This window comes from Massilia cellulosiltytica (assembly GCF_047325105.1).
In the GTDB taxonomy this organism is placed as follows: Bacteria; Pseudomonadota; Gammaproteobacteria; order Burkholderiales; family Burkholderiaceae_D; genus Telluria; species Telluria orientalis.
Genome location: NZ_CP168562.1, coordinates 566,276 through 623,946, shown reverse-complemented (window position 1 = coordinate 623,946; position 57,671 = coordinate 566,276). Strand labels below are relative to the sequence as shown.

Genomic DNA, 57,671 nt, shown 5'->3' with positions numbered 1-57,671 from the left:
TGGAACACGGCGACGGTTTTCGCGTCCGTCAGCAGTTTATAGGTCGGCCGGTCCGTCAACGGCAGCTTGGACAGCTCGAAATCCTTGTCGACCGGATCGAGCGCGCGGATGTAGTTGACGGCGCGGTCGAGGATGGTCAAGGTGGTCAGGCCAAGGAAGTCGAACTTCACGAGGCCGGCCGCCTCCACGTCGTCCTTGTCGTACTGCGACACGACGCCGGCGTCGCCGCCCTGCGTGTACAGCGGGCAGAAGTCGGTCAGCTTGCCGGGCGCGATCAGCACGCCGCCCGCGTGCATGCCGATGTTGCGGGTGATGCCTTCGACCTGCTGTGCGAGATCGAGCAGCTGCTTCACTTCTTCCTCGTTCTCGAGGCGTTCCTTCAACATCGGCTCTTCTTCGATCGCCTCGGCGATCGACACGGGCTTGCCCGGCTTGAACGGAATCAGCTTCGAGATGCCGTCGCAGAAGTTATAGCCGAAGTCGAGCACACGGCCCACGTCGCGGATCGCGCCCTTCGCCGCCATCGTACCGAACGTGGCGATCTGCGACACGGCGTCGCGGCCGTACAGGTCCTTCACGTGCTGGATGACGAGTTCCCGCTTTTCCTGGCAAAAGTCGATGTCGAAGTCGGGCATCGAGACACGTTCCGGGTTCAGGAAACGTTCGAACAGCAGGTTGTATTTCAGCGGATCGAGGTCGGTGATCTTGAGCGCGTACGCGACGAGCGAACCCGCACCGGAGCCGCGGCCCGGACCGATCGGCACGCCGTTGTTCTTGCCCCACTGGATGAACTCCGCCACGATGAGGAAGTAGCCCGGGAACTTCATCTTGATGATGGTGTTGTTCTCGAACTCCAGGCGGGCTTCGTAGCGCGGGCGCTCCTTCTCGCGCTGCACCGGATCCGGGTACAGCTCGACGAGGCGCTCTTCCAGGCCCTTCTTCGTTTCCGCGACGAGGAATTCGTCGATCGTCATGCCCGGCGTCGGGAAGTTCGGCAGCTGCGGCTTGCCGAGCGTCAGCGTGACGTTGCAGCGCTTGGCGATCTCCACGGAGTTGGCCAAGGCACCCGGCAGGTCCTTGAACAGTTCCGCCATCTCGGCCTGCGACTTAAAGCACATGCCTTCATTGAAGCGGCGCACGCGCTTGGCGTTGGCCAGCATCTCGCCCTCGGCGATACACACACGCGCTTCGTGGGCGATGAATTCGTCCTTGCTGATGAACTGCACCGGGTGCGTCGCGACGACGGGCAGACCCAGCCGGTTCGCCAGCGCCACCGAATGGCGCACCTGCTGTTCCTGGTTCGGCTGGCCGGCACGCTGGATCTCGACGTAGAAGTGCCCCGGGAAGATCTGCGCCCAGCGGCGCGCGCACGCCTCGGCCTTGTCCAGGTCGCCGTTGTCGATGGCCTGGCCGATGTCGCCGAACTGCGCGCCCGACAGGACGATCAGGCCGTTCGATTGCGGCACGTCCGGCTCCAGCGTGGAGACCGACGTCGCGAGCGCTTCCAGCCACTCGACGCGGATCTCGGCCCGGCCCTTGTACTGGTTCGTCAGCCACGCCTTGGACACCAGCTCACACAGCTGCAGATAACCCGTCTTGTTCTTGCACAGGATGAGCAGGCGGAACGGCTTGTCGCGGTTCTCGTCGTTCGTGATCCACGCATCGACCCCGACGATCGGCTTGACGCCCTTGCCGCGCGCCGCTTTATAGAAGCGCACGAGGCAGAAGGCGTTGGCCAGGTCGGTCACACCCACCGCCGGCTGCTGGTCCTTGACGGCGGCAGCCACGAGGTCGTCAATACGGACGAGGCCGTCGACGATCGAGTATTCGGTATGGACGCGGAGGTGGGTGAAGATCGGGGAAGTCATCCTGTCATTTTACCTCGGACGGCCGAATCGGAGGGTTGCATCCCGGCACGGTGTTCCTCTTGACAAGACCTCAGCAAGTCGTTCCCGGGGAGGCGGGAACCCATGCCGAGCGTCCTGATCAACTCAGTATGGGTTCCCGCTTTCGCGGGGACGACGGTCATATTCAGAACGCGTAATTGATCGCGCCCCCGAACACCCACTGGTTCGAACTTCCGCGCCGGTCCACGATCGGACTGTCCTTCGCATCCCCCAGCAGCCGCTCGTAGCGCCCGGCCAGGGTGACGCCCCAGTGCCGGTCGAACTGCGACATCAGCTGGAACGGGACCCGGATCGACGTCAGCCCGCCTTCGGCCCGGTACGGCGTCCCGCCCCGCTCCGGGAACGCGGCGAGATCCGCGCCGTTGATGCCGAAATAACGGTCGTTGAAATGGTCGCTCGCGAAAAACAGGCTGAAGCCGGCCGAGCCGAGCAGCGGCCGCCCGCCGATACCCTGCGGGAAGGGATAAAAATACGTCGCCTTGATGCTCCCCGTGGCGCCCGTGTACAGATTGTTCGTGTTCCACGCGACGTCGCCGCTGAACACGATCTTGTGCAGCGGATCGCCGGCCATCGGCAGGTCGTAGCTGGCGAAGATGCCCAGCTCGGACGCGGCCGGGATCCGGCGCATCTGGCGCACGACGGCATCGTCGACGTCCGTGTCGCGCGTCGGCCGTGCCCGGTAGAGGAAGCCGGCCCGCAGGCTCTTCAGCTGGGCAAACGTCTCCGGCAGGTTCATATTGGACGGCAGCACGTTCAGCCTGACCTCGGGCCCGATCACGCGCAACCACATGCCATTGCCGAAGTTCGCGTGCAGGAAACCCGCACCTTCGGGATGGTAATCCTCGGAGCCGGGGAAGTCCGGCAACCCGAACGCACCCGCCCCCACCATGTTGACTTCCTGCGGCATCTCGACCGGGATCACTTCCTGCGCGCCCGCATGCGCCGCGAACAGGAGGGCGCCGGCCAGCACGAACCCGGTTCCGAATAATGTTGGCTTCGTCATGATTCACCCCTCGTTGAAAGATGCAAACCATCCTAAGGGGAGACGTCAATACGGCCGTTTGCGGCGGCTCATATGCGCCAGCGAACTTTTATGAGCCGAGTTTGTCCTGCCGAACGCGGCGGCAAGAGATCGTGACCAAATAACAACAGAAGATATTAAATGATAGTCAACATTAATCTTCTCGTAAATATAATGCTGCGCCACAACAATTATTAACTAGGGGTTAAACTCATGCATTTGAAGCAAACGACTCTTATCGTCGCACTGGCGGGCACCATGGCGCTGCCGGCGGCCGCCCAACAATTGGATTGCCAGAAATCGTTCGGTTTTCGCGCGGACGTGAACGGCACGGCAGGCCAGACGCTGTGCGCGTCCAACGTCGATACCTTCATCGACTCTGCAAAGAACTTCACGCTGAGCAATAGCGGCTACCGGGACAACTCGGTCGCCCAGGCGCAAGGCCGTTTCGACGACATCAACGTCGTCCTGCGCTACGCGACCGCCTCCACCACGCTGAGCTACAACTTCCCGGAACTCGGCATGAGCGGCTCCTTCACGGGCGCGACGCGTGACGACTCCGAGGAACAACTCGTCGAATTCCTGAAGAAATCCGACATCCTCGGCAAGGTATTGCGCTACCAGTCGCAACACTCGGCCTCGAGCGCCCTGACCGGCGCCGGCGGCCTCATCCCGATGCTCGGCACCGCCGACTTCGCAGCCGGCTTCGATACCGCCAGCAAGATCGCCACGGGCGGCACGGCCGGCACGCCGAACAACCTGATCGGCGTCGGCCTGGGTTATTCGACCTACAACGTGAGCGGCGGCGGCGAACAGGTCAAGACGACCAGCCTGCCCCTTTCCTACACCTGGCGGAGCGGCAGCGACGCACGGCGCCAAGTCGTGCTGAGCATGCCCATCATGGATGCGAAGACGGGCAACGCCCACGCCTATAACTTCGGTCTCGGCCTGGCCGTGCGCCTGCCGGTCAGCGACAACTGGACCCTGACGCCGGGCGTGCGCTACTCCGCCGTGGCGTCGCTCGACCGCGCCACCGTCTCCACCGTCGCATCCGCCTCGCTGATGAGCACGTACGTCATTCCCCTGGGCGGCGTCGATCTCGCGGTCGGCAACATGATCGCCCTGTACAAAACGGGCAAGTTCCGCAGCGGCGATTACTCGTTCGATCCGGACATCAAGCTGAAGATGACGCGCAATGGCCTGATGGCCTCGCTGCCGACGACGGCGTTCGGCGCCGATACAGCCGCGGAGTTCTCGCTGATCGACACCCGCTACCTGGGCGAAAAGCCGTTTGTCAGCAACAGCCAGGAGATCGGCGTGACGCTCGGCACCAACCGCAACGCCTCGAACCGCCACAGCTTCCTGCGTGCGGGCGTCTCTTACGTGCGCAGCAACGTCACCCGTGGCCTGACGCTGAATCTCGGCTACTGGTTCTGACGCTGGTCCGGCGTGCATGAACGGGCGCCCGTGCCGGGAAAGCGACGCTTACGGCCCGCAGCTGACTTATAATAGCGGGCTTCATGTCACGTTCTCCCGCATTCACGATCATGCACGTCAATATCGCCGCCTACAAGTTCGTCACCCTCGACAACCTCGAAGAATTGCGCCCGCAATACCAGGCGAAGTGCAACGAGCTGGGCCTGAAGGGCACGGTCCTGCTGACGCCGGAGGGCATCAACATGTTCGTCTCCGGCCCGCGCGCGGAGATCGACCAGTACCTCGCCTGGGTGCACAGCGACGCCCGCCTGGCCGACCTGGAGTGGAAAGAAAGTGTGTCGACCGAACAGTCGCACCGCCGCATGCTGGTTCGCATCAAGAAGGAAATCATCACGATGCGCATGCCGCTGATCAAGCCGGAACTGGGCCGCGCGCCCTCCGTGGCGCCGAAGACGCTCAAGCGCTGGCTCGACCAGGGCCATGACGACGACGGCGTCCCGGTCGTCATGATGGAAACGCGCAACGCGTTCGAAGTCGACGTCGGCACGTTCGACAACACGCTCGACTACCGCATCGACAAGTTCAGCGAATTCCCGGAAGTCGTCGAGAAACACAAGGACGAGCTCAAGGGCAAGACCGTCGTGACGTTCTGCACGGGCGGTATCCGTTGCGAAAAAGCCGCGATCCACATGCAAAACATCGGCTACGACCGCGTTTATCAGCTCGACGGCGGCATCCTGAAGTATTTCGAGGAAGTGGGCGGCGACCACTACACGGGCGACTGCTTCGTGTTCGACTATCGCACCGCCCTCAATCCGAAGCTGGAACCGACGGAGACCGTGCAATGCTTCGCGTGCCGTGCCGTCGTGACGCCGCGGCAGCAGCTGGCGCCGGAATATGTGGTCGGCAAATCGTGCCCGCATTGCGCGGGTGGCAAGGCAACAATCGAATCCGCCGCCGGGGACGCCGCGGCCGCATAATAAAAAACTCCCGCCCGATACTGCAGCGGGAGCCGGCACGATGTAAATCACGAGCGCGTCTTGCGCAGAGTGCGTGCCATCCTCACCCGATTCAAGCCACGAAGTGCGGGGCTTCGACGCCTTGGGCGCTGCCCACGATCTGGGCGATATTGGCATCGATGACGCCGGGGTCGCGCGCCATGGCGGCGCTGGCGAGGTCGACGATCGAGTTGATCAGGCCGGACGAGATGTCGAACGCCTTCGGTCCCATGTAAGCAGAAATCTCGGCCGCCGTGTCGAGGTGGTTCGTGTACTCGACGGCGACGGCGAGGCGGCCGTTGAACACGATACTGTCGGCATTCTGCGCAGTCTGCGCCGCCTTGACCATCTCGCTGACCACGTGCTCGATGCTGAGAATGTGGTTGTCGAGGGCGTCGGTCCAGAATTTCACGCCTTCCGCATCGCCTTCGCGGCCAAACATGTTGTGGTACACCGCTTCCACCACGTCGTGGTTGCTCCTGCCGCCGTAATTCGCCTGGTATTCAGCCGACGTCGCGAAGTCGTGCTGGATCTGCGTAATCACGTTCGGGTCCTGGTTCATGGCGCTGACCCAGAAGTTCAGGCCTTCCGGATCCGCGGGACGTCCGAAATATTCCACGTACAGCTTCTGAATCTCACTTACATTGTCAGCCATCGCTGCCTCCATCTAACAGTTGTAAATTCATGCTACATGAATTGATGGACGGGAGGCGCACCGAACTCAGGCGCAACAGGCCGAGTTCCTCATGGATAGTATTTCTCAAGAGAAGTAACTACTTACATTCCGCAGTGTAATTGTTACTTCTCGGATAGCCAACAAAAAGGCCCGCTGCGCGGAACGCAGCGGGCCTCGTGCATGTCGGACAGCGAGCGTGTCAGCGGAAATACGCTGCCACTTCGCGCACGTCGCTGTCGCCGAGCGTGCCGGCCGCGGCGCGCAGGCGCAGCAGACCGAGCAGGTAAGAATAGCGCGCCTGCGCGAGATCGCGCTGGCTCGAGTACAACTGTTGCTGGGCATTGAGCAGATCGAGATTGATACGCACGCCACCCTTGATGCTCTGCTCGGTGGCGACCATCAGCTCCTTGCCGGACGCGACGGCCTTTTCCAGCGCCGTGACCTTGGCCACGCTGTTCTGCACGAGGTCGTACGCCTTGCGCAACTCGACCAGCACCTGGTTCGTGCGGTTGTCCAGGTCGGACTGGGCGCGGTTCCAGTTGTCGGCGGCCTGGCGCGTCTGCGCGCTGATGGCGCCGCCCTGGTAGATCGGAATGTTCACCTGCACGCCGATCGTCCGGTTCACGGAGTTCTGCTGGTAAGTCTGCAGCGACGCCGAGTCGTCCTTGCTGTAGGCCGCGATGAAATCGACGCGCGGCGCATGGCCCGCCTTGTTGCGCTGGATCTCCAGGCGCGCGTTCTCGACACCCAGGCGCGCGGACAGCAGTTGCGGATTGTGCGCGAGCGCGATGTTGCGCCACTCGTCCATTGACGCGGGCTTCAGCGGCTGGAAGTGGAAATTCGTCCCGAGCTTGTCGAGCGTGCCGGGCTCCATGCCGATCACGCCGGCCAGCGTGTCGCGCATGGCCTGGGCGTTGTCCTGCGTTTCCACCAGCTGGGCTTCGGCGAGGTCAAAGCGCGCCTTGGTCTCGAGCATGTCGGTCTTCGTGCCCTCGCCTTTTTCGAACAGGCGCGCGTTGACCTTCATCTGCTCCTGGTACATGTCGCGCTGCACGCGCGCGAGTTCCACCTGGTCTTCGGCGAACAGGGCATCGGCATACGCACCGACGACGCGCAGGATCACGTCGTTCGTATCCGCCTCGAACTGCTGGGCGCCCTGCTTCGCCTGGACCTTGCCCTGGCGGTAGCGCACGATGCCGTCCAGGTTCAGGATCGGCTGGCGCACCTGGATGGCGGACGACCGGCTGATGTAGCGGGGGTGGCTGGGGAACCAGGTCCGGTAGTCGTTCGAATACTGGTTGAGGTCCGCCACGTTGCGGTTCGCCGAATAGCTGGCCGACACCTGCGGCAGCAGGTTCGACCGCCCGAGGATCTCGTTTTCCTGCGCCGATTCCTTCTCGAAGTAATGCATGCGGTACTGCGGATCGTTCTTCAGTGCCGCCTCGTAGGCCTGTTGCAGGCTGATCGCGCCCGCGTTGCCGGCGGCCAGCGCCAGCAATGCGGCCGCGGCCACGGCCGTCCTGATCGCTCGCGCCATCGTCATTCCTCGCTCATCGACGAATGGGCGCGGTCGAAGACCGGCTTGAGCAGGTAGCTCATCATCGTGCGCTCGCCCGTCTTGACGAACAGTTCCGCCGGCATGCCGGGGCGGATGGCCATGTGGTGGGCGGCGATCATCTTCGCGCCTTCCGGCGTCACTTTCACGCGCACCTTGTAGTACGGCACGCCCGTGTGCTCGTCGACGCTGCGGTCGGCGGACACCGTCTCGACCTCACCCGGAATGCGCGGCGTGCGGTTGGCATTGAAGGCCGAGAAGATCAGCTCGGTCGGCAGGCCCTTGTGCACCTTGTCGATCAGGTTGACGGCCAGCTGGCCCTCGACGATCAGCGGGTCGTCGGCCGGCACGATGTCCATCATCTTGAAGCCCGGCGGCACGACGCCGCCGTTGGTGAACACGGCCAGGTTGACGACGGTGCCGTCGACCGGCGCCTTGACGTCGACGTTCGACAGTTCGAATTGCTGGGCGCTCATGCGCGCGCCCTGGGCTTCCGCCTCTTTCTGCGTCTCGCTCAGCTGGGTGCGCACTTCCTTCTGGTAGTCCTGCACGCGCTGCGCCTTGCGCAGGGTCAGTTCCATCACCTGGCGCTGGGCGCGGCCGATGTTGCCGATGTCTTCCGAGATCTCGCCCTGCAGCTGGGCGTAGGTGCGCTCCAGGTCCAGCAGGCGGTTGCGGGCGACGTAGCCATCCTTCGCCAGGTCGCGCATGCCCGCGAGCTGTTCCTTGAGGAAGCCCATCTGGGCCTTCTTGCTCTCGCGGCCTTCCTGCAGGCCCTGGATCTGCAACTTGAGGCCGGCGATGTTCTCGTCCACGCCGCCCAGCTCGCTCTGCAGTGACGCCTGGCGCGAGGCCAGCAGCTGGTTTTGCAGGGTCATCGTCTCGGCCACGCGCGGATCGCTGGCGCGCTTCGTCAGCTCGTCCGGGAAGCGGATGGTCTTCGCGCCGGCCTGCTCGGCCAGCAGGCGCGCCTCGGTGGCGCGCGCGTTGAGGTACTGGGCCTCGGTGATGTCGTAGCCCGCCTTGGCGGTGACGCCGTTCATGCGGACGAGCACCTGCCCCGCCTTCACGACGTCGCCATCCCTGACGAGGATTTCCTGGATGGTGCCGCCGGTCTGGTGCTGCACGGCCTTGCGGTTCGATTCCTTGGCGACCGTGCCGGACATCGGCACGCCCTTGTCGAGCGGCGCGAACGCGGCCCACAGCAGGAAGCCGACGACGCCGAGCAGGACGATGAGCCAGCCCAGGCGCGCGTAGGCGCGCGCATCGGTGTTGACGGTCAACGGCTCGACGTCATGGGTGATCACTTCGGTGGCCGCGGGCTTGCCCGCTTCCTTGCGCGCATCGTTGTGTTTCACGAGCTTCATTATTTGCTTCCTTGTTCCGTCGTTGCGGGCGTCTGCGCCTGCATGGCCTGGGCACGCGCCTGCGCGGCCTGCTGGGCGGCCTGCTGCTGGACGGCCTGCTGGGCGGCGGCCTGCTGTTGCGCCGCCTTCTGGTTCGCTTCCTGGAGGGCGGCCAGCACCTGGTCGGTCGGGCCGAACATCTGACCGACGCCGTCGCGCATCACGAGCAGCTTGCTGGTGGCGCCGATGATGCTGGTGCGGTGCGTGATCAGGACGATCGTCTTGCCGCGCCGGCGCAGGTCGAGCACGGCCTGCACGAGCGCTTGTTCGCCGATCTCGTCGAGATTCGAATTCGGTTCGTCGAGGACGATCAGCGCCGGATCGCCGTACATCGCGCGGGCCAGGCCCAGGCGCTGCTTCTGGCCGCCGGACAGGCCGGCGCCGGCGTCGCCCAGCGGCGTGTCGTAGCCTTTCGGCAGGTGCAGGATCATGTCGTGCACGCCCGCACGCTTGGCGGCATCGACCACTTTTTCCGGATCGACTTCGCCGAAGCGGGCGATGTTGTCGCTGACGGTCCCGCCGAACAGTTCGATGTCTTGCGGCAGATAGCCGATGTTCGGTCCCAGTTCGCCCTTGTTCCAGCTGTAGATATCGGCGCCGTCGAGGCGCACCTTGCCGCCCGCGGCGGGCCAGACGCCCACCAGCAGCCGCGCCAGCGTCGACTTGCCGGAGCCGGACGGACCGACCACGCCCAGCGCGTCGCCCGGCGCGATGGCGAACGACAGGCCGCGCACGACGGCCTGCGCCGCGCCCGGCGGCGCCGCGGTGACGCCTTCGACCGTCAGGATGCCTTCCGGCTTCGGCAATTCCATGCCGGCGCTGCGCTCGGGATTACCATTCAGCAGTTCGGCCAGGCGGCCGTAGGCGCTGCGGGTGCTAGCCCACGATTTCCACACCGCGATCACCTGCTGCACCGGCGCCAGCGCGCGGCCCACGAGGATGGACGCGGCGATCATCATGCCCGGGGTGATGCGGCCATCGATCGCCAGCAACGCGCCGAAACCGAGCACGCCGGACGTCAGCGAAGACTGGACGAACTTGGTGATGGCGCCGACGACGCCGGCCTTCTGGCTGGCGTCCGCCTGCAGGTTCAGGAAACGGCTGTGCAGCTTGAACCAGCGGCTCATCAGGTTGGGCAGCATGCCCATCGATTCGATGACTTCGGCGTTGCGCAGGTTGTTGGTCGCCAGCGTGCCGGCCATGATTGCCATGGTGTTGGCTTCGCTGAGCGGCGCGCGCGACACTTTTTCGTTGACGATGGCCAGCACGATCAGCACCGCGGTACCGCACAGCGCGAACAGGCCGAGCCAGGGCTCGAAGAAGAAGATGACGATCAGGTAGATCGGAAACCACGGCGCGTCGAAGAACGCGAACAGCGCGTTACCGGTCAAGAACTGGCGCAGGTTCGTCAGGTCGTTCAGCGCCTGCCCCGCGTTGCCGCCCGCCTTCTTGAGGTTCTGCTCGAAGGCCGCCGTGTAGACGCGCTTGTTCAGCATCATGTCGAACTTGGCGCCCACGCGCACGAGCACGAAGCTGCGCATCATTTCCAGCGCCGAGAGCAGCAGGAAGCCGCCGAGCATGATCAAGGTGAGCATGAGCAGCGTGATCCCATTGCGGCTCGCCAGCACGCGGTCGTAGACCTGCAGCATGTACAGCGAAGGCACGAGGGCCAACAGGTTCGTGATGGCACTGAACGTGCCCACGGTCACGAAGGTGCTCTTGAAGCTGCGTAGCGCGAGCTCGATCTCGTTCTTGGGTTGGGATTGTTTGTTGTTCATCTTCAGGCCGTCGTTGAGGTACTTGATGAATGGAAATACCCAATATCAAGCAGACGCGACATTATCGCCTAAAAGATCGAGAAAATGTGACGAGGATCACATTTTAATAACGCATTTGATTAAATCTCGGAGAGGTTGGGCCACTACGTTGGTAACAACAGACAAAACACAAAGGGCCACGCTTTGCAGCATGGCCCCTGAAGGACATGGTTGGCTCCGGGACCGGTGCGTGTTATCCATCCGGCCGACACCCAGCAGATATGCTCCGCATTCGACAGCACTACAGAAGTCGCGACAACCGTTCCGCCGAACCCGCCCTGCCCTTGTCATTCAGCGCCATCCGCCGGAGCGGATGGCGACCGAAGCATCGATTAGACGATGAAGAAGTGGTCGGTAGCACCGTCTTCGGCGAAGTTCTTGATGCCGGTGATGCCAGCCAGCTGGACCAGCGTGTCGGTCGCGCCGCCCTGGACGAACACGTAGGAGTTACCCAGGTATTCGAACACGACAGCGGAGCCAGCGACGGTAGCAGCGCCATCAGCCAGGTTGACAGCAGCATCCAGGGTCGACGGGCCGGCGCCGGTGAAGCTCAGCACGCCCTTCGAGATCTGGCCACCGTCAGCAGCAACGGTACCCGAGAACGACAGCACGTCGGCGTCGGCGATTGCGGCCTTCTTGGCATCCGCGTCCGAACCGACGGCAGCGGCGGCCGTCTTCTCGAAGCCCGAGATCGACTCGAAATTGCCGGTGCCGTTCGTCGAAGCGCTGGTGATGGTGATCATGTCAGCGCCCGAGCCCAGCTTGATGGTGCCGCCGTTCGCGACGTCAGCCAGCGAGGCGGTCAGGCCACCGGTTGCAGCCGATGCGTCGATCGATGCCAGCTTGGTTGCGCCGGTGACCGAGTCGATCACCAGTTCGCTTGCGCCGGTGACGGTGACCGAGGTCAGAGCGTCGCTGGCGGTCAGCGTCAGGTGGTTTTCGGCGTTGGCGCCGCCCGAGGTGACAGCGATGGTCTTCGCTGCGCCAGCGGTCAGGTTCAGTGCAGCGGCGTTGTCGCCTGCAGCTTTCGATGCGTCGACGAACGACGAGTCGAACACGACTTTCACGCCGGTGGCGTTTTTGGCGGTCACGGCTGCATGAGCATCGGCAGCGGTCGTGGTCTTGGCATCGCCCGATTCGTCGATGTCCAGCGTCACGGTCAAATCGCCAGCGACTTTCTGGTTGATGGTCAGTACGTTACCGGCGGTATTGCCGGTGACGCGGTAGCCCACGCCTGCACCCACGTTCTCCAGAGCAGCGCCGAGGCCGACGTCGCCGCTAGCGACGATTTCGGTGACGGTGTTCTTCAGCGACAGGATGTCGATGTCCAGGGCTTTGCTCAGGCCTTTGGCGTCGAATGCGTCGAAGTTGCTGAAGGCGCCCACGTTGGCCGAACCAACCAGGTTCAGCAGCAGGGTGTCGCTACCAGCGCCGGCGTCGATCTTGTCGTTCGCGCCGATAGCCACGGTCGAGGTGAAGGTGTCGTTGCCTGCGCCCAGGTCGACGTTCAGCGCGCCGGTGTTGCGGCCGGTGACGTTCACGGTGTCGTTGCCATCGCCAGCGGCGATCGTCACGATGCCGTCGCCCGATGCGTTGACGGTGATCTTGTCGTTGCCTGCGCCAGTGTTGACGGTGGCGTTGGTCTTGTCCTTGACGGTTGCGGCAACCAGGGTCACGTCGTCGTTACCCGAACCGGTCTTGATGTTGGCAACGGTGTTTGCGCCGCCTGCGAACTTGATGGCGCCGGTGCTTGCGCTGGCGTCGATCGTGGTGACTGCCTTGCCGTTGTCGGTGGTCGTAACGGTGGTAGCAACAGCGGTGTTGACCATCACGGTCTGGACATCTTTGCCGCCGGTGATGTTCAGGTTGATGTTGCCAACATCGGAGCCGCCATCGGTGCCGTCGACGACGGTGCCGCCCACGACGACGGTAGCCAGCGTGCCGGCAGCGCCCGAGGTCACGTTCAGGATCGAGCCTTCGACTGCCTTGTCCAGAGCGATGGTTGCGGTTGCAGCAGCGTCAACAGGAGCGATACCCACCGTACCGTTCAGGCCGTGGAAACCAGCGGTCGTGGTTGCAGCCAGGTTGGCGACGTCGGCAGCAGCGCCGGTCTGCCACAGGGCGGTCACGCCAGCGTATTTCGAAGCGTCGGTCAGGCCGGCAGCAGCGGCGCCGGTGTTGATGATGTTGACGGTTTCGATGTTCTTGATCGTGGCATTGGCCGGGATCGAAACATTGGTCGTGCCGTCGGTGTAGACGTTCAGCGTGTCCTTGCCTGCGCCGCCGTCGATCGAGTCGAATGCGCTCAGGGTCGAATCCGAGGAATGGCCGTCAGCGCCGATGTTCAGCGCGTTGAACACGTCGTTGCCGTTCGTGCCTACCAGCGTGTCGACGCCGACGGTCGTGGAGAAGGTCTGGCCGTTGACGACGTTGCCCAGCTTGTCGATGGTGTCGTTGATGTTGGCCTGGTATGCGGTCAGGTTGGTGCTGCTGTTCACGCCCAGCAGCAGCGAACGTGCGGCTGCGGCAGCTGCGTCACCCGAGAACGAGGTGATCTCGGCCGGGGTGTCCAGTGCGGTCGTGAAGGCGGTGGCGACGGCCAGCTTGTTCTGCACGGTCAGTGCGTCCAGCTTGCCCTGGTCCGACGTGTTGGTCAGTGCTGCCTGGGTGATGGCGGCGGCGGCGTTGGCCTTGGTCAGTTCGCCGGTGTTGATGGCGTTGACCCAGAAGTCGAAGCCGGATTTGTCGGCGTCACGGCCCAGGACGTTCTGGTAGATGGCGTTGACGAATTTGCCGATGCCGATCTGGCTGTTGTCGTTGCCGTACAGGGCGACCGACTCAGCCGACGAGTTGAAGCTGTTCACCAGTTGCGACAGCGCGGTGGTGCCTGCCTTGTCGGCCTGCACAGCAGCTTGCACCGCGGCGAAGTCCTTCGGTGCGCCCATCTTGTCGAGGGCTGCCGCGAAATTCTGCAGGCCATAGTAGTCGGCCGGACGGCCGAAGTACGAAACGTACAGTTGCTGCACTACGCTGGTGTAGTCTTGTGCTGCCATGATGTGAAATCCTTTAAAGATTGTGGTTTAAACCAAGTCTGCTACCGGTTCGCGTGCCGAGATACGGAACGCTATTTGCAGAACTGCGAAGTATATTGCCAGACCACCAAAGTAGCGTTGTGACAGCCATCACAAAGCTACGAATTTTTACTTCATTAATACAATTTATTTACACGTTATTTCAGATACTCACGGATTTCCACGCAATTGACGCCATTTTCAGCGTCCCCACAGCGTGGCGCCGCTGACGGTGATGCCGGGCGTGGCGGAATTCTTGAAGATATAACCCGCCTGTTCGGCGTTCGAACCGCCCAGATAGCCGCGGATGATGGTGGGCGAGCCGATTCCCTCATACAGCATCCCCTTGTCGGTAATCACGCCGTTACCGATGACGTCGGCACGATCATTTCCCGCCCTCACGTCCAATGACGTGGAAAACGTTCTTTTGGAAAAGTCCATATTCAACTGCCCCGACTGGATATTGGCGGGGCGGTCGCCGATGCTATTCGACATGATCGCTTCACCACTCATCAATTTGAATGCGGCCGTGCCGTCCCTCGGAAGTACGAGCTCCGTATTTTTTACGCGGGTAATGGCATACGGCGCGTAATAGGTGGCAATTTCCACATCGGCATCACCGATACGCCCCGGTTGCGCCGGCAGGCCGGCGAGCGCCTGCCAGCGGCCCCAGAAGATTTCCGGCGGCGACGGCTGGGTCGGTTTCGGCGGCGTAGGGTCGTTGATCACGACGGGCGGCGGCGTGACGACCGGCGGCGGCTCGTTCGACGCCGGCGGCGGCGTCACGGGACGCGCGCTGTTCAACGATTGCTCGGAGCGCTGCGGATCCAGGTTGACCTGGGCCGCCGGCGTCGCCGACAGCGCCTGCTTGGCGGCGGGTTCGTCGCTGCGCGGCTTTTCCGTCTGGTCCGGCGCCAGCGCCGGGTTCTGCAGCAGCTGCGGCACGCTGGTGCCGCGCTCCACCTGCAGCAGCAGGCCCGCTTGGCCGGCAAACAGTTCGCGCGCGCTGCGGCCCTCGCAGGGGCCCGTGCCCGCGGCCGTGCAGTTGGCGCCGAAGCCGCTCATCACGACGCCGCCGGACAGCACGGTCACGCGGGTGGTCTGCTGGTCGGTGTACACGGTGAAATCGGTCCCGCGCACGCCGATCGCGGCGACGGGCGTGTTGAAGCGGAAATTCTGCCGAGCCTGCTTGACGCCCTGGCCGGAAATCGCCCGCGCCACGCCCCGCAGGAGCTCGAGCTTGACCTGCGTCTTGGACGGATCGGCCTTGTCGATCGAATACGTGACGACGCGCGCCGTACTGTTCGGACGCAGGATCAGGAAACCGTTGTCGACGGTCTTCATATAGATATAGCCGTCGCCACCGGTCGACAGTTCGTCGCCCTCTCCCACCGCAGTATTGAGGGTGGCAGCGTGGCGGCCGACCTGGGCCTGTCCGGCAGTGAATACGACACGCCCGGCCTCGGCGGCGTACGCCATGTCGACAAGCGACCACATCAGGCCAACGGCCAGGGCGAGTTTTTTCAGCATAGAGTCCTCCATAACTAGCATTGTCCTGACGCAAATGCTAAAGTCTGTGACCGTCGTCACAAGTAACGATTGTTGCACTGAGGATTGGTTCAAGCAACATATAATTCCAGACTAACAAGCAGTTATACTTCGACATTCGCCAGCTTCCTGCGCCCTTCGTCTTCTTTATTGATGAGATTCCCCGGTTTCCTGCGTACCACCTTGCGCGATACAGGCGTCCTGCGCGGCCTGATCGCGCTCGTGGCCCTGGCCATCGGGGGCTGGCTGCAGTGGCATGACGGCCCCGCTTTCACGGCCGCGGCCAACGAATGGCTGCGCGACAAAACCATCCAGTTGCAGGCGAAAACGGCACCGGAACGACGCGTGCTCGTGGTCGACATCGATGAAAGCAGCGTCGCGCAGCTGCCGTGGCCGTGGCCCCGCGCGCGCATCGCCGACCTGGTCGAACTGGTGCTGGCGGACGGCGCCCGCGGCGTCGCACTGGATATCCTGCTCGAGAAACCGGCCGATACGTCCGGCGACCTGCGCCTTGCCATGCTGGCGAGCCACGGCCCCGTCGTGCTGGCCCAGATGTTCGACTACCTGCACGACGCCGCGCCCCTCGCGAGCGGCCGGCTGATCGGCGGCCAGGCTACCCGGGCGCTGGCCGGCACCCCGAGCGCGCATGGCTACCTGGCCAACCACGTGACATTCGCAGTGGCGCGTCACGCCGGCAACATCGGCGTGCTGCCCGACGCGGACGGCACCTTGCGCCGCCTGCCGATGCGGACCACGTACCAGGGCCAAGTCTATCCTACGCTCTCGCTCGCCTTACTCGAATGTTGCGGCGCCGCGACAGCCGCCGTGCCGCCGGTGCGTCCGGTGGAGCGCATCCCCTATTCCCGCGCCTGGTCGGCGTACGACGTCGTCAAGGCGGGCGATTTGCTCGCGGGCCGGATGCCGCCCGGCATGGCGCGCGACCGGCTGGTGCTGATCGGCTCGTCCTCGCTGAGTCTGGGCGACCGCATTTCCACGCCGCTGGACGCGTCCAGCGCCGGCCTGCTGGTCCACGCGTCGATGCTGACGTCGCTGCTGGACCGCCAGCAGGGCCTGGCACCCGTGCCGCTGCCCGGCCGCGCGATCGCGTTCGCCTTCACGCTGGCGGTCGTGCTGCTGACGGGCTATACGCTGCCGCGCATGGCCGCGGCCGCCAATGCGCTGCTGCTGGGCGCGAGCGCGTTCGTGTGGCTCGGCGTCGTGTGGCTGCTGGCGCCGCGCGATCCCGTCTTCGCGCCGGCGGAGCCGCTGTTCTGCTGCCTGTACCTGCTCGCCGTCGCGGTGCCGTTTCAGTGGGAACTGGCGCAGCGCCGCTCGCGCCAGCTGCTGGGGACGCTGCGCCAATACGTGGCCGGCGCCGTCGTCGACGAACTGCTGCGCAGCGACCTGCAGGACCCGCTGGCGCCGCGCCGGCTCGAGGTGACGACGCTCGTGGCGGACATGGAAGGCTATACGGGCCAGGTCGAGTCGCTGTCGCTGGAAGACGCATCGCGCCTGACGACCGAATTCCTCGACTGCCTGACGCGCCCCGTGCTGGAGCATCGCGGCACCCTCGACAAATACACGGGCGACGGCCTCGTCGCGTTCTGGGGCGCGCCCCTGCCGGACGACGACCATGCCGATCTCGCCCTGGACGCCGCCGCCAGCATCCTGCGCGAAGTGGCGCGCTTCTCCGCGCTGCGCGTCGCCAACGGCAAGCCGGCGCTGCGCGTGCGCATCGGCATCGAAAGCGGTACCGCGATGGCCGGCGACTACGGCACGGCCGCGCGCAGCATCTATACGGCGGTGGGCGACAGCGTGAACACGGCCGCGCGCCTGGAACAGGCCGCACGCGACTATCCGCACGACGTGATCATCGGCGAAGGCACGGCGGCGCGGGCACGGCGCCACCGCCTGCTGCCGCTGGGCGAGCGCCAGTTGCGCGGCAAGGAGCGCTCGCTCCGCATCTATACGCTGGAGCGCAACGCATGAGGCGCCTGTCCATGTGCGCCGCGCTGGCCGCGGCGCTGTCGTCGTGTCTTGCCGCCGGCACGGTCCGCGCCCAGGAAGCGCCGCTCGCCATCGCCGCCGAGCCGGCCCAGCCGGGCGACCTGTACGCCGCGGCGCTGCTAGCCCTGGGCGAAGGCCGCCTCGAGGAAGCCGCCGCCCTGCTGCAGCGCGTCGTCGAGCGCGAACCGCGCCACGCCGGCGCGTGGCTCGACCTCGCCATCAGCCAGTGCGAACTGGGCAACGCGGCAGAGGCGGAGCGCCTGTTTTCCAGCCTCGAACAGCGCATGGCCGTGCCGGCCGGTATCGAAGACGTGATCGCGCGTTACCGCGCCACCGGTTGCGGCAAGGCGCCGGCGCGCAGGGGCGGCGTCTGGCTGCTGGCCGCCACCCGCGGGCACGACGACAACGTCAACCAGGGCGCGAGCGATCCGCGCTTCACGATCGGCACGGGCAGCACCCAAACGGAATACCAGCTCGACCCGTCCTTCCTGCCCCGGGCCGACGCGTTCAGCCAGCTGTCCGCGTCCTGGCTGCGGCCGCTCGGCGATGCGGACAGCGACCTCATCGTCCAGGCGTACACGCGCCGGCACGACAACGTCCGTACGCAGGACACCGCCTCCGTGCTGGCCGCCGTCGAGCACACCTGGAAACCGTTCGCCTGGCGGCTGCGCGGCACCGCGGCGACCGGCTACGTGACCCTCGACGGCACCCTGTACCAGCGCCAGCAGCAAGTCCAGGCGCGCCTGGCGCCCCCGGCGGCCTGGCTGGCACCCGGGGTCGAGTTCGCGGCCACGGCGAACTACAGCCATGTCGCGTATCCGACACGCCCGGCCTATGACGGCAACACGATGGAAATCGGCGGCATCTTCGGCTATCGCAGCGAATTCGGCCTGGCGCAGGCCACGCTGACCCGGCTGCACGACGCCAGCGCGGCGGACCGTCCCGGCGGCGACCGCAAGGGCTGGTTCGGCAACCTGCAATGGTCCAGCGACGTGACCAGCCGCCTGGGCCTGGAAGCGGGACTGAGCCACCAGATGTGGCGCAGCGACGAGATCTACTCCCCCAACCTGATCGACAAGCGCCGGCGGCAAGACACGACGACGCTGCGTGCCGCCGGCCAGTGGCTGCTGCGGCCACACACCAGCCTGGTGCTGGAATGGCGCGGCACGTTCAATCGCGAGAACATCTCGCTGTTCCAATATAATAGTCGGGCTCTGCAGCTAAGTCTGCGATGGGATAATTTCTGACGCCGGGATTCGGTGTACAAGCAATCGACCGATATGTCCTGGGAACTGATCGTCTTCCTGGCTGCCGCAACCGCGGTTGTCCTTGGCTGCCTGCTGCCGGCGCGCTGGCTGCCGTTATTGCCACACGACAAACTACTGCACTTCATCGCGTTTGCCGGACTGAGCGCGCTCGCGCTGCATATCGAACCCGCATGGCCCTGGCGCGCGGTCTGGCTGCTGGGGTTGCTGATGGCGGGGCTGGCGATCGAATTGCTGCAAAAAATGGTGCCCGGACGCAGCTTCTGCTGGCGCGACATGGGCGCCAACACGGCAGGCATCCTGGCCGCCACCCTGGTTTTCGGACTGTTACAAGTGATCTGAGACGCGAATGACATCGTCGAGCAAACGTAAGAACGAGACGGACAACGACATCGTCCCGAAGGAGCTGGTGCCGGATCCGGCCGCGGCCGCCAACGAGCCGGCGCCGCAGGAAGTCAACGTGCACATCCACCTGCGCAAGATCCCGCTGCTGGCCAACCTCAGCGAGGAGCACATGCAGCGGGTAAAGTCCGACCTGCGCATCCGCCAGTACGCCAAGCGCGACATCGTCCTGCAAAAGGGCGCGGCCGGCGACAGCCTGCTGTTCCTGCTGACGGGCTCGCTGCAAGTCGTCGACGTCACGGAGGATGGCCGCGCGATCGGCCTGCGCCTGCTGCAACCGGGCGACTTCTTCGGCGAAATCGCCGTCATCAACGGCTCGATGCGCTCGGCGTCCGTCGTGGCGCTGACGTCCGTGCTGGTGGCATTGCTGCCGCGCGCGACGGCACTGTACCTGTTTTCCCACTCGCCGTCGGTCGCGAACCAGATGCTGCGCTTTTTGGCCGAGAAAGTGCAGCGCGATTCGGAATTCCGCGCCCTGCTCAGCATCCACAACACGTCGCGCCGTATCTACACGTTCCTCAATCTGCTGAAGGAACAAAAGGACGGCAACATGCAGGTCGTGGAAAACCTGCCCACGCACCAGGACATCGCCAACATGATCAACACGAGCCGCGAAACGGTGACCCGCGCGCTGCTCACGCTGGTGCAGCAGGGCATCATCGAAAAAGGCACGCACCGCCTCATCATCGTCAAGCCGGACGCGTTGCAAAAACTCATCGACGGCTGACGTCCGGGCCATTCGTAACAATTGGTAAGACGTAAATTAGCGACTTGCAACATGTTATAATCAACAACTTACCATCCGGTTTTCCTCCTTTCGTCTCCCTATGATTTCCCGTTCCATGCTGGGTGGCGTCTGGCGCTATCGCGGCTTCATCGCGGGTAGCGTACGCCGCGAATTCCAGGCCAAGTACCGCAATTCCCTGCTGGGCGCCGCGTGGACCATCCTGAATCCCCTCGCGATGATCGTCGTATACACCGTCATCTTTTCGCAGGTGATGGGCACGCGCCTGCAGGGCAGCACCGGCCACTTCGCGTACAGCATCTACCTGTGCGCGGGCGTGCTCACGTGGGGCCTGTTCGCCGAGATCACGTCGCGCGGCCAGAACGTCTTCCTCGAAAACGCCAACCTGATCAAGAAGCTGCAGTTTCCCCGCATCTGCCTGCCGATCGTCGTCGTGCTCAACGCGCTGGTCAATTTCGCGATCATCTTCGGCCTGTTCACCGTCTTCCTCGCCATCAGCGGCTCGTTCCCCGGCTGGTCGTTCCTGGCGCTGGTGCCCGTGCTCGGCGTGCTGGTGCTGTTCGCGATCGGCCTGGCCATGATCCTGGGCGTGCTGAACGTGTTCTTCCGCGACGTCGGCCAGTTCTTCGCGATCGTGCTGCAGTTCTGGTTCTGGTTCACGCCGGTCGTCTATCCCGCCACGGCCCTGCCGCAGGACATCCGTCCACTGCTGGCCTGGAACCCGATGGCGGCCGTCGTGCAGGCCTGCCAGGGCATCCTGCTGGACGGCCGGCTGCCGCATTGGAAAGGGCTGGTGCCGGTCACGGTGCTGGCGCTGCTGTTCTGCGCGCTGGGCATGCACCTGTTCCGCAAGCGCGCGGGCGAAATGGTGGATGAACTGTAATGGGCGCGATCCGAGTCGAAAACCTGGGCAAGGCCTATAAACAGTACGGCAACCGCTGGAGCCGGCTGGCCGAATGGATCCTGCCCGGCAACCAGCCGCGCCACAAGCTGAAGTGGGTGCTGCAGGACATCAGCTTCGAACTGGCGCCGGGCGACGCCGTGGGCATCATCGGCATCAACGGCGCCGGCAAGAGCACGCTGCTCAAGCTGATCACCGGCACGACGCAGCCGACCACGGGCGGCGTGGCCATCAGCGGCCGCGTGGCGGCGCTGCTCGAACTGGGGATGGGCTTCCACCCCGATTTCACCGGCCGCCAGAACGTCTTCATGGCCGGCCAGCTGCTGGGCCTCGGCGTGCACGAGCTCGAGGAACTGATGCCGCAGATCGAGGCGTTCGCCGAGATCGGCGACTACATCGACCAGCCCGTGCGCGTGTACTCGTCCGGCATGCAGATGCGCCTCGCGTTCAGCGTGGCCACCGTGCGCCGGCCGGACGTGCTGATCGTGGACGAGGCGCTGTCCGTCGGCGACGCCTACTTCCAGCACAAGAGCTTCGACCGCATCCGCGAGTTCCGCAAGCAGGGCACGACGCTGCTGATCGTCAGCCACGACCGTGCCGCGATGCAGTCGATCTGCGACCGCGCGATCCTGCTCGACGCCGGGCGCCTGGCCAAGCAGGGCACGCCCGAGGAAGTGATGGACTACTACAACGCGCTGATCGCCGAGCGCGAAGGCACGACGGTGGAACAGGTGCGCACGCCGGAAGGCCGCGTCCAGACCACGTCCGGCAACGGCCACGCGAACGTCGTCGACGTCGCGCTGGAAAACGAGGAAGGCCGGGCGCTGGAAGTGCTGAACGTGGGTGTGCCGGCCACCCTGCGCATCCGCGTGCGCGTGAACAAGCCGCTGCCGCGCCTCGTGCTGGGCTACATGATCAAGGACCGCCTGGGCCAGCAGATCTTCGGCACCAACACGCACTTCCTCGACCACCCGCTGACGGACCTCGCGGCCGGCGAAACCATCGACTACCGCTTCCGCTTCCCGCTCAACCTGGGTCCGGGCAGCTATTCGATCACCACCGCCCTGACGAGCAACGAAACCCATCTGGCCGACAACTACGAATGGCGCGACCTGGCGGCCATCTTCATGGTGATGAACATGAACCGGCGCGAGTTCGTGGGCAGCAGTTGGCTGGAGCCGCAAGTGGAGATCCGGCGATGAGCCAGACATCGTTCTACCGCGCCTTCGAAGACCGCTACCGCGGTTCGCGCGACACCATCAAGGAGCGGCTGCGCGCCTACGCCCCCTTCACCGATCCCCTGCTGCGGCCGGACGCGCCGGCCGTCGCCCTCGACCTGGGCTGCGGCCGCGGCGAATGGCTGGAGCTGCTGGGCGAAAGCGGTTTCGATGCGCGCGGCGTGGACCTCGACGAGGGCATGCTGGCCGCGTGCCGCGAACGCGGCCTCGCCGCGCAGCACGGCGACGCGCTGGCCGCGCTGCGCGCCCAGCCGGACGCCAGCCTGGCGCTGGTCTCGGCCTTCCACCTCGTCGAGCACCTGCCGTTCGACCTCGTGCGCGAACTGATCGCCGAAGCGCTGCGTGCGCTGCGCCCGGGCGGCCTGCTCGTCATGGAGACGCCGAACCCGGAAAACCTGACGGTCGGCGCCACCAGCTTTTATCTCGACCCCTCGCACCTGCACCCGCTGCCCCCGGGCCTGCTCGGCTTCGCGGCCGAACACGCGGGCTTCGCGCGCCAGCGCATCGTGCGCCTGCAGGAAGATCCGCAACTGCACACGGGCGCGCCGCTGGGCCTCATCAACGTGCTCGAAGGCGTCAGTCCCGACTACGCCGTGGTGGCGCAGAAGGCCGCCGACCCGGATACGCTGGTCCGCTTCGACGCCGCTTTCTCCGCCCGCTGGGGCATCACGCTGGGCCAGCTCGCGCTGCGCTACGAAGACCAGCTGGCCGGCCGCGACGCCGAGATCCACCACATCCTCGCCCGCGTCGAACGGCACGGCACGGACCTCGCGCAGCAGCTGGCGAGCGCCCAGGCGCAGGCGCAGGAACTGCACCATGCGCTGGCGCGGCTGGACGAGCGCATCGGCCGCGCCGAGGCGCATGCGGCCGAGATGTCGCAGCGCGTCGTCGACCTGTTGTCGAGCACCTCGTGGCGCATCACCGAACCGCTGCGGCGCGCGATGACGCTGGCCCTGCGCCTGCGCAGCGCGCAGCGCGAGGGCCGCATCGGCAGCGGCATCAAGACGCGCGTAAAGGGCCTGGTGCGCGGCGCCGGCGGCGCCGTGCTGCGGCGTCCGGGCATGAAGCGCGCCGCGCGCGCCCTGCTGCGCAAGGTGCCGGCACTGGAAGCCCGCCTGTACACGCTCATGCTGGACAACAGCGGCGCCGCGCGCGTGCGGCTGGACGACGAACCGGGCGAGCTGTCGCCGCGCGCCGCGCGCGCGTACCGCCAGCTGCGCCAACTGAAACAGGAACAAGCAAGGATGAACGATGCGGATCGTCATTGATCTCCAGGGCGCCCAGTCCGAAAGCCGCTACCGCGGCATCGGCCGCTATTCGCTCGCGCTGGCGCTGGGCGTGGCGCGCAATGCCGGCGGCCACGAGGTCTGGCTCGTGCTGAACGCCGCCCTGGGCAACGCCATCGACGACATCCGCCAGGCGTTCGCCGGCCTCGTGGCGCCGGAGCGCATCTGCGTGTTCGACATCGTCGGCCCGACGGCCGAATCGCATCCGCACAACGGTCCGCGCGCGCGCGCGTCCGAGCTGCTGCGCGAACACGCGATCGCCCAGCTGCGCCCGGACGCCGTCCTTGTCACGAGCCTGTTCGAAGGCTATGTGGACGATGCGGTCGTCTCGATCGGTCGCCTGGCGGACGGCGCGTCCACCGCGGCCGTCCTGTACGACCTGATTCCGTTCCTGAACCCGGACAAATACCTGGGCCAGCCGGAACAACGCCACTACTACGAGCGCAAGATCGCCTCGCTGCGCCAGGCCGGCCTGCTGCTGGCGATTTCCGATTACTCGCGCCAGGAAGCCATCGACGCGCTGGGCCTCGATCCGGCGCGCGTCGTCTCGATCTCGACGGCCGTGGACGAGACCTTTTGCCCCGCCGCGCTCGACGCCACGCACGCGGCCGCGCTGCGCACGCGCTTCGGCATCCGCCGCGCCTACCTGATGTGCGCACCGGGCGGCTTCGACGCGCGCAAGAACATCGACGGCCTCGTCGCCGCCTACGGCATGCTGCCGCCCGTGCAGCGCGCCGCGCACCAGCTGCTCATCGCCGGCAAGATCAACGACGGCGAGCGCCAGCGCCTGCGCGACCTCGCGCGCCGCCACGGCCTCGCGCCGGACGAGATGGTCCTGACGGGTTACGTGAGCGACGCCGACCTGATCGACCTGTACCGCGGCGCCGCGCTGTTCGTGTTCCCGTCGCTGCACGAAGGCTTCGGCCTGCCCGCGCTGGAAGCGATGGCGTGCGGCGCGCTCGTGATCGGCGCCGACAGCACCAGCGTCCCGGAAGTGATCGGCAACCCGGAAGCGCTGTTCGACCCGCGCGACCCGGCCGCCATCGCGGCGCGCATCCGCCAGGTGCTCGACGATCCGGCGCTGCAGGCGCGCCTGCGCGAGCACGGCGCCGTCCAGGCGCGCAAGTTCAGCTGGGACCACAGCGCCCGCCGCGCGATCGCCGCGCTGGAAGCGCATGCGGCCGCGCAGGCGCCGGCACCGGACCCGCACGCCAAGCCGCGCATCGCCTTCCTGTCGCCGCTGCCGCCGGAACGCACCGGCGTCGCCGACTACGCCGTGCGCGTGCTGCCCACGTTGCTGCCCCACTTCGACGTGGAACTGATCGTGCACCAGGCGGAGGTGACGCTGCCGCCGGAACTCGCGCACCTGCCGCGGCATCCGCTCGCATGGCTCGACGCGCATCCGGACCGCTACCGGCACATCGTCTACCAGTTCGGCAACAGCCCGTTCCACAGCCACATGATGCCGCTGCTGCAGCGCCATCCTGGTGTCGTCGTGCTGCACGACTTCTTCCTGAGCGGGATGCTCTCGTACGAGCAGGTCACGGGCGCGATGCCGGACGTGTGGACGCGCAGCCTGCTCCACTCGCACGGCTACGCGGCCGTGCAGGCCAGCATGGGGCCGGACGGCCTCGAACGCGCCAAGCAGGACTACCCGTGCAACCTGGAGATCCTGCAGGACGCGTCGCACGTGATCGTCCACTCCGACTACGCGCGCCAGCTCGCGCGCGAGTGGTACGGGCCGGAGGCCGGCGCCGACTGGAGCCCGGCGCAGCTGCCGCGCGCTGTGCCGGCCGAAAACGACCGCATGCAGGCGCGGCGCGCCCTCGGCATCGCGGACGACGCCTTCGTCGTCTGTAACTTCGGCTTCGTCGCGCCCACCAAGCACTGCCTGGAACTGCTGCAGGCCTGGCTCGCTTCCAGCCTGCACGGCGACTCAAGCTGCCATCTCGTGTTCGTCGGCGCCAACCACGGCGGCGACTACGGCCGCCAGATGACGGACACCATCGCCGCCGCCCATGCGGGGGAACGCGTGCGCATCTCCGGCTGGACGTCGGACGACGATTATTTCCGCTGGCTGCAGGCCGCCGACCTCGGCGTGCAGCTGCGCACCAGCTCGCGCGGCGAGACGTCGGGCACGGTCCTCGACTGCATGATCTACGGCCTGCCCGTGATCATCAACGCCAACGGCGCAATGGCGGAATTCCCGCACGACGCCGTGTGGATGCTGCCGGACGTGTTTGAACAACACTCGCTCGTCGCCGCGCTGGAAACGCTGCGCGCCGACGACGCGCGCCGCCTCGCGCTGGGCGCCGCCGGCTTCGCGCTGATGGGCACGCGCAACAGCCCGGAACGCGTGGGCCTGATGTACAGGGCGGCCCTCGCGCGCGATGCGCAGAAACAGCGGCACGGCCGTCCCGCGCTACTGCGCGCGCTGCTGGCGACGCCCGGCCTCGAGGACGACGACGCCCTCCTGCAGCGTCTCGCGCGCTGCATCGCGCGCGCGCCCGACCCGCTGCAACCGCGCCAGCTGCTGCTGGACGTGACGACGATCGCGCGCCACGACCTCAAGACGGGCATCGAGCGCGTCGTGCGCAACCAGCTGCAGGAACTGCTCGGGATGCGCGCCATCGGCTGGCGCGTCGAACCGGTGTACCTCGACGAAACGGGCGGCCACCCGCAATACCGCTACGCGCGCAACTACGCGGCGCGCCTGCTCGGCATCGACCAGGTGCTGCAGGGGCCGGACCCCGTGGTGGACGTGCTGGCCGGCGACATCTATTACTGCGCCGACCATTCGCCGCATGCCGCGATGACGGCCGCGCGCAGCGGTCTGTACGCCGCCTGGCGCGCGCGCGGCGTCTCCATCAACTTCACGGTGTACGACCTGCTGCCCGTGCTGCGGCCGGAATTCTTCCCGCCCCATGCCGATGTCACGCACGCGGCGTTCCTCGACTGCGTGGCCGGCGAGGCGGACCGCCTGGTCTGCATCTCGCACGCGGTGTGCGACGACCTCGCCCAATGGCTGGCGACGCGCGGCGCGGCGCGCCGGCCGGGCCAGCTGCTGACGGCGCTGCACCTCGGCGCCGACCTGGAACTGGAAAAGCCGCACGACGCGGTGCAATCGTCAGTCGCGGAGCAAGTCGCAGCGCGCCCGAGCTTCCTGATGGTGGGCACGATCGAGCCGCGCAAGGGCCACCTGCAGGCCATCGAGGCTTTCGAGCAGCTGTGGGCCGCGGGGGTGGACGTGAACCTCGTGATCGTGGGCCGCGAAGGCTGGAAGCCGCTGGCCGACGCCGACCGCCGCACGCTGCCCCGCATCATGGAACGCCTGCGCGGCAGTCCGGAACTGGGCCGCCGCCTGCTGTGGCTGGACGGCATCGACGACGACACGCTGCAGCAAGTCTACCTGGCCAGCACCTGCCTGCTGTTCCCCAGCGAGGGCGAAGGCTTCGGCCTGCCGCTGATCGAGGCGGCGCACCACGGCCTGCCGCTGCTGGCGCGCGACCTGCCCGTGTTCCGCGAAGTGGCGGGCGAGCATGCGTATTACTTCTCGGGCCTGGACGGCGCGGCGCTGGCGGACGCGGTGCGCGCCTGGCTCGCGCTGCATGCCGAGGGGCGCCATCCGGCGTCGCACGGCATGACGTGGATGACCTGGCGGGAACAGGCGCAGGCGCTACTGGCGCTGCTGTCCGCACCGGCCGCCTGACGCCGAGGTGCTCTGTGCGCGCACGTACAGAGCACCGACCGCCGCCCCGCCAGAATGAAGGCTTCGCAAGCCTTCATGTCCAGGGAAATCGTATGGTCGTCGGTCCGAAAAAGAAAGATACGCTCAACAGGAACGTCGAGGTGCAGGGCGGCGGCCAGAGCTATGGCGTGCGCGCCGACGGCGAGATCGAGGGGAATGCCTACGAGCCCATGGGCAGCCCCGGCGTCAACCACTGGCAGGCCACGTACATCGACCGCGATGGCTTGCAGGACCGCGGCAACATCTTCTTCGCCGCCGTCGAGATGACACGCATGCCGATGGTCATCACGGATCCGCGCCAGCCCGATAACCCGATCGTGTTCTGCAACGGCGCCTTCCTCGACCTCACGCAGTACAAGGAAGACGACGTCGTCGGCCGCAACTGCCGCCTCCTGCAGGGCCCGCAGACGGATCGAAGCACGGTGGACGAGGTGCGCAAGGCGGTCGCCGAGCAGCGCGCCGTCGCCGTCGACATCCTGAACTACAAGGCCGACGGCACGCCGTTCTGGAACGCCCTGTTCATCGGCCCGATCTTCGACCAGGACGGCCAGCTGCTGTATTTCTTCGCGTCGCAGATGGACGTCACGGAGCGCCGCACGAGCCAGGAATCGCACCTGCAGGCGCAGAAGATGGAAGCGATCGGCCAGCTGACGGCCGGCATGGCGCACGACTTCAACAACCTGCTGCAAGTCATCAACGGCAACCTGGAAGTCGCGCTGATCAGCCTCGATAAGCCGGACATGGCGCGCGCCGCACTGGAACGGGCGCAGCGCGCGGCCATGCGGGCCGGTAAACTCACCCAGCAGCTGCTGACGTTCGCGCGCAAGCAGCGGCTGGAACCCAAGGCCATCAACATCAACACCCTCGTCGTGGAATTTTCCGAGATGCTCGTGCGCACGCTGGGCGAGAAGGTCGACCTGCGCCTCGACCTGCGTCCCGGCCTGCCGCTGTGCTACCTCGATCCGACGCACCTGGAGATGGCCCTGCTGAACGTGCTGATCAACGCGCGCGATGCCATGCCGGACGGCGGCCAGGTGACGGTCGGCACCGCCATCGTGCGCGGCGAGGAGCGCATCTCCCATGTCGACCTGTGCGTGGTCGACAAGGGCACCGGCATGCCGCCCGACGTCCTGCAGCGCGCGACGGAGCCCTTCTTCACGACCAAGGGACCGGGCACGGGGCTCGGCCTGGCGATGGTGCACGGCTTCGTGCAACAGTCGCACGGCCGCCTGGAAATCGACAGCAAGCCGGGCGAAGGCACGACGGTGCGCATGATCTTCCCCGTGGCCGACAATGGCCAGGACGGTGCCGGCGGCGCGGGTCCGGAGCTCGACGCGACAACACCGGAAACGGACGCCATGGCGGGCAGCCGGCCCAGCGTGCTCGTGGTGGAAGACAACGACGATGTGCGCGAACTGGCGGAGAGCGTGCTGGGCATGGCCGGCTACGCGGTGCTGGCGGCCTCCAGCGGCGAACAGGCACTGGACCTGCTGCGCGAAGACGTGCGGGTGGACCTGCTGTTCACGGACGTGATCATGCCGGGCGGGATGAACGGCCTGCAGCTGGTCGACGAAGCGCGCCGGCTGCGCCCGCGCCTGCCGGTGCTCGTCACGACGGGCTACATGGACGAACTGCCGGGACGTGGGCAGGGCCAGCGGCTGAATATCCTCGCCAAGCCGTACAAGCATGGCGATCTGCTGGAGCGGGTGGAGGCGGCGTTGGGGAAGGAAGTCTGATTACCGTCGCCCCCGCCTGCGCGGGGGCGACGTAGGGGAGCTTACTGCTTCGGAAGTCCACCCAGCAGCGCCGCCAGCTTGGGCTTCGGCTTGCCCGATGCAGCCGGTGCCGCGGGCGCTTCCTTGCGCGGGGCTGCCGACGGTTCGTACGGCTTGAGGAACCACGGATCGATCTTGTCGCGGCGCGGCGCGCCGTAGTTGCGCGGACCGCGGTCGGGACGTTCCGTGCGCTCGGGACGCGGGCTGTCCGTCTCGCGGCGGCCGCCGCGGCGCTCGACCGGGCGCTCGCCGCGCTCGCCGCCGCGCGACGGCATGAAGCCCGTCAGTTCGCCGCGGGTGATGGTCTGCTTGATCAGCTTCTCGATGTCCGCCAGCAGGCGCTCGTCCTTGTCCGAATACACGGACAGCGCATCGCCCGTGGCGCCGGCGCGGCCCGTGCGGCCGATGCGGTGCACGTAGTCCTCGGCGTTGTACGGCAGGTCGTAGTTGATCACGCACGGCAGGTCGGTGATGTCGAGGCCGCGCGCCGCGACGTCGGTCGCGACGAGCACGTCGATGTCGCCGTTCTTGAACGCATCCAGCGCGGCGATGCGTTCCTGTTGCGTCTTGTCGCCGTGGATGGCGGAGGCCTTGATGCCGGCCTGCTCGAGGTAACGCGCCAGGCGCGAGGCGCCGATCTTGGTGTTCGAGAACACGAGGACCTGCTTCAGGTCGCGCGCGCGGATCAGGTGCTCGACGACGTTGCGCTTCTGCTCTTCGTCGACCTTGTACAGCACCTGCGTGATAGAGGTGTTGGTGGCGTTGCTGCGCGCGACTTCGATCGTCAGCGGGTCGTTCAGGAAGCTGGACGCCAGCTTCTTGATCTCCGGCGAGAACGTGGCCGAGAACATCAGGTTCTGGCGCTTCTTCGGCAGCAGGTTGATGATGCGCTGCAGGTCGGGCAGGAAGCCCATGTCGAGCATGCGGTCGGCTTCGTCCATCACGAGCATCTGCACCTGGCCCAGGCTGATGTTCTTCTGCTCCACGTGGTCGAGCAGGCGGCCCGGCGTGGCGATGACGATCTCGACGCCGCGGCGCAGGATCTCGGTCTGCGGCTTCATGTCCATGCCGCCGAAGACGACGGTGGAGCGCAGCGGCGTGTGCTGAGCATAGGCCTTGACGTTCTCGGCAACCTGGATCGCCAGTTCGCGCGTCGGCGTCAGCACGAGGGCGCGCACGGCATGGCGCGCGGGCGACATGCTCGTGTTGGCATGCGGCAGCAGCAGCTGGATGATCGGCAGCGAGAAGCTCGCCGTCTTGCCGGTGCCGGTCTGGGCCGCGCCCATGACGTCGCGGCCCTGCAGGACGATGGGGATCGCCTGGGCCTGGATCGGGGTCGGATGGACATAGCCCTGGTCCGACAGCGCACGCTGGATCTCAGGCGCGAGGCCGAAATCGGCGAAGCGCACGGTCGGCGCGCCGCCAGCTTCAATAGTGGTCGGTGTTTCAGACATGTTTTCTTTCGGGCAATGAATCGTTGCGTTCTACGGCCGGGCTGCTGCCCTGGCTGGGCCAACGCGGGTAAACCGGGATGACGGGACGCGCCTCGCGCGGGCTTGGCCGGGAGCGGCGGCTTAGGCTGACGTAGAGAATCTAAATCGCGCTCAAGGTTACCTCAAATCGTACCCCCTGTATATGAAATCCGTGTTTTTACCTACCTTTACGCGCCTTTACAGCCTTAAATCGCTTGCCGGACCGATAATTCTTTGAATAAATAGTTCATTAAATAAAGGATTCCAGCATGGTAGCGAGCATCAGCGGTGGCCTGTCGACGTGGGCCGATTCCGTCTTTTCCAAACTCGATACGAAGAAGCAGGGCTATATCGAGAAGACCGACCTGCAGAGCGCGCTCTCGGCGACGGACGATGGTGGCGGCATGCAGTCGGGCGACATCGACGACGCCTTCAGCGCCCTCGACGGCGATGGCGACGGCAAGGTCACCAAAAGCGAGCTCACGGATGCGATGACGAAGCTGTCCGACCAGCTCAACGCCCAGTTCGACGCGTCGCGCGTGAAAGGCGGCGGCATGCGGCCGGACGGTCCCCCGCCCGGTCCGCCGCCAAGCGGTGCGCAGGGCGCCGGGTCGACCGGTTCCACCAGCACGGGCAGCACCTCGGAGACGCAGCGCGAGCGCGATCCGATGCGCGAATTCGCTCATGCGCTGCAGTTGTTGAAAGCGTATTCGGACGACAGCAACACGGCATCAACCGGCAGCGTCAGCGTCGCAGCGTAAGCATCGCCTAGCACCTTAACTAACGTCGTCCCCGCGCAGGCGGGGACCCAATTTGCACGCCCTGTCGCGACGCATGCAAAACTTGGGTTCCCGCCTTCGCGGGAACGACGGATTTTATATCGGGGCAATAATCAGGACGTAATCAATCCGTGCTCGTCGAGCACGTCATGGAGCAGCTCCAGCCGGATCATCGGATTGTCCAGCATGAGCATGCTCTGTTTCTGGTGATTGGGCAGCGGCAGCAACTCGCACCAGCGGTTGGCGACCCAGCCGCAATCGTCCAGGCGGAACGGCGGCTGCACGGGCCAGCGGCTCTGCGGCACGTCGTGCAGCGACGCCAGCACGCGGTCGAGCGCATCGGCCGCGCCCTTCAGGTCGGACGGGATGCGCACGATGTGATCGTCGTCCAGCAATTCCGCCTCGGCCATCCACAGGCCGTTCGTGCGGCGTTCGCTTTCCAGGACATTGAAACGCGCACCGCCGCGGCACACTACCTGCAGCAGCCCCGGCGTGGAGGCCGTCGTGTCCTGCACGGACGCCAGCGTGCCCGCCGACGCGAACTTTTCCTGGCCCTGCGGGGTGCGCACTTCCTGGCCATGCGTCAGCAGCACGACGCCGAACGGCTCGTCTTCCGTCAGGCAATGGCTGATCATGTCGAGGTAGCGTACCTCAAAGATCTGTAGCGGCAGCACGCCATCCGGAAACAGGACCGTACTGAGCGGGAACAGGGGTAACGTGATCGTGGCCATGCGCGCATGATGACAGATTCGCCGCGCGGGACGGAGCACGATTGCGCGTCCCGTCAGTCGTCCGGCGCGACGATCGGCAAGGTGCGTACGGCCTCGACCAGCCCACGCAGGCGCCACCCGAGACGCGCCCAGCCGGGATCGGGATGATCCGCCACGCGCACCGTGACGGCATGGCCGGGCGCCGCGTCGCAGGCGTACACGTAGTCGCCGGCCTGCTCGAACGGCAGGCGGAACGCATGGCCCGGTAGCACGAGCACCTGGCCGAACACGTGCGGCGCGATGTCGCGGTTGTGCAGCAGCAGGACGTCGCGCACGCCCAGCGTCAGCTGCACCTCGGCCGGCACCAGGCCGGCATGCGCCCCACGCAGGACGGCCGCGCCGCGCGGGAACACGAACGTGCGCTCGCGCGTCGGGTAGCGCACGGGCGCGAGCGCGGCCCACAGCAGGACGGCGACGAGGGCCAGCGCGGCACCCCAGCGCACGCGCTGCAGCAGGCTCATCGTGGAGAAGTGGGCAGGCATCGGCATGGCGTAAAACGCTCATTGTAGCCGGACCGTACGCGCCCTGTTGTGCGCCGATTTCGTGGGCACCCGCGTATCCTGTCATGACGGCACGCTTGCCCTGCCGGCAATGGACCATTGCCACCTTTTCCCTTGTCGAGTACAGCGTACTGCATTCATGCCGCGTCCAGACCCATCGCCCATTCCAATCAACCGCCCGTCGCCGCGCAGCACGGTCCACCTTCCCCTGCTCCTGGCCGCGCTCGCGTTTCTCGCCGCGCTGATCGTGACCTATATGGTGGCCGGCAATGCGCAGCGGACCGCGGCGGCCGAACTGGCCGGCAATTTCAATTTCCGCGCACGCGACATGGCGGCCAGCATCGACCGGCGCATGGACGTCTACGAGGAAGTGCTGATGGCCACGGCAGGCTTCCTGCGCGGCTCGGTCGAGATCGACCGCGGTGCATTCGCCGAATACTACGACCTGCTGCGCCTGAACGAACACTTCCCCGGCATCGAGGCGCTGGGCATCGCCGCGATCGTCCCGCCCGGCCGTGTCGACGCGCACGTCGCCGCGCTGCGCGCCGAGGGCTTTCGCGACTACGCGATCAAGCCGCCCGGGCCGCGCCCCGTGATCACGTCGATCACCCGCATCGAACCGTTCTCGGGACGTAACCTGCGCGCGTTCGGCTACGACATGTTCAGCGAGCCGGTGCGGCGCGCGGCGATGGAGCAGGCGCGCGATACCGGCCATGCGGCCGCCACCGGCAAGGTCGTGCTGGTGCAGGAAGGCGGCAACGGCGGCCAGCCCGGCTTCCTGATGTACATGCCGGTATACGAGGCCGGCCTCGTGCACGACTCGCTCGACGCCCGGCGCGCCGCCATCGTCGGCTGGGTATACGCGCCGTTCCGCATGAACGACCTGATGCGCGGCCTGGGCGGCGAACACGCGGACGACCTGCTGGTCGAAATCTACGATGGCCTCGCGCCCACCGCGGACGCCCTGCTCTACCGCTCTTCCCGCGGCGCGCCCGGCCGCAAGCCGCTGCTGAGCTACCAGACGACGGTCGACAGCGCCGGCCGCACATGGACCGTCGTCATCCACTCGATGCCCCGTTTCGAGGCATCGCTGGAGCGCCGCACGACCGTCGCGATCGCGCTGACCGGAGTCGGCCTGGGCATGCTGCTGGCGCTCGTCGTCTGGCTGCTGGCCTCCGAACGCCGCCGCGCGCTGCAGCTGGCGCAAGGGATGACGGTGGAACTGCGCGCCTCGCGCGACCGCATCGACGCCGAACGCGAACGCGTGCGCCTGATCCTGCAGACGGCGTACGACGCCTTCATCGCCATCGCACCCGACGGCCGCATCACGGACTGGAACCTCCAGGCCTGCAAACTGTTCGGCTGGCGCGAGGACGAGGCGGTGGGGCACGACGTGCTCGACCTCCTGGTCCCCGCGTCCGAGCGCGCGGCGTGGCGCGACTGCCTGGCGCAGTTCGCCCAGCGCGGCACCTGCGCGATGCTGACGGGCCCCACGGAAACGACCGCGCTGACGCGCGACGGCCACGCGATCCCGGTGGAGGTCGCGATGACGCCGCTGCCGACGAAGCACGGCTACGGCGTCACGGCGTTCGTGCGCGACATCCGCCCGCGCAAGGAAACGGCGGAACGCGAGCGGCAGCGCCAGCAAGGCCTGGAGGACGCGCGCGCCGCGCTGCTGCGCTCGCAAAAGCTGGAAGCCGTCGGCAAGCTGACGGGCGGCGTGGCGCACGACTTCAACAACATCCTGCACATCATCAGCGCCAACGTCCAGCTGATGCTGCGCAGCGACGACAACGGCCGCAAGCGCCTGCTGAACATCCTCGACGCCGTCGAGCGGGGCAAGAAGCTGGCCGCCCAGCTACTCGCCTTCGCGCGGCGCCAGCCGCTGCACCCGAGCGTCGTCAACCTGGCCCAGCTCATCGAACGCATGGACACGCTGCTGCACCGCGCGGCCGGCGACAGCGTCGCGATCCGGTTGACCATGCCGCCCGACCTGTGGAACGTCCTCGTCGACCCGAACCAGCTGGAAAACGTGCTGCTGAACCTCGTGATCAACGCGCGCGACGCGATGGAAGGCGGCGGCAATGTCACCATCGCACTCGCCAACGTGACGATCGACCCGGCCGACCAGCTGGCCTACCCCGGCATCCGTCCCGGCGAATTCGTCACGATCACCGTCAGCGACGCGGGCAGCGGCATGCCGCCCGACGTGATCGAGCGGGCGTTCGAACCGTTCTTCACGACCAAGCCCGAGGGCAAGGGCACGGGCCTGGGCCTGTCGATGGCACACGGCTTCGTCAAGCAGAGCGGCGGCCATATCCGGCTGGCGAGTCGCGAGGGAGAAGGCACGACCGTGACCATCTACCTGCCGCGCGCGCTGCAGGACACGCCCGATCCCGCCTTCGTGCCCGTGCCGCACTGACGCACCGAGTATCTGGTATCACCACCGCAGGAGAAGTCTTGAGCAATACCGACCACCACCACGCCGACGCCCTCGACGCCGCACCGCGCGCCCCGGGTTTCGACAATTCGATCGCCTTCCTGGCGCAAGGCTACGAGTTCATGCCGCGCCGTTACGCCGCGCTGGACAGCGACCTGTTCGCGACCCGCCTGATGCTGCAGCGCGTGCTGTGCGTGCGCGGCGAGGACGCGGGCCGCATGTTTTATCAACCCGGCCGCTTCACGCGCCGCCACGCGCTGCCGGCGACGACGATAGCCCTGCTGCAGGACTTCGGCAGCGTCATGGCGCTGGACGGCGAGGCGCACAAGAAGCGCAAGGCCATGCTGATGTCGTTGTTCAGCCCCCTGGAGCGGCAGCGCCTCGTCGGCCTGGCCGCGGCCGAATGGCGCACGCGCTTCGCGCAGTGGACGGGCAACGCGCAGGTCGTCGTGCACGAGGCCGCGCAGGAAGTGCTGTGCCGCGCGGTGTGCCACTGGGCCGGGATTCCGATCAGCGCGGAGGACGCGCAGGAGCGCACGCGCGAATTCGCGCGGATGATCGCGGGCGCCGGCTCGGCCGGTCCGCGCAACTGGCGCGGCCACCTCGCGCGTGCCCGCACCGAGCAATGGGCCCGCGCCCTCGTCGACGCCGTGCGCGCCGGCCAGGTCCAGCCGGCGTTCGACAGTCCGCTGAACGTGATCGCACGCCACCGCGACGCCGACGGGGAACTCATGCACCGCAAGCACGCGGGCGTGGAACTCATCAACCTGCTGCGCCCGACGGTGGCCGTGGCGCGCTACATCGTGTTCGGCCTGCTGGCGCTGCACGACCACCCGGAATCCCGCGCGCGCATCGCGGCGGGCGACGACGCGTACACGACGTGGTTCATGCAGGAAGTGCGGCGCTACTACCCGTTCATCCCGGCGATGGGCGGCCGCGCCCTGCACGCCTTCGACTGGCGCGGGATGCATGTGAAAAAAGGGACGTGGGTGTTGTTCGACCTGTACGGCACGAACCACCACCCCGCGATCTGGGGCGACCCCGAGGTATTCCGGCCGGAGCGCTTCGACCGCCGGCAGAGCAGCGGCTTCGATTTCGTGCCGCACGGCGGCGGCGACCATTATTCGGGCCACCGCTGCCCGGGCGAATTCGTCACGGGCGACCTGGTGAAGTCGGCGCTGCAGTTGTTCTCAAGCGAGATCGCCTACGACGTGCCGCCGCAGGACCTGACGGTCGGCATGCGCAGGATTCCAACGTTGCCGGCGAGCGGGTTCGTGATCAAGAACGTCTGGCCGGTGAATACTTAACGCACTCAAACAACGTCATCCCCGCGCAGGCGGGGATCCAATTTTGCTTGCGTTACGGCTGCGCGTAAGACTTGGATTGCCGCCTGCGCGGGAACGACGGTTTGAGGTTCCGTACCGCGACGCTCAGCGCACCAGACGCCCATCCAGCACACGCACGCGCTCCCCATTGCGGAACCGCGGCACGCCCTTCTCCGTGAAGGTACGGTACCCGCCGGCCGCCATCTTCACGCGCACGTCCGTATAGGTTTCCGCCTTCATGTTGCGCTCGATGCGGTTGCCGGCATAGGCGCCGCCCACCGCGCCCGCCACCGTGGCGAGGGTGCGGCCGCGGCCGCTGCCTACCTGGTTGCCCAGCAGGCCGCCGACGACTGCACCGCCCACGCCGCCGACGCCGCTGGCGCGCTCGGGTTCACGCTTGTACGTATGGTTCGAGACCACCGTGGCGCAGTTGCGGCATTGCGCTTCGGCGCGCGCATGGTGGTCGGGTGCGGCCTGGGCTGCGAATGGCGCGGCGAGGATCGCGGCGACGAGGGCGGCACGGGCGGTGTGACGGATAGCGAATGCTTGCATGGTGTTCCCCTTACATATCGTTGTAACAAATATGTGTACAGAGTAACGGTCATGCTCCAATGTGGAAAGAGTGAAACAGTATCAATTGCAAGCGAGTGTAACCGTCCATTTTTGGTGCAATATGGAATGATGCTTGCCATAAATGCGTTATTCTGTCTTTTTGATGCAACTTTTCGATGCCATGCTGCGAAAGTTTCTCTATAGTACTGACATGTGATTATTTGAAACAATTTACAGAAGACGGGCCGTTACCGCAGGCCTTTGTCATCCCATGTCCACGTCCATGTCGTCACGTACCCTGTCCGTCATCGTCTGCACCGCCGTGCTGGCCTGGCCCACCGTCGCGCTCGCCGGCACCGACACGGAAACCGGCGACATCCGCACGCTGAGCACGATCCCCCTCGAGGAACTGATGCAGATGCGGGTCGTGACGGCCGCATCGAAATTCGCCCAGCCGATCAGCGACGCACCGTCGTCCGTGGTCGTGCTCACGGCTTCCGACATCCGCGACCATGGCTGGCGCACGCTGGCCGACGCGCTGGCCACGCTGCCCGGCCTGTACGTGACGAGCGACCGCAACTACACGTACCTGGGCGCGCGCGGCTTCCTGCGTCCGGGCGACTACAACAGCCGCTTCCTGCTGCTGGTCGACGGCATGCGCATCAACGACGCCGTGTACGACCAGGCACTCATCGGCACCGAGGGCCTGATCGACATGGACGTGGTCAAGCGCATCGAATTCGTGCCCGGTCCAGGCTCGGCCGTGTACGGTTCGAACGCGCTGTTCGGCGTGATCAACGTCGTCACGCGCGACGGCAGCGGCCTGTCCGGCGTCCAGGGCGCCGTCACCGCGGCCGGCCAGGGCGAGCGCAAGGCCCGCACCAGCTACGGCTGGCACGGCCAGAACGGCGCCGACCTGCTGTTGTCCGCCAGCGCCTTCAACCGCGCGGGCCGCGACCTGTATTACCCGGAGTTCGACACCCCCGCGACCAACAACGGCGTCGCCCGCCACCTCGACTGGGACCGCGCCCAGAACTTCCTCGTCAAGGGCAGCTTTGGCGGCGTGACGCTGTCGGCCAGCCACGTCGCGCGCACCAAGGGCATCCCGACCGGATCCTTCGGCGCCGTGTTCAATGCGCCGAACCAGACACGCGACACGCAGACGATCATCGGCGCCGCATGGAACGGCCAGCTCGCGCCCGCGCTGGCGCTCGCGGTCCAGCTGCAGTCGGGCCAGGCCGATTACGAGGGGCCAGGCTGGTATCCGGACGTCGAGGGCGTGGTCCGCCAGAACGTCGACGGCGCCCACGCGCGCTGGTACGAAGCCAGCGCGCACGCGACCCTGACGAACCTGCCGGGCCAGAAGATCGTGATCGGCGCCGAGCTGGGACGCGACGCGCACCGCGACCAGTACAACTACAACCAGCAGCCCTACGAATTGCTGCTGCAGGACCACCGCGACGCGATGCGCCGCGCCGTGTTCGTGGAAGACGAGATCCGCCTGCCGGCGGGCTTCCTCGTCAACGCCGGCGTGCGCTACGACGACCGCGAAGACCCGGACATGCATCGCTTCAGCCCGCGCGTGGCCGTCGTGTACAAGGCGACGCCGACCGACACCGTCAAGCTGATCGCGGGCAGCGCCTTCCGCGCGGCCAACGCCTACGAGATGTATTACGCGCTGCCGGAGATGGCCGGCGGCATGCTCCCCAATCCGAACCTGCGCCCGGAAAAGATCGCGACGCGCGAGCTGGTGCTGGAACACGTCCTGGCAGGCGGCGGCCACGCCACGCTGTCCCTGTTCCGCTACGCAGTGGACGACCTGATCAGCCAACAGCTCGACCCGGCCACGGACATGCTCATCTTCCGCAATATCGACCATGCCGATGCCCGCGGCCTCGAAGCCGCGCTCGACCGCGACTTCGGCGCCGTGCGCCTGCGCGCCAGCTATTCCTGGCAGCTGGCACGCGGCACCGGCGGCGTGCCCCTGATCGATTCGCCGCGCCACCTGGCCAAGGCCAACCTCACGGCGCCGCTGGGCTGGCGCGGCGGCCGCGTCGGCGCCGAGCTGCAGTGCAGCGGCAGGCGCCTGGCCGACCAGGGCGCGGCCGGCGGCTACTGCGTCGCCAACGTCACGCTCTCCGCACTGCAGCTGCTGCCGCGCACCGAGCTGTCGCTCAGCGCCTACAACGCCACCGGCAAGCGCTATGCCGAAGTGGCCGGCCCCGCCTTCGTGCAGGCCACGCTCGCGCGCGAAGGCCGCACGCTGGCCGCGAAACTGGACTGGCGGTTCTGACGATGATCCGCGCCCTCTCCTTCCTGGCGATCGTGGCCGGCCTGGGCCTGGCAGCCGGCGCCTGCCGCGCCCAGGTCGAGGGCAAGGACCTGAAGGCGGCGTACATTTTCAACTTCGCGATGTTCACGACCTGGCCGGATGCCGCCGGCAAGGGACCGCTGTTCGTATGCGCGAGTCCGGACAATCCGCTGTGGTCCGCGCTGAGCGCCCTGAACGGCAAGCCGATCAACGGCCGTCCCTGGACCGTGACCGAACTGGCGCATCCAAAAGCCGCGCACTGCGACATCGCCGTGCTGGCGCGCTCGATGGAGCGGCCGGCGCTGCTGTCGGCGGGCGTGCTCGTCGTGCGCGACGGCGCCGGCGGCAAGGCCGCCATCACGCTCGTCGAAGACGATGAACACATCCGCTTCGACATCGACACGCAGGAAGCGGCGAAGAGCGGCCTGCGCTTTTCTTCCCACCTGCTGCGCCTGGCGAGGAACGTGTTATGAACCCGACGACGGCGCGCCGCCCCGGAGAACTGAGCCGCATGCTCGGCATGGGCCAGCTGCTGGCCGCGGCCGCCGCGCTCGGCGTGGCCTGCTGCATCCTGCTCGCTTACCAGTTCGTCGCGCTGCGCCGCAACCTCACCGACGACCTCACCGTGCAGGCCGCGATCATCGCCGACAACGTGGCGGCCACCTTGATGTTCCACGACCAGGACGCGGCGCACGAGATGCTGCGCTCGTTCCGTCACTCGTCGTTCCTCGCCGCCGCCACGGTGTACGACCGCCAGGACGTCGAATTCGCCGCCTACCGCAACGGCGCCGTCGACGAGCTGCCGTCGCTGCTGCGCGACTGGACGCTGTTCACGCCGCTCTCGGTCGCGCGGCCCATCCGCTACCGCGGCATGGCGCTGGGCCGGGTCGTGCTGACGGCCGACACGGTCGGCATCCGCAACGGCCTGCTGCGCTACGGCGCCCTGCTGGCCCTGGCCTCGCTGGGCGCGCTGGTGACGACGTCCATGCTCACGCGCCGCACCAAGGCACGCATGCGCCGCGCCGAATCGCAGCTGAAGCACCTGGCCTACACGGACACCGTGACCGACCTGCCGAACCGCCGCTGCACCTATGAGGCGCTGGAGCTCGAAATCGCCATGCGCACCGAGGACGGCGGCCGCATCGGCCTGCTCTTGATCGACCTCGACAACTTCAAGGTCGTCAACGACACGGCCGGCCACGCCGCCGGCGACCGCCTGCTGCAACAGGTGGCCAGCCGGCTGCGCGCGACGGCGCGCGCCAGCGACCGCATCGGCCGCATCGGCGGCGACGAATTCGCCGTCATCGTCGCCCCGCTCGACGATCCGGCCGAGCTGGAACGCGTGGGCCAGCGCATCGTGGCCGCGCTGCGCCAGCCGCTGCAGGTCGAGGGGATCGAAGTGATGCCCACGGCCAGCATCGGCGCCTGCGTGTTCCCGGACGACGCGCACACGATGAGCGAACTGCTCAGCAACGCCGACGCCGCCCTGTACCGCGCCAAGGGCAAGGGCCGCGACAACGTGGCCCTGTTCGAGCGCGACATGATCCTCGCCACGCAGCGGCGCGCGCGCCTGGAACGCGACCTGCGCCGCCACCTCGAGGCCGGCCTGCTGGAACTGTGCTACCAGCCGCAATACGCCTGCGGCACGCGCAAGATGGTCGGCGTGGAAGCGCTGCTGCGCTGGCCGCATCCGGACCAGGGGTATATCTCGCCGGCGGAATTCATCCCCATCGCCGAGGAAAGCGGCCTGATCGTCGAAGTCGGCAAGTGGGTGCTGGACCGCGCCTGCCGCGACGCCGTCGCGCTGTACCGCCAGACCGGCATGTGGCTCAGCATGGCCGTCAACGTCTCCGCGCGCCAGCTGCGCGACAAGGATTTCATCGGCGTCGTCGAAAGCACGCTGGCGCACACGGGCCTGCCCGCGGACCGGCTCGAGCTGGAGCTCACGGAAAGCATGCTGATGGAAGACCTGGACGGCGCCGTCGAATTCATGCACAACGTGCGCGCGCTGGGCGTGCGTCTGTCGATCGACGACTTCGGCACCGGCTATTCGTCGCTCGCCTACCTGCAGACCTTCCCGATCAACCACCTCAAGATCGACCGCAGCTTCGTCCGCCTGCTGCCCACGTCCGGCACGACGATCGCCGGCGCCGTGATCGCCCTCGCCCACGGCTTCAAGCTGACCGTGGTCGCCGAGGGCGTCGAGGAACCCGAGCAGTTCGAATGGCTGCGCCAGGCGGGCTGCGACTACGTGCAGGGTTATCTGCTGGCGCGCCCGCTGCCGCTGGCGGCCCTGCGTGCGCGCGTGCTCGAGGAATGCGTGCCGGCGGCCTGAGCCGCTTTCAATCCGGCGCCGGCACGTCCACGATCAGGCGCGGATCGAGCGACCGGATCCGCGGCTCCACGTAATACCCGCCCGCCTCCACATAGCGCAACGCGCAGCGCCCGCACACGGTGCATTGCGCGACCTGCGCGCGGTTGTACGGATAGTGGCGCGGCGCGATGGGCGCCTCCGGCGACCAGTTCGTGGTGCCGTCCGGGTGGTACTCGGCGAACGTGGGCTCGCCGTACGGGTCGGCCACGAGCGTGCCCACGGTGCGCATCTGCGACTCCGGGAAATCGACCGGTACGCGCGTCCATTCCCGGTAGGTGTCGATGGCGCACGCACACAGCTGCGTCACGGCGGCCGATGCGTCGGCGAGCGATTTCAGTTCATCCACGGTCATTGAGGGCTCCATTGTTGCGGGTCCGATTCCGGCAACAAACCGTGCCGAACATCAAGCCTTACGGCGCCCGCGCGACGATGGTATCTTGTCACGGCAAGTCCTAGGGAACTACTTAAGGAGAACACACGATGGCAGCGAAAAAGATCCTGTTGTTGACCGGCGATTTTGCGGAAGATTACGAAACCATGGTGCCGTTCCAGGCACTGCTGGCGGTAGGCCACACGGTGCATGCCGTCTGCCCCGGCAAGAAGAAGGGCGACAAGGTCAAGACCGCGATCCACGATTTCGAAGGCGACCAGACCTACACGGAAAAGCCCGGCCACCAGTTCGCGCTGAATGCCGATTTCGCCGAGGCGAACCCGGACGACTACGACGCCCTCGTCATCGCGGGCGGCCGCGCGCCGGAATACCTGCGCCTCGATCCGCAGGTGATCGCGCTGGTGCGGGGCTTTGCGCACGCCGACAAGCCGATCGCCGCTGTCTGCCACGGCGCCCAGCTGCTGGCGGCCGCCGACGTCATCCGCGGCAAGCGCGTGTCGGCCTATCCCGCCTGCGCGCCGGAGGTCAAGCTGGCCGGCGGAGAATATGCCGACATCCCGGTCGACCAGGCCGTCACGGACGGCAACCTCGTCACCGCCCCGGCCTGGCCCGCGCACCCGCAATGGATCGCGCAGTTCCTCAAGCGGCTCGGGACCGACATAGTGCTGTAGTTCGCGCGGTAACGTCAGGCCGCTTCGGCGGGCGCGGTCGTCTCGCCTGGAATATGGGCGCACACGCGGTCGCGGCCGCTCCGCTTGGCCCGATACAATTCCTCGTCGGCGTGCTTGATGACGACGCCGACCGCGTCGCGCTCGTGGTGCTGCGCCACGCCGAACGACGCCGTGACGCGCAGGCCGACCGGCCACGCCTGCTGGTGCAGCGTACGGCGCAAGTTTTCCGCGAGCGTCCGTCCCTGGTGCACGTTGGTCACCGGACAGACGATGAGAAATTCCTCGCCGCCCCAGCGCACGAGGCGGTCGGACGAACGGATGCCGGATGCGATGACGTTGGCGAACTTGCGCAGGACATCGTCGCCCACGTCGTGGCCATGCGTGTCGTTGATCGATTTGAAGTGGTCGATGTCGATGAAGATCACGGCCATCGGATCGGCCAGCAGGCTCGACGTACTCATCAGCGCCGCACGCAGGCCCTGCCGGTTCAGCGCACCCGTGAGCGGATCGATGTGCGCCTGCCCGGCCAGGTCGCGCGCCTCGAGCTCGAGCGCCTTGTTGACCTCCTTGAGCAAGGCGATGGCCGCCTCCCGGTCCTTCAATTCCGTACGCAACGACAGCGTGACGGCCACCAGCCAGCCGACGGCGCACAGCACCCAGGCGCTCACCAGCCCCATCAGCAATGTATTCAGGGCGATCACCTTGCCGTGCAACTGCAGTCGGCGCAACGTGAACACGTGCTCGCCGTCCTTGCCATCGCCCCTGATCAGCAACTCGACGCGCGCGACATTGTCGACATTGACGGCCGCGTGTTCCATCGACGGCTTGGCCATGTCCTTCCACCAGGGTGCCACGGCGAACCATTTGAGCGGAATCCGCAATTTGCCGTCGGCCGGCAAATCGAGCTTATCGACCTGGTGGACCTTGAAGGTTTCCCACTGGTCGAGCCGCGTCAACCCTTCCTCGACCTGGGCCAGGGCCAGACTGAAGCCTGGGTTCCCGGTTCCGGAATAGTGTCCGTCAATGGTCATGTAATCGAACGTTGACATGTCCATACCCACATTCCCCTTGAGAAGATTGAACGTGAGCTTGCAATATGGCCATCCGTACTTTGGGACGATATGACAATGCACGACCAGGTCGCGCCCATTCTTTTCGATCGACCCGACCGAAGCGCCGCCATCGCTGCTGCTGCGATCATCCTCAATCCAGATCGGGAAATGATCGCCGGTCAGCTCGACCACCTGCTCCATGCCGACGCGCTGCCAGGTGAGCAGAACGATCGTCAGCAGCAATAGTCCGCCGAACACGTAACGGGCATAGCCGACGATACGGGCTAACGGCTGAAGCGAGGCGATGGACGTGGACATGATCGTTATACGCGATGACGTCAGGCCGCCTCGGCGTTCGCGATCATGTCGGACGGAACATAGGCGCAAACGCGGTCGCGGCCGCCCTGCTTGGCGCGATACAGCTCTTCGTCGGCGTGCTTGATGACGACACCGACTTCATCGCGCTCGTGATGCTGCGCCACGCCGAACGAGGCCGTGACGCGCAGGCCAACCGGCCACGCCTGCTGGTGCAGCGCATGGCGCAGGTTTTCCGCCAGAATTCGTCCCTGGAACACATTGGTCATCGGACAGACGATGAGGAATTCCTCGCCGCCCCAGCGCACGAGGCGGTCGGACGAACGGATGCCGGATGCGATGACGTTGGCGAACTTGCGCAGGACATCATCGCCCACGTCGTGGCCGTGCGTGTCGTTGATCGATTTGAAGTGGTCGATGTCGATGAAGATCACGGCCATCGGATCGGCCAGCAGGCTCGACGTGCTCATCAGCGCCGCCCGCAGGCCCTGCCGGTTCAGCACGCCCGTGAGCGGATCGATGTGCGCCTGCCCCGCCAGGTCGCGCGCTTCGAGTTCGAGCGCCTTGTTGACCGTCCGGAGCAGCGCGACGGCCGCCCGGCTGTCCCGCAGTTGCGAGCGCAGCGACAGCGTGAGGATCGCCAGCCAGCCGACGGCGCACGATACCCATGCGGCCACGATCCACATCAGCAGCGTGTCGCGGCTGATCATCTTGCCGTGCAGGCGCAGGGCGTGCAGGGTGAAGACGTGCTCGCCTTCCTTGCCGCCGCCATTGATCATCAATTCCGCGCGCGCGACGTTGTCGACATTGACCGCGGAATGCGCCAGCGTCGGCTTTGTCATGTCTTTCCACCACTGCGCCACGCCAAACCACTTGATCGGTATCACGAAGACCTTGCCATCGGGCGGCAGGTCGAGCGCATCGATCTGGTTGATCTTGTAGGTTTGCCATTGGTCGAGGCGGGTCATCCCTTCTTCGATGTCCGCAAGCACCAGGCCGAATTTCGACGCCCCCGGCCCGGCATATCGCCCCTCGATGGTCAAGAAGTCGAAAGGGGACATGTCCATGCCCTTCTCCCCCTTGAGGAAATTGAAACTCAACTTACAGTACGGCCATGGGCTCTTCGACGAGATATGACAGTGCACGATGAGGTCCTGCCCTTTGCGCTCGAGCGAGGCGACAGAAGCACCACCGCCCGACCGGTCGTCCTCTACCCACAGCGGAAAGTGATCGCCGGTCAACTCGACAACCTTTTCCATGCCATAGCGCTGCCATACGAGCAGGACGACCGTGATGAGCAGCAAGCCGGCGAAGACATAGCGGGCATAGCCGAGGAGCCGAACCAGGGGCTGCAGCGAGGTTTCAGTGGAGGGCACCGACATGGTGAGATTTTTAGAGATTCTTGCGATACAGCAAGATACCTCACCGTTTAGGTGCATGCAATCAAACTGAAAAGCAGTGTTGCCAATTGGTATCAGTTGGTACGAATGGCGAACAAATTGGACGTCGTCCTGCTGACGCGAAATGACCCCAATCTGAAAACCGCCCCGACACCGAACCGCGGCAGTCTCAAACGGCCGAACAAGACCGATGCGCGGCGGCTGCCGGACGGTGCGTCGATGGTGGGCGAGCACGCGTTTGCCGGGGACGGCGTCGTGGACGGCCTGCTGCGCGGAATGTTCAAGAAATAGCGCGCTCGAACTCCATGACCCAATTCGTTTCCCACGTCGCGCCGCCATCCTTCGAGAACGCCTGCTGCCAGCGGGCGCTCGCGGCCGTGATGTCCGTCCAGAGGAAACGCACACGGATCGGTTGGCCGTTCAGGGTGTCGTCGGCGAAGAAGGTGCCGGCGCCATCCTTGAACGCGCCGACGACCGGGACGCCCAGGTCATGGGGCTGGCGGCTGTCGAGCCACCAGATGGACCATCGCTGCGTCGCCGGGTCGTAGGCGCGGATCGAAGCCGCACGATAGGTGCCTGACGGCAGCTCCAGCACGTTGTCGTCGACGTTCGCCTGGCCGTCCAGCAGCGGTCGCAGGGAACATGTCCCGCCAAACTCTTCCCATTCGGTGCATCCGACGAGGCGTTCCTTGAGACGCCGATGGCGGACCGTCCAGTGGCCGACGAGGAAATCGAAATCGTTCATGGTGGGGTCCTTATGCATGGATGGCCGAGCGGGCTGTCGGCGCAAGTTTCATGGAATGGGGCGGCCGTTTGAGCCACTGCGACAGGGCCGGCGTCACGTGCCGTTCGATCAGCTCCTTGAACACGGCCACGCTGACGAGCACATGCTCACCTTCACGCACGGGCAGCCGCGGGAAATTGTTCGGGCTCGGTTCGGTGACATACCAGCCTTGCGCCAGCGCCCCGTCGCTTTGCAGAACGGACGCCATGCGCTCGCGGCAGACCTCGAGCAGCGCCGGGCTCGCGGCATCGTTCAGGGTGAACACGGTGACGGCGACCAAGCCGCCCGCGCCCTCTGCCCTGCGCGCGGGATCATGCGCCAGACCGGCACCGTGCCACGCCGGGCGCAGCAGCAGGACGTCGTCGGTATCGATCATGGTCGCGTTCGCCGCATCGCGATGGGCCGCCCAGACCGGACCGCCGTAGAAACCCTGCAGGCCGCGTGCACGCGAAGGCATGTCGGCAAAACCGCGCAGCCAGACGAAGCGGTCCGGGTCGCCCAGGTCACGGAACTGGCCCATCACGCTCATGCCTTCCGCTTCCTGGGACTCGACGAATTCGCGGTCGAACAGCTCGATCAGCGCATCGCGCTGTTGTGGGCGCAGCGTGTACTGGCGCAGTTCGACAACCTGGGGATGTGTCGGTGGCATGGTGGGCTCCTCGTTGATGTCGATGCCGGCAGTATCGAATAGAATATCTGCCAACTGATGTCATATATTTCGCCGCACCATGCGCGCCAGCCGCCTGCTTTCCATCCAAATGATGCTCGAGACACGCGGCACCATGAGCGCCGCCGCGCTCGCCGAGGCGCTGGAAATTTCTGTGCGCACGCTGCACCGCGACATCGACCAGCTGACCGCCGCCGGCGTGCCCATCTACGCGGAGCGCGGCCGCACCGGCGGCTTCCGCCTGCTCGACGGCTGGAACACGCGACTCACCGGCCTGACGCCGGCCGAAGCGCAGGTCGTCTTCCTCAGCGGCCTGGCCGGCCCCGCAGCCGACCTCGGCCTCGACAAGCCGCTGCAGGGCGCGCAACTCAAGTTGCTGACGTCGCTGCCGGAATCGTCGCGCTCGGAAGCGCAGAAGATGCAGTCGCGCTTCCACCTCGATCCGGTCGACTGGTATCGCGAGGCGGATGCGGTACCGTGCCTCGCGGTCGTCGCCGACGCGCTCTGGACGGACACGCAGCTGAGCATGCACTACGAGAGCTGGCGCGACGAGGTCGAGCGGGTCGTGCATCCGCTGGGGCTCGTGCTGAAGGCGGGTGCGTGGTATCTCGTCGCCGCGGCGGACGGCAAGCCGCGCACGTACCGGATCTCGAACGTGAAACGCGCGGCGAAGCTGGAGCAGCGCGTAAAACGGCCGGCACGGTTCGACCTGGGGCGTTATTGGGCGGCGTCGGTCGCGCGCTTCGAGGCCGAGCTGTATATGGACCATGCGGACGTGCTGGCGACGCCGGCCGGGCTCAAGCATCTACGCTACCTGAATGCCGCCGTTGCCCGTGCCGTGGCGGAAGCGCGGCCGTCGCGGCGGGGGGATGGGCGGGTGGCGTTGCGGATTCCGGTCGAGTCGGTCGAGCACGGGGCCGGCCAGTTGCTGCGGCTGGCGCCGGACGTGGAGGTGACGGGGCCGGCCAGGCTCAGGAAAGCGATCGTCTCCAGGTTGCGGTGCCAGTCGGCGATGTATGGGTGCTGACACGTCCCCCGCAATCCGGCCAGTGCCGGCCGCCCGGCCGAACGTCCTACAATGGAACACCGTCCGGACAGCCGCGCCGGCGCCGACAAGGAGAACAGCCATGCCAGCCGTCACCGAACGATTCGACGCAGTGATCATCGGCGTGGGCCAGGCGGCCTCCGCCCTGGCCAACCGCCTGGGAACGGCCGGCATGACCGTCGCCGTCATCGAGCGCCGTGCCGTGGGCGGCACCTGCGTGAACGTCGGCTGCACGCCCACCAAGGCGATGGTGGCGAGCGCCCGCGTCGCCCGGCTGGCCGCGCGGGCCGGCGAATACGGCGTGACGATCCCGGGCGCGCCCGTGGTCGACATGGCGGCCGTGAACGACCGGACCCGCGCCATCGTCGACAAGAGCCGCGCGGGACTCGAGCGCTGGATCACCGGCCTGCCCGGCTGCACGCTGATCCACGGCCATGCGCGCTTCGAGAGCGCGCGCACGGTGCGGGTCGGCGACCGGCTGCTGGAGGCGGACAAGATCTTCCTCGACGTGGGCGGCCGCGCTTCCGCGTCGAACATCGAAGGACTCGGCGACGTCGATTGGCTCAGCAGCAGCGACATGGTGACGCTGCGCGAACTGCCGCGCCACCTGGTCGTCATCGGCGGCAGCTACATCGGGCTGGAGTTCGCGCAGATGTTCCGCCGTTTCGGTTCGCAGGTCACGGTGGTGGAACGCGGCGCGCGCCTCATGCCGCGCGAGGACAGCGACGTCTCGGACGAGATCCGCGCCATCCTCGAAGCCGAGGGCATCGTGTTCAAGCTGGACGCGGAATGCATCCAGGTGCGCCCGCATCCGGAAGGCGGCGCGGTGATCACGCATGCCGGCAAGGAGCAGACCGTCGGCAGCCACATCCTCGTGGCGGCCGGCCGCGTGCCGAACACGGACGACCTGGGCCTCGACAAGGCGGGCGTCCGCACCGGTCCGCACGGCCATATCGAGGTCGACGAGCAATTGCGGACGAACGTCCCCGGCATCTGGGCGCTGGGCGACTGCAACGGGCGCGGCGCCTTCACGCACACGGCCTATAACGACTACGAGATCGTCGCCGCCAACCTGCTGGACGGCGAGTCGCGCTCGCTGAACGACCGCATCCCCGTCTATGCACTCTATATCGACCCGCCCCTCGGACGCGTCGGCATGACGGAGGAACAGGCGCTGGCGCAGGGCCGCACCGTTCGCGTCGGCAAGCGGCCCATGACACGCGTGGGACGCGCCGTCGAAAAAGGCGAGTCCCAGGGCTCGATGCGCATCGTCGCGGATGCGCAGACGGACGAGATCCTCGGGGCCGCCATCCTCGGCCCCGGCGGCGACGAGGCCGTGCACATGGTGCTGGCCGCGATGGCCGCCGGGATGACCAGCCGACAGCTGACCCACGTGGTGGCGATCCACCCGACCGTATCCGAGCTGATTCCCACGATCGCCGGCGAACTGGACGCGCCGCACGCGGGCGGCGGCTGACGGGTGGCGCCGCTGCGCTGGCGTCGCATTTCCCATGCATAAGTTGCATCAAAAATGTTGACGCTCCTGGGCGTTTTTGTAATTGCCACCCGAACAGCTGGTCGGCCAGACTCCATTCAACTTTCGTTGAACGAGAACGCACGATGTTTTCAGATGCAGCCGCCAAACCGCTACGGACACGCCTGGAATTCGCACCCACCCACCCTGCCGACGGTTCGCTCTTTCTCATCTATATCACGCTGATCTGGATCGGGATGCTGCTCGGCTTCGGTCGTGAGATCGCGCAGCATATCGCGAACAATGACCCGCCCTACCCCATGATCCTGCACGTGCATTCCGCCGTGTTCGCCACATGGCTGGTCGCGTTCACCGCGCAAATCCTGCTCGTTCGCGCGGGGAAGCCCGCCCTGCACCGGCGCCTGGGCATCGCAATGGCATTCGGTGTGGGCGTGCTCGCCATCGTCGGCCCGCTGACGGCTTATACGATACAAAACCTGAAGTTCGGCAAGCCGCACAGCGATCCCGCATTCCTGAGCGTGCAACTGGGTGATTTGATTGGTTTCGTTGGCCTGAGTGTGGCGGGCATCGTTCTCCGCAAGCGGGTAGCGGCACACAAGCGCCTGATGATGCTGGCGATCCTGCAACTGAGCACAGCGGGCTTTGCGCGCTGGCTGGGCGGTACGATCAGCGCCGCCTATCCGTTCGGCTATTGGGGACAGAGTTTCTGGGCGACGTTTTTGATCCTGCACCTGACCAACGACATGCTCGCGCTCGGCATCGGTGTGCACGACCTGCTGACCCGCGGGCGGTTGCATCCGGCCTACGTGATGGGCCTGGTCTGGAGTTTCGGCTGGCAAGTCACGCACGTCAGCCTGTATCTGTGGCCGGCGTGGTTACCGGTCGCGAAGATGCTGCTGGGGCATTGAGACCAAAAAATCAGGGGCTTGGCGGATGTCGCGCAAGCCCCTGATTCATTGTGGACTGGCAATAACCCCGGAGTCAAACCATGTTCGGCATCGGAAAGGAAACTGCTAACACCAACGAAATAAGTTGCCCACCTACTGTTTGCGCGCACCATACCATTCCATTACCGCTTTTAACTCTGTAGAAAGAACCTTTTCCAAGGTTCTTTCAGCTTTTACTGCCAAATTTCGCTCCGAACCTGTAAGCCCAGCCGCTGCGCCGTGGACAAGTTTCGATCTGAGTTTATAAATTTTTCGCATTGTTTCACGCGTTTCCTGCCGAGAAACCGCAGTTTTATTAAGCAAAAATGCACATCGATCAGCCAATTGCTCGGTAATTCCCAACGCATCATTTTGCTCTGAAATTGCAGCCTCAAGCCCAATGCAAGTTTTCATAAACCGCATATGCTCATCCTCATCTAGTTGAGCATCAAACGCCCATTCGAGCGACCGCCGAATAGATTTCACGTTATCTATAGCAACTGAATCACTGATTGCTTTAAACACTTTCCCCACGTAGCGTTGCAGCGACTCGGACTTAGTTTTAGTCCACTCATCATCTGTAAACGTGAGCTCCGATAAATATTTCGACAGGCCAAGCCCCAACTGGACTTTGCCTGCGGCGAGTGGTCTTGGCTTAACTGCTGCCCATGACGCGTCGTAAATAGGTGTTTGCTCTAGGCCGCCAACTAGCGAGAGTAATGCATTCTTCTTTTTGGGCGACCTTCGCACAAAACTGTACAAAGAAGCGATTTGTAATACCCACTTCACTTTGGTAATTGCATCCACAAAGGCACTATGCGTGCGCCCCGTGAACACGAAGCCAGTACCACGCACTCTCAAAACCACGCTAGTTTTTTCAACTATCTCGTCGATTAACAACGATCCACGAACAGGTTCTGTGTGTCTATATAGTATTACTGAGTCACTCAACTCGACATCTTCGTCGAGGGCAATCTGAGGCAATGGGAAGTGGAACCAATAATCGTTTGGAGCCGCTACAGCGTCGATTACTGCTTCTGCAAGGTCATCCAGAAATTCGCGGGTGTGAATATCTGGCAAAGAGCCCTCTAGCCTCTCATCACCCCGCACCTCCAAATAGCTCAAAATTATAACTGTATCAATATCCTCGGCCCGAAGCCAATTTGGATTTGATTTCAGAATTTCAGCTTTGAAGTCACCGTACTCGTCGTTCCAAACTGGCACTACCCCCTGAAGCAGAGTTGACTTAGAAAATGCATGGAGCAGCTTTTTTTTGGCAGCCGCACGCGCGGCCTTGTTAGACAGACTGTGCGACATTTTAGCGAGGTAATTGACTTGGCTGACGAGTAGCTACGCCAAGAATTTGTAAAACTCGCGCCATTTTTCGGAACTGAATTGTTCTGTCAAAATGGCGCAAGTTCTTGATTGTATTGGTAGGCCTCCCCGGAGTCGAACCGGGCACCAACGGATTATGAGTCCGCTGCTCTAACCAGGCATGAGCTAGAGGCCCGAAACTGGTACATCCGAAGACGCTAAAAACTCGCCACTTACGGTCACGGAGCGGCCGAAGTGGCGAGAGGATATTGTTTTAGCGTAGGTCCGTCAAGCCTCAGCCGCTATTGTTCTCGAGGAAGCTCTTCAGCTTGTCGGAGCGCGACGGGTGGCGCAGCTTGCGCAGCGCTTTCGCTTCGATCTGGCGGATGCGTTCGCGCGTGACGTCAAATTGCTTGCCGACTTCTTCCAGCGTGTGGTCGGTCGACATTTCGATGCCGAAGCGCATGCGCAGCACCTTCGCTTCGCGCGGCGTCAGCGAGTCGAGCACGTCCTTGACGACACCGCGCATCGAGGCGTGCAGCGCCGCGTCCGAAGGCGCCAGCGTGTTGTTGTCCTCGATAAAGTCGCCCAGATGCGAATCGTCGTCGTCACCGATCGGCGTTTCCATCGAGATCGGCTCTTTCGCGATCTTCATGATCTTCCGGATCTTATCTTCCGGCATTTCCATCTTGATCGCGAGGGTGGCCGGGTCCGGCTCGGCGCCCGTCTCCTGCAGGATCTGGCGCGAGATCCGGTTCATCTTGTTGATCGTTTCGATCATGTGCACCGGAATACGGATCGTGCGCGCCTGGTCCGCGATCGAGCGGGTAATGGCCTGGCGGATCCACCACGTCGCATACGTCGAAAATTTATAGCCGCGACGGTATTCGAACTTGTCCACCGCCTTCATCAGGCCGATGTTGCCTTCCTGGATCAGGTCGAGGAATTGCAGGCCGCGGTTCGTGTATTTCTTCGCGATCGAGATGACGAGACGCAGGTTAGCTTCCGTCATTTCGCGCTTGGCCTTGCGTGCCTTCATTTCACCAGCCGCCATCTGGCGGTTGATGTTGCGCAGGTCGGGCAGCGGCAGGACGACGCGGGCTTGCAGGTCGATCAGGCGTTGCTGCAGTTCCTTGATCGTCGGGATATTGCGGCCGAGGATCGCGCTGTACGCGTGGCCGGCGTTCACTTCGCCGTCGACCCAGTCGAGGTTCGTCTCGTTGCCCGGGAAGACCTTGATGAAGTGGGCACGCGGCATGCCGCAGCGGTTCACGGCCACGTCCAGGATCTGCTTCTCGATGTGGCGCACTTCGTCGACCTGGCCACGCAGGGTGTCGCACAGCTTTTCGACGACCTTGGCCGTGAAGCGGATGCCGAGCAGTTCGTTCGAGATCGCTTCCTGGGCCTTGACGTAGCCGTCGGAGTTATAGCCCTGCTTCTCGTAGGCCTTGCGCATCTTGTCGAACTGCTGTTCGATTTCGCGGAATTTGTCGAGGGCCGAGTTCTTCAGCTGTTCGAGCTGTTCGGCGGAATAGCCGGCCGCGCCGGAACCCGCGTTCGCCTCTTCTTCCTCTTCCTCTTCTTCCTCTTCCTCGTCTTCGTCCTCATCGTCGTCGGATTCGGTCGACGCCGGGGCAACGGCCGCCGGGGACGTCGATTCGTCTTCTTCCGGATCAACCATGCCGTCGACGATTTCGTCGATCTTGATCTCGTCCTGCTCGATGCGGCGGGCGGCGTCGATGATCTCGGCGATCGTCACCGGGCAGGCGGAGATTGCCTGGATCATGTCGCGCAGGCCGTCTTCGATGCGCTTGGCGATCTCGATCTCGCCTTCGCGGGTCAGCAGTTCGACCGAGCCCATCTCGCGCATGTACATGCGCACGGGGTCCGTCGTGCGGCCGAAATCGGAGTCGACGGTCGACAGCGCCGCTTCGGCGGCCGCCTCGGCTTCGTCGTCGCTGGTGACGGTGGCGACGTTATCGGACAGCAGCAGCGTTTCGGCATCGGGCGCGTGCTCGTACACGGCGATGCCCATGTCGTTGAACGTGCCGATGATGCCTTCGATCGCTTCCGGATCGACGATGTTGTCCGGCAGATGGTCGTTGATCTCGGAATACGTGAGGAAGCCGCGCTCCTTGCCCGACTTGATCAGGGCCTTGAGCTTCTGGCGGCGGATTTCCAGTTCCTCTTCGCTCGCTTCCGTGTCCGACGAGAACGCATCTTTCAGCAGCGCTTTTTCCTTGGCCTTGCGGTCCTTGGCCTTGGCCTTGTCGACCGCTTTCAGCTCGGCGCGCTCGACCGCGTTCAGGGCGGCGACTTCATCGTTTTCGGGCGTGAATTCCTTGGGCTTGCGGCCACGGCGGCCTGGCACCTTGACGGCCGGCAGCACGTAGCCCGACGTATCGATTGCGGCGAGGGCTTCCGCATCGGTCGTCTGGTTGACTGGGGCGACACCCGCAACGCGAGCTTCCGCCTTGTCTTGCGAATTGTCCACTTTAGCGGACATTCTGGTGGATTTGGTAGCCACTTTGGTTTCGGGTTTCTTGGTTGGCACAGGCGCTTTCGAAGTCACAACGACCACTTTACGATGGTTAAAGATAAAGTTTTGTTACCTTACATCACGCTGCAGGCACATACTGTTTGCCCCACTAACTGAAACACCTCGCCCGAATTGTCACGAAAAATCGTTTCAATGCTTGCAATAGTTAGCGTTTTATTATAGCACGCGCCCCTGTTCTTTCCAGTCAAGAACGGCGCCTTGGCAACCCTCCCCGATCAGGCGAATTTCGCAGGGGTGTCGTTCGCTGCCTCCCGGGCCAAGAGGTCCTGCTGAGCTGTGATTTCGCGATAGCGGGCACTCACCTGATCTGGGGTCAATCCGGAAGAAAACAACTGGTTCAACTCCTGTTTCAGCACGTCCATCTTGACTTGCCTCACTGCACTTGTCAGCCACACGCGGTCCCCGTCGATATCCGATTCGGGCTCGACCGCGATCGATGCGATCAGGTTGTCGTACTCCGAACTCGCTTCCTTCAATTGCTCGGACAACGCGGCAAACGTACCGTTCGGTCCCAACGCCTGCGCCATCGCCACGAGCTGGCGCAGGCGTTCGGCCTGCTCGGTGCCGAAGTGGTCGAAGGCGCGTAAAGCCGACTCGTCCAGGCCCAGGGCCAGCGCCGGATGCGAAACCAGGATGCGCGACATCTGCAATTCCAGGCCGACCGGTTCCGGACGCCCCTGGCGCGGCGGCGCTTTCCTGGCCACCGCAACCGGCTTGGACAATTCGAACAACGTTTCGATCTCCGCCGGCGTTGACTCCGTCAGGTTCGCCAGGCCGCGCACGATCTGCAGGCGCAGGGCCGACGGCGTCATCGCCTGCAGCAGCGGTTTCGCATCGAACTGGACGCGCGCCCGGCCTTCCGGCGTGTCGAGGTCGTGCTCCGTCGTAACCTCGCGCAACAGGAATTGCGACAGCGGCATCGCCTCGTTGATTTCCTGGGCGAAAGCGTCCGCGCCGAATTCGCGCACATAGCTGTCCGGATCATGCTCTTGCGGCAAGAACAGAAACCTGATCGTCTTGTTGTCCGTCACTTGTGGCAGACATGCTTCCAGTGCGCGGCGGGCGGCGCGGCGGCCGGCCTTGTCGCCGTCGAAGCTGAAGATGACGTTGTCCGTCTGGCGCAGCAGCTTTTGCACGTGGGTACTGGTACACGCCGTGCCGAGCGTCGCGACGGCTTGCGGGAAGCCGAGCTGGGCCAGCGCGACGACGTCCATATAACCTTCCGTCACCAGCACGTAGCCGGCGTCGCGGATCGCCTGGCGCGCCTCGAACAGGCCGTACAGTTCGTGCCCCTTCTGGAACAGCGGGGTTTCCGGCGAGTTCAGGTATTTGGGTTCGCCACCGTCCATCACGCGGCCGCCGAAGCCGATCACCTGTCCTTTCGTGTTCCGGATCGGGAACATGATCCGCTCACGAAAACGGTCGTACCGCTTCTTGTTGTTGCCATCTTCGTCCACCTTGTCGATGACGAGGCCGGATTCGACGAGCGCCAGCGCATCGTAGTCGCGGAAGACGGAACGCAGATTGTCCCAGCCGCCCGGTGCATAGCCGAGGCCGAAGCGGGCCGCCACTTCGCCCGTCAGGCCGCGGCCTTTCAGATAGGCGATGGCGTTCGGCGCCGTGCGCAGCTGGGCGCGGTAGAAGTCGCAGGCCTGGTTCAGCGCATCCGTCAGCGCCAGGGTCTGCGCCTGCTGGGCGGCGCGCTGGGCCGGGGGGATCTTGTCGTCCTCCTGGGGCACGATCATGCCCACACTTTGTGCGAGGTCCTTGACGGCGTCGACGAAACCCATGCCCGAGTATTCGATCATGAAGCCGATGGCGGTGCCGTGGGCGCCGCAGCCGAAGCAGTGATAGAACTGCTTGGTCGGGCTGACGGTGAAGCTGGGGGATTTTTCGTTGTGAAACGGACAGAGCCCCATGTAATTGGCGCCGCCCTTTTTCAGCTGCACGTAACGCCCCACCACGTCGACGATGTCAACGCGGTTGAGCAGATCGGTAATGAATGATTGCGGAATCACTTGATCTAACTAACAGTATTTGTCTCAGGTCAGACTATACCGCAGGGCTCGTTACAAGTTGATTTGCAACAATGCAACATGGCGTTGCCGCTCCGGTGCATCAAAACAGACACGGCCGTGGCGGCGATGCCGCAGCCGTGCCACCAGGCATCAGCCGCCTGCGAGGGCTTTCTTGACCTGTGCCGAGACGGCCGTCATGTCGGCGCGGCCGGCGAGTTTCGGTTTCAGGATGGCCATCACCTTGCCCATGTCCTGCGGACCGGCGGCGCCCGATGCGGCGACGGCGGCGGCCACTTCGGCGGCGACTTCCTCATCCGACAGGCCGGCCGGCATGTACGTCACCAGTACAGCAAGTTCGGCCTTCTCGATGTCGGCCAGATCCTGGCGACCGCCTGCCTCGAACTGGGTGATCGAATCCTTGCGCTGCTTGATCATCTTTTCGACGATGGCCACCACCTGCGCATCATTCAGCTCGATGCGTTCGTCCACTTCCTTGCGCTTGATCTCGGCGATCAAGAGGCGGACCGTGGCGAGGCGCTCGCTGTCCTTGGCGCGCATGGCGGTTTTCATGTCGTCGGTGATTTGGTCTTTCAAGCTCATGGAAACTCCGTTCGATAGGGGCAAAAGGCAAAACCCGCTGCGGCACAACCGGAGCGGGCTTCGTCGAATTCAGGCTTTGCAACGCCGGGACTGGCAGTGGCCGTCACCGGGGAAAGCGTGAATATAAATCAGTACAGCTTCTTCGGCAGTTGCTGGCTGCGGATGCGCTTGTAGTGACGCTTCACGGCAGCGGCCAGCTTGCGCTTGCGCTCTGCAGTCGGCTTCTCGTAGAACTCGCGTGCGCGCAGTTCGGTCAGCAGACCGGTTTTTTCGATAGTGCGCTTGAAGCGACGCATAGCGACTTCGAACGGCTCGTTTTCTTTAAGGCGGATAGTGGTCATGTAAAAATGAAACCGTTGGATTTAGGGAAGAACGAAATTCTAACAGCTTTTCAAGTTCTGTGCGAAGTTTTTCATCAGTGTGCAAAGTTGCTACACGGCTGCTTTTTCACTCGATCGCGCTGCCCGCCGCGACGCCAGACGCCCATGCCCACTGGAAGTTGTACCCGCCGAGCCAGCCCGTCACGTCGACCGTCTCGCCGATGAAATACAGGCCCGGGACATGGTTCGCCATCATCGTCTGCTGCGACAGTTCGCGCGTGTCGACGCCACCCAGGGTCACCTCGGCCTTTTTATAGCCTTCCGAGCCGGTCGGGACGATGGCCCAGCGGTTGATCGCATCGCCCAGCTTGCGCAATTTCGCATCGGCCATGTCGGGCAGGCGCGCATCCGGCATCAGGCCATTGCCGGTCAGCAGGCCTTCCGCCAGGCGCGTGGGCAGCCATTGCGACAAGATATTGCCCAGCTGCTTTTTCACCGACATCTTCATGCCGATCAGCTCTTCCGCCACATCCATTTCCGGCAGCAGATTCAGGACGATGGGCGTGCCCGGCTGCCAGTAGCTGGAGATTTGCAGGATGGCCGGGCCAGACAGGCCGCGGTGCGTAAACAATAAGTCTTCGCGGAAGTAGCCGTACTTCGCGTTCTTGCCCTTCTTCGATCCCGTCGTCACGTCCACTTCGAGCGCGATGCCGGCCAGCGGCACGAACGGTTGCCAGCTGGGGCCGTCGAACGTCAGCGGCACGAGGCCGGGGCGCGTCTCGACGAT

The 57,671-nt window shown here is 65.3% G+C and carries 45 protein-coding genes and 1 tRNA gene (2 of these 46 running past the window's edge); 22 read left to right on the top strand and 24 right to left on the bottom strand.

Annotated elements, in window-relative coordinates; genetic code table 11:
- Positions 1 to 1,868, bottom strand: partial view of a DNA polymerase III subunit alpha gene (gene dnaE, locus ACEN9H_RS02835; protein WP_413673706.1) — the 5' portion only. The gene continues 1,627 nt to the left of window position 1, outside the view; the window shows 1,868 of its 3,495 coding nt (coding positions 1–1,868); its start codon is at positions 1,866 to 1,868; the stop codon falls past the left edge of the window.
- A 163-nt stretch (positions 1,869 to 2,031) separates the two neighbouring features.
- Positions 2,032 to 2,910, bottom strand: a complete 879-nt coding sequence (locus ACEN9H_RS02830; protein ID WP_413673705.1) for a MipA/OmpV family protein — start codon at positions 2,908 to 2,910, stop codon at positions 2,032 to 2,034.
- 231 nt (positions 2,911 to 3,141) lie between these two features.
- On the opposite strand from ACEN9H_RS02830, the gene ACEN9H_RS02825 reads away from it, so the two are divergent.
- Both ACEN9H_RS02825 and ACEN9H_RS02820 read left to right on the top strand, forming a co-directional pair.
- Positions 3,142 to 4,365 carry a hypothetical protein gene (locus ACEN9H_RS02825; RefSeq protein WP_413673704.1) on the top strand — a complete coding sequence of 408 codons (1,224 nt, stop codon included), beginning with the start codon at positions 3,142 to 3,144 and terminating at the stop codon, positions 4,363 to 4,365.
- 83 nt (positions 4,366 to 4,448) lie between these two features.
- Positions 4,449 to 5,345, top strand: a complete 897-nt coding sequence (locus tag ACEN9H_RS02820; protein WP_413673703.1) for a sulfurtransferase — start codon at positions 4,449 to 4,451, stop codon at positions 5,343 to 5,345.
- 91 nt (positions 5,346 to 5,436) lie between these two features.
- On the opposite strand, the gene ACEN9H_RS02815 is transcribed toward ACEN9H_RS02820, so the two are convergent.
- The 6 genes from ACEN9H_RS02815 to ACEN9H_RS02790 all read right to left on the bottom strand — a co-directional run bounded on the left by ACEN9H_RS02815 (position 5,437) and on the right by ACEN9H_RS02790 (position 15,418).
- On the bottom strand, positions 5,437 to 6,018 hold the full coding sequence (locus tag ACEN9H_RS02815; protein WP_413673702.1) for a DUF4214 domain-containing protein: 582 nt from the start codon (positions 6,016 to 6,018) through the stop codon (positions 5,437 to 5,439).
- Between the two features lie 220 nt (positions 6,019 to 6,238).
- Positions 6,239 to 7,582, bottom strand: coding sequence for a TolC family outer membrane protein (locus ACEN9H_RS02810; protein WP_413673701.1), 1,344 nt, complete (start codon positions 7,580 to 7,582; stop codon positions 6,239 to 6,241).
- On the bottom strand, positions 7,579 to 8,961 hold the full coding sequence (locus ACEN9H_RS02805; protein WP_413673700.1) for an HlyD family type I secretion periplasmic adaptor subunit: 1,383 nt from the start codon (positions 8,959 to 8,961) through the stop codon (positions 7,579 to 7,581). The genes ACEN9H_RS02810 and ACEN9H_RS02805 overlap by 4 nt, the downstream gene beginning before the upstream one ends.
- Positions 8,961 to 10,778, bottom strand: coding sequence for a type I secretion system permease/ATPase (locus tag ACEN9H_RS02800; protein WP_413673699.1), 1,818 nt, complete (start codon positions 10,776 to 10,778; stop codon positions 8,961 to 8,963). Before ACEN9H_RS02800 ends, ACEN9H_RS02805 begins: the two co-directional genes overlap by 1 nt.
- Positions 10,779 to 11,149: 371 nt before the next feature.
- Positions 11,150 to 13,870 (bottom strand): DUF4214 domain-containing protein, encoded by a 2,721-nt coding sequence (locus tag ACEN9H_RS02795; RefSeq protein WP_413673698.1) that lies wholly within the window; start codon positions 13,868 to 13,870, stop codon positions 11,150 to 11,152.
- A 219-nt stretch (positions 13,871 to 14,089) separates the two neighbouring features.
- Positions 14,090 to 15,418, bottom strand: a complete 1,329-nt coding sequence (locus tag ACEN9H_RS02790) for a FecR domain-containing protein (RefSeq protein WP_413673697.1) — start codon at positions 15,416 to 15,418, stop codon at positions 14,090 to 14,092.
- Between the two features lie 201 nt (positions 15,419 to 15,619).
- Here ACEN9H_RS02790 and ACEN9H_RS02785 point away from each other — a divergent pair, with 201 nt between their 5' ends.
- The 9 genes from ACEN9H_RS02785 to ACEN9H_RS02745 all read left to right on the top strand — a co-directional run bounded on the left by ACEN9H_RS02785 (position 15,620) and on the right by ACEN9H_RS02745 (position 28,764).
- Entirely contained in the window at positions 15,620 to 17,425 is a 1,806-nt protein-coding gene (locus ACEN9H_RS02785) for a CHASE2 domain-containing protein (RefSeq protein ID WP_413673696.1), read from the top strand.
- Positions 17,422 to 18,690: a tetratricopeptide repeat protein gene (locus ACEN9H_RS02780; RefSeq protein WP_413673695.1), complete on the top strand. Its 1,269-nt coding sequence runs from the start codon at positions 17,422 to 17,424 to the stop codon at positions 18,688 to 18,690. The genes ACEN9H_RS02785 and ACEN9H_RS02780 overlap by 4 nt, the downstream gene beginning before the upstream one ends.
- A 33-nt stretch (positions 18,691 to 18,723) precedes the next feature.
- Positions 18,724 to 19,050: a VanZ family protein gene (locus tag ACEN9H_RS02775; protein WP_160409360.1), complete on the top strand. Its 327-nt coding sequence runs from the start codon at positions 18,724 to 18,726 to the stop codon at positions 19,048 to 19,050.
- A gap of 7 nt (positions 19,051 to 19,057) precedes the next feature.
- Entirely contained in the window at positions 19,058 to 19,837 is a 780-nt protein-coding gene (locus ACEN9H_RS02770) for a Crp/Fnr family transcriptional regulator (RefSeq protein WP_082577122.1), read from the top strand.
- Positions 19,838 to 19,937: 100 nt separating this feature from the next.
- Positions 19,938 to 20,738 (top strand): ABC transporter permease, encoded by an 801-nt coding sequence (locus ACEN9H_RS02765; protein ID WP_160409362.1) that lies wholly within the window; start codon positions 19,938 to 19,940, stop codon positions 20,736 to 20,738.
- Entirely contained in the window at positions 20,738 to 21,958 is a 1,221-nt protein-coding gene (locus ACEN9H_RS02760) for an ABC transporter ATP-binding protein (RefSeq protein WP_413673694.1), read from the top strand. The genes ACEN9H_RS02765 and ACEN9H_RS02760 overlap by 1 nt, the downstream gene beginning before the upstream one ends.
- Positions 21,955 to 23,262, top strand: a complete 1,308-nt coding sequence (locus ACEN9H_RS02755; protein WP_413673693.1) for a class I SAM-dependent methyltransferase — start codon at positions 21,955 to 21,957, stop codon at positions 23,260 to 23,262. Before ACEN9H_RS02760 ends, ACEN9H_RS02755 begins: the two co-directional genes overlap by 4 nt.
- The gene (locus ACEN9H_RS02750) at positions 23,246 to 26,989 is read left to right on the top strand and encodes a glycosyltransferase (RefSeq protein WP_413673692.1); all 3,744 of its coding nucleotides are present in this window, start codon (positions 23,246 to 23,248) and stop codon (positions 26,987 to 26,989) included. The genes ACEN9H_RS02755 and ACEN9H_RS02750 overlap by 17 nt, the downstream gene beginning before the upstream one ends.
- Before the next feature lie 92 nt (positions 26,990 to 27,081).
- Positions 27,082 to 28,764 carry an ATP-binding protein gene (locus ACEN9H_RS02745; protein WP_413673691.1) on the top strand — a complete coding sequence of 561 codons (1,683 nt, stop codon included), beginning with the start codon at positions 27,082 to 27,084 and terminating at the stop codon, positions 28,762 to 28,764.
- A 41-nt stretch (positions 28,765 to 28,805) separates the two neighbouring features.
- On the opposite strand, the gene ACEN9H_RS02740 is transcribed toward ACEN9H_RS02745, so the two are convergent.
- Positions 28,806 to 30,257: a DEAD/DEAH box helicase gene (locus tag ACEN9H_RS02740; RefSeq protein WP_056130237.1), complete on the bottom strand. Its 1,452-nt coding sequence runs from the start codon at positions 30,255 to 30,257 to the stop codon at positions 28,806 to 28,808.
- A 287-nt stretch (positions 30,258 to 30,544) separates the two neighbouring features.
- Between ACEN9H_RS02740 and ACEN9H_RS02735 the strand changes: the two genes are divergently transcribed.
- The gene (locus ACEN9H_RS02735; RefSeq protein ID WP_413673690.1) at positions 30,545 to 31,036 is read left to right on the top strand and encodes an EF-hand domain-containing protein; all 492 of its coding nucleotides are present in this window, start codon (positions 30,545 to 30,547) and stop codon (positions 31,034 to 31,036) included.
- 131 nt (positions 31,037 to 31,167) lie between these two features.
- Here ACEN9H_RS02735 and ACEN9H_RS02730 read toward each other — a convergent pair whose 3' ends face one another.
- The gene (locus tag ACEN9H_RS02730; protein WP_056130231.1) at positions 31,168 to 31,785 is read right to left on the bottom strand and encodes an LON peptidase substrate-binding domain-containing protein; all 618 of its coding nucleotides are present in this window, start codon (positions 31,783 to 31,785) and stop codon (positions 31,168 to 31,170) included.
- 53 nt (positions 31,786 to 31,838) lie between these two features.
- The gene (locus ACEN9H_RS02725; RefSeq protein ID WP_413673689.1) at positions 31,839 to 32,312 is read right to left on the bottom strand and encodes a hypothetical protein; all 474 of its coding nucleotides are present in this window, start codon (positions 32,310 to 32,312) and stop codon (positions 31,839 to 31,841) included.
- 151 nt (positions 32,313 to 32,463) lie between these two features.
- Between ACEN9H_RS02725 and ACEN9H_RS02720 the strand changes: the two genes are divergently transcribed.
- On the top strand, positions 32,464 to 34,746 hold the full coding sequence (locus tag ACEN9H_RS02720) for a CHASE domain-containing protein (RefSeq protein ID WP_413673688.1): 2,283 nt from the start codon (positions 32,464 to 32,466) through the stop codon (positions 34,744 to 34,746).
- Positions 34,747 to 34,784: 38 nt separating this feature from the next.
- A complete protein-coding gene (locus ACEN9H_RS02715; RefSeq protein WP_413673687.1) occupies positions 34,785 to 36,071 on the top strand; it encodes a cytochrome P450 in 1,287 nt (428 codons plus the stop codon).
- Between the two features lie 123 nt (positions 36,072 to 36,194).
- Here ACEN9H_RS02715 and ACEN9H_RS02710 read toward each other — a convergent pair whose 3' ends face one another.
- A complete protein-coding gene (locus ACEN9H_RS02710) occupies positions 36,195 to 36,641 on the bottom strand; it encodes a glycine zipper 2TM domain-containing protein (RefSeq protein WP_413673686.1) in 447 nt (148 codons plus the stop codon).
- A gap of 283 nt (positions 36,642 to 36,924) precedes the next feature.
- Between ACEN9H_RS02710 and ACEN9H_RS02705 the strand changes: the two genes are divergently transcribed.
- The 3 genes from ACEN9H_RS02705 to ACEN9H_RS02695 are packed head-to-tail and all read left to right on the top strand — an operon-like array spanning position 36,925 to position 41,287.
- Positions 36,925 to 38,934, top strand: coding sequence for a TonB-dependent receptor plug domain-containing protein (locus tag ACEN9H_RS02705; protein WP_413673685.1), 2,010 nt, complete (start codon positions 36,925 to 36,927; stop codon positions 38,932 to 38,934).
- Between the two features lie 2 nt (positions 38,935 to 38,936).
- Positions 38,937 to 39,425: a YfiR family protein gene (locus ACEN9H_RS02700; protein WP_413673684.1), complete on the top strand. Its 489-nt coding sequence runs from the start codon at positions 38,937 to 38,939 to the stop codon at positions 39,423 to 39,425.
- A complete protein-coding gene (locus ACEN9H_RS02695; RefSeq protein WP_413673683.1) occupies positions 39,422 to 41,287 on the top strand; it encodes a putative bifunctional diguanylate cyclase/phosphodiesterase in 1,866 nt (621 codons plus the stop codon). The genes ACEN9H_RS02700 and ACEN9H_RS02695 overlap by 4 nt, the downstream gene beginning before the upstream one ends.
- A gap of 7 nt (positions 41,288 to 41,294) precedes the next feature.
- Here ACEN9H_RS02695 and ACEN9H_RS02690 read toward each other — a convergent pair whose 3' ends face one another.
- A complete protein-coding gene (locus ACEN9H_RS02690) occupies positions 41,295 to 41,678 on the bottom strand; it encodes a hypothetical protein (protein ID WP_413673682.1) in 384 nt (127 codons plus the stop codon).
- A gap of 128 nt (positions 41,679 to 41,806) precedes the next feature.
- Between ACEN9H_RS02690 and ACEN9H_RS02685 the strand changes: the two genes are divergently transcribed.
- Complete coding sequence (locus tag ACEN9H_RS02685) at positions 41,807 to 42,388, top strand: DJ-1/PfpI family protein (RefSeq protein ID WP_413673681.1); 582 nt, start codon at positions 41,807 to 41,809, stop codon at positions 42,386 to 42,388.
- 14 nt (positions 42,389 to 42,402) lie between these two features.
- On the opposite strand, the gene ACEN9H_RS02680 is transcribed toward ACEN9H_RS02685, so the two are convergent.
- Together ACEN9H_RS02680 and ACEN9H_RS02675 are read right to left on the bottom strand one after the other, a co-directional pair.
- Entirely contained in the window at positions 42,403 to 43,758 is a 1,356-nt protein-coding gene (locus ACEN9H_RS02680; RefSeq protein WP_413673680.1) for a GGDEF domain-containing protein, read from the bottom strand.
- A 20-nt stretch (positions 43,759 to 43,778) separates the two neighbouring features.
- Positions 43,779 to 45,137: a GGDEF domain-containing protein gene (locus ACEN9H_RS02675; protein WP_413673679.1), complete on the bottom strand. Its 1,359-nt coding sequence runs from the start codon at positions 45,135 to 45,137 to the stop codon at positions 43,779 to 43,781.
- A 117-nt stretch (positions 45,138 to 45,254) separates the two neighbouring features.
- Between ACEN9H_RS02675 and ACEN9H_RS02670 the strand changes: the two genes are divergently transcribed.
- A complete protein-coding gene (locus ACEN9H_RS02670) occupies positions 45,255 to 45,446 on the top strand; it encodes a hypothetical protein (RefSeq protein WP_413673678.1) in 192 nt (63 codons plus the stop codon).
- On the opposite strand, the gene ACEN9H_RS02665 is transcribed toward ACEN9H_RS02670, so the two are convergent.
- Together ACEN9H_RS02665 and ACEN9H_RS02660 are read right to left on the bottom strand one after the other, a co-directional pair.
- A complete protein-coding gene (locus tag ACEN9H_RS02665) occupies positions 45,436 to 45,900 on the bottom strand; it encodes a DUF1579 domain-containing protein (RefSeq protein ID WP_413673677.1) in 465 nt (154 codons plus the stop codon). The two genes, ACEN9H_RS02670 and ACEN9H_RS02665, sit on opposite strands and share 11 nt — an antisense overlap.
- Positions 45,901 to 45,910: 10 nt before the next feature.
- Positions 45,911 to 46,588 (bottom strand): NIPSNAP family protein, encoded by a 678-nt coding sequence (locus ACEN9H_RS02660; protein WP_413673676.1) that lies wholly within the window; start codon positions 46,586 to 46,588, stop codon positions 45,911 to 45,913.
- Positions 46,589 to 46,667: 79 nt separating this feature from the next.
- Here ACEN9H_RS02660 and ACEN9H_RS02655 point away from each other — a divergent pair, with 79 nt between their 5' ends.
- From ACEN9H_RS02655 to ACEN9H_RS02645, 3 genes are all read left to right on the top strand, one after another.
- Positions 46,668 to 47,633, top strand: coding sequence for a helix-turn-helix transcriptional regulator (locus tag ACEN9H_RS02655; protein WP_413673675.1), 966 nt, complete (start codon positions 46,668 to 46,670; stop codon positions 47,631 to 47,633).
- A 100-nt stretch (positions 47,634 to 47,733) separates the two neighbouring features.
- Positions 47,734 to 49,128 carry an FAD-containing oxidoreductase gene (locus ACEN9H_RS02650; protein WP_413673674.1) on the top strand — a complete coding sequence of 465 codons (1,395 nt, stop codon included), beginning with the start codon at positions 47,734 to 47,736 and terminating at the stop codon, positions 49,126 to 49,128.
- Between the two features lie 143 nt (positions 49,129 to 49,271).
- Positions 49,272 to 50,054, top strand: a complete 783-nt coding sequence (locus ACEN9H_RS02645; RefSeq protein ID WP_413673673.1) for a hypothetical protein — start codon at positions 49,272 to 49,274, stop codon at positions 50,052 to 50,054.
- A gap of 132 nt (positions 50,055 to 50,186) precedes the next feature.
- Here the strand turns inward: ACEN9H_RS02645 and ACEN9H_RS02640 are convergent, their stop codons facing one another.
- From ACEN9H_RS02640 to ACEN9H_RS02610, 7 genes are all read right to left on the bottom strand, one after another.
- A complete protein-coding gene (locus ACEN9H_RS02640) occupies positions 50,187 to 51,389 on the bottom strand; it encodes a hypothetical protein (protein WP_413673672.1) in 1,203 nt (400 codons plus the stop codon).
- 114 nt (positions 51,390 to 51,503) lie between these two features.
- A tRNA-Ile gene (locus ACEN9H_RS02635) sits at positions 51,504 to 51,582 on the bottom strand.
- A gap of 99 nt (positions 51,583 to 51,681) precedes the next feature.
- Complete coding sequence (gene rpoD / locus ACEN9H_RS02630; protein WP_413673671.1) at positions 51,682 to 53,892, bottom strand: RNA polymerase sigma factor RpoD; 2,211 nt, start codon at positions 53,890 to 53,892, stop codon at positions 51,682 to 51,684.
- A 269-nt stretch (positions 53,893 to 54,161) separates the two neighbouring features.
- Positions 54,162 to 55,964 (bottom strand): DNA primase, encoded by a 1,803-nt coding sequence (dnaG, locus tag ACEN9H_RS02625; RefSeq protein ID WP_371769000.1) that lies wholly within the window; start codon positions 55,962 to 55,964, stop codon positions 54,162 to 54,164.
- A 150-nt stretch (positions 55,965 to 56,114) separates the two neighbouring features.
- The gene (locus ACEN9H_RS02620) at positions 56,115 to 56,564 is read right to left on the bottom strand and encodes a GatB/YqeY domain-containing protein (RefSeq protein ID WP_413673670.1); all 450 of its coding nucleotides are present in this window, start codon (positions 56,562 to 56,564) and stop codon (positions 56,115 to 56,117) included.
- 128 nt (positions 56,565 to 56,692) lie between these two features.
- Positions 56,693 to 56,905, bottom strand: a complete 213-nt coding sequence (gene rpsU / locus ACEN9H_RS02615; protein ID WP_005665410.1) for a 30S ribosomal protein S21 — start codon at positions 56,903 to 56,905, stop codon at positions 56,693 to 56,695.
- A gap of 106 nt (positions 56,906 to 57,011) precedes the next feature.
- Positions 57,012 to 57,671, bottom strand: the 3' portion of a protein-coding gene (locus tag ACEN9H_RS02610; protein ID WP_413673669.1) for an NAD(P)/FAD-dependent oxidoreductase. Its footprint extends 552 nt past the window's final position; 660 of the gene's 1,212 nt are visible here — the last part of the coding sequence; its start codon lies off the right edge, out of view; the stop codon is at positions 57,012 to 57,014.

Coding starts and splice junctions, on each gene's coding strand:
- ACEN9H_RS02680 (WP_413673680.1), bottom strand. CDS start 43,758: ATGTCCACGTCCATCGCCTCGCTTCAGCCGTTAGCCCGTATCGTCGGC.
- ACEN9H_RS02780 (WP_413673695.1), top strand. CDS start 17,422: ATGAGGCGCCTGTCCATGTGCGCCGCGCTGGCCGCGGCGCTGTCGTCG.
- ACEN9H_RS02770 (WP_082577122.1), top strand. CDS start 19,058: ATGACATCGTCGAGCAAACGTAAGAACGAGACGGACAACGACATCGTC.
- ACEN9H_RS02765 (WP_160409362.1), top strand. CDS start 19,938: ATGATTTCCCGTTCCATGCTGGGTGGCGTCTGGCGCTATCGCGGCTTC.
- ACEN9H_RS02805 (WP_413673700.1), bottom strand. CDS start 8,961: ATGAAGCTCGTGAAACACAACGATGCGCGCAAGGAAGCGGGCAAGCCC.
- ACEN9H_RS02720 (WP_413673688.1), top strand. CDS start 32,464: ATGCCGCGTCCAGACCCATCGCCCATTCCAATCAACCGCCCGTCGCCG.
- ACEN9H_RS02740 (WP_056130237.1), bottom strand. CDS start 30,257: ATGTCTGAAACACCGACCACTATTGAAGCTGGCGGCGCGCCGACCGTG.
- ACEN9H_RS02645 (WP_413673673.1), top strand. CDS start 49,272: ATGTTTTCAGATGCAGCCGCCAAACCGCTACGGACACGCCTGGAATTC.
- ACEN9H_RS02760 (WP_413673694.1), top strand. CDS start 20,738: ATGGGCGCGATCCGAGTCGAAAACCTGGGCAAGGCCTATAAACAGTAC.
- ACEN9H_RS02790 (WP_413673697.1), bottom strand. CDS start 15,418: ATGCTGAAAAAACTCGCCCTGGCCGTTGGCCTGATGTGGTCGCTTGTC.
- ACEN9H_RS02675 (WP_413673679.1), bottom strand. CDS start 45,137: ATGTCGGTGCCCTCCACTGAAACCTCGCTGCAGCCCCTGGTTCGGCTC.
- ACEN9H_RS02710 (WP_413673686.1), bottom strand. CDS start 36,641: ATGCAAGCATTCGCTATCCGTCACACCGCCCGTGCCGCCCTCGTCGCC.
- ACEN9H_RS02755 (WP_413673693.1), top strand. CDS start 21,955: ATGAGCCAGACATCGTTCTACCGCGCCTTCGAAGACCGCTACCGCGGT.
- ACEN9H_RS02660 (WP_413673676.1), bottom strand. CDS start 46,588: ATGCCACCGACACATCCCCAGGTTGTCGAACTGCGCCAGTACACGCTG.
- ACEN9H_RS02650 (WP_413673674.1), top strand. CDS start 47,734: ATGCCAGCCGTCACCGAACGATTCGACGCAGTGATCATCGGCGTGGGC.
- ACEN9H_RS02745 (WP_413673691.1), top strand. CDS start 27,082: ATGGTCGTCGGTCCGAAAAAGAAAGATACGCTCAACAGGAACGTCGAG.
- ACEN9H_RS02825 (WP_413673704.1), top strand. CDS start 3,142: ATGCATTTGAAGCAAACGACTCTTATCGTCGCACTGGCGGGCACCATG.
- ACEN9H_RS02735 (WP_413673690.1), top strand. CDS start 30,545: ATGGTAGCGAGCATCAGCGGTGGCCTGTCGACGTGGGCCGATTCCGTC.
- ACEN9H_RS02750 (WP_413673692.1), top strand. CDS start 23,246: ATGCGGATCGTCATTGATCTCCAGGGCGCCCAGTCCGAAAGCCGCTAC.
- rpsU (WP_005665410.1), bottom strand. CDS start 56,905: ATGACCACTATCCGCCTTAAAGAAAACGAGCCGTTCGAAGTCGCTATG.
- ACEN9H_RS02640 (WP_413673672.1), bottom strand. CDS start 51,389: ATGTCGCACAGTCTGTCTAACAAGGCCGCGCGTGCGGCTGCCAAAAAA.
- ACEN9H_RS02685 (WP_413673681.1), top strand. CDS start 41,807: ATGGCAGCGAAAAAGATCCTGTTGTTGACCGGCGATTTTGCGGAAGAT.
- ACEN9H_RS02700 (WP_413673684.1), top strand. CDS start 38,937: ATGATCCGCGCCCTCTCCTTCCTGGCGATCGTGGCCGGCCTGGGCCTG.
- ACEN9H_RS02725 (WP_413673689.1), bottom strand. CDS start 32,312: ATGCCGATGCCTGCCCACTTCTCCACGATGAGCCTGCTGCAGCGCGTG.
- ACEN9H_RS02665 (WP_413673677.1), bottom strand. CDS start 45,900: ATGAACGATTTCGATTTCCTCGTCGGCCACTGGACGGTCCGCCATCGG.
- ACEN9H_RS02690 (WP_413673682.1), bottom strand. CDS start 41,678: ATGACCGTGGATGAACTGAAATCGCTCGCCGACGCATCGGCCGCCGTG.
- ACEN9H_RS02815 (WP_413673702.1), bottom strand. CDS start 6,018: ATGGCTGACAATGTAAGTGAGATTCAGAAGCTGTACGTGGAATATTTC.
- rpoD (WP_413673671.1), bottom strand. CDS start 53,892: ATGTCCGCTAAAGTGGACAATTCGCAAGACAAGGCGGAAGCTCGCGTT.
- ACEN9H_RS02730 (WP_056130231.1), bottom strand. CDS start 31,785: ATGGCCACGATCACGTTACCCCTGTTCCCGCTCAGTACGGTCCTGTTT.
- ACEN9H_RS02655 (WP_413673675.1), top strand. CDS start 46,668: ATGCGCGCCAGCCGCCTGCTTTCCATCCAAATGATGCTCGAGACACGC.
- ACEN9H_RS02810 (WP_413673701.1), bottom strand. CDS start 7,582: ATGACGATGGCGCGAGCGATCAGGACGGCCGTGGCCGCGGCCGCATTG.
- ACEN9H_RS02800 (WP_413673699.1), bottom strand. CDS start 10,778: ATGAACAACAAACAATCCCAACCCAAGAACGAGATCGAGCTCGCGCTA.
- ACEN9H_RS02830 (WP_413673705.1), bottom strand. CDS start 2,910: ATGACGAAGCCAACATTATTCGGAACCGGGTTCGTGCTGGCCGGCGCC.
- ACEN9H_RS02695 (WP_413673683.1), top strand. CDS start 39,422: ATGAACCCGACGACGGCGCGCCGCCCCGGAGAACTGAGCCGCATGCTC.
- ACEN9H_RS02705 (WP_413673685.1), top strand. CDS start 36,925: ATGTCGTCACGTACCCTGTCCGTCATCGTCTGCACCGCCGTGCTGGCC.
- ACEN9H_RS02775 (WP_160409360.1), top strand. CDS start 18,724: ATGTCCTGGGAACTGATCGTCTTCCTGGCTGCCGCAACCGCGGTTGTC.
- ACEN9H_RS02620 (WP_413673670.1), bottom strand. CDS start 56,564: ATGAGCTTGAAAGACCAAATCACCGACGACATGAAAACCGCCATGCGC.
- ACEN9H_RS02795 (WP_413673698.1), bottom strand. CDS start 13,870: ATGGCAGCACAAGACTACACCAGCGTAGTGCAGCAACTGTACGTTTCG.
- ACEN9H_RS02820 (WP_413673703.1), top strand. CDS start 4,449: ATGTCACGTTCTCCCGCATTCACGATCATGCACGTCAATATCGCCGCC.